The organism is Nonomuraea sp. NPDC050383, assembly GCF_044459125.1.
Lineage (GTDB): Bacteria > Actinomycetota > Actinomycetes > Streptosporangiales > Streptosporangiaceae > Nonomuraea.
This window is the reverse complement of sequence record NZ_JBITIP010000025.1, coordinates 1-54,421: the sequence shown is the minus strand read 5'-3', so window position 1 is coordinate 54,421 and position 54,421 is coordinate 1. Positions and strand designations below refer to the sequence as shown.

Sequence of the window (54,421 nt, the reverse complement as noted above, 5' to 3'; positions counted from 1 at the left end):
GTGCTTGAGGTCGCCGGCGGACAGCCGGCCCAGCAGCGCCTCCGGCGGCAGGCCGGGGGTGCGCTCCCACCAGGCGGTGGGCGGCTCGGCGCTCAGCCCGCCGGTGTGCGACAGCAGCTGCGCGATCGTCACCTCGCCGATCGGCGCCTCGGGCACGTGCTTGCCGACGGGGTCGAGCAGGTCCAGGCGGCCCTCGTCGCGCAGCCGCATGACGGCCACGGCCACCAGCGACTTGGTGATCGACCCCAGCCGGTACTGGGTCGCGTCGGTGGGCGGCGAACCCTCGCCCCCGCTGTTGATGGGGCTCTCGCCGTCGATGCGGCCGCGCGCCCCGAACCAGGCCGTCCGGCCGTCGCGGACGATGGCCGCCACGATCGACGGCACCCGGTTGCGCGACTGGTCCTCGGCCAGGCGCCGCAGCAACGCCTGCCCGGCCACCGATCCCACCGCTGATCCCGCCGCCGATCCGGCCGCCCCCTGTCCGGAGCCGGTGTGGTCGTCCGCCGAGGGGTGGGCCGAAAGACCGAGCGTGTCGTCCATGAGCGTCCACCCTACCGGCCGGTCCGCCGCTCGGAAGGAGATCAGCCCGGGCCCGGTCGACTCCGCCTGAGCCGGCCGGCCGGGTCAGGTGTCGCCGCAGACCAAAGGCCTAGGTCGTGATCAGTGAGGCGGTCAGGTGGTCGCGGAAGCGGCGAGCCGCCTCCGACACGTAGGCCCCCTCCCGCCAGACCAGCCAAAGGACCCGCTCGGCGCCGGGAGCGGCCAGCGGTACGGGCGAGAACGGCGCCCGCGAGGCCGCCAGCGGCGAGCGGAGGTACCAGGCGGGGCCGAACCCCACTCCGAGCCCGGCGCTGACCATCTCGATGGCCGTGGTGGCCTCGTCGATCTCGCAGGCGACCACCAGTTCCAGCCCGGCCTCGGAGAACAACCGCTCGGCCAGCGTGCGCTGCCAGATCCCCGGCCGGGTGGTGACGACGGGTTCACCCGCGAGGTCGGCCATGGTCACCTCCCGCCGGCCGGCGAGCCGGTGCCCGAGCGGCACGGCGAGCAGGATCTCCTCGCGCAGGAGTTCCTCATGGACGAGCCCCGGCCCGTCGAGCACCTCGGAGGCCAGGCAGAAGTCGACCTGTCCCTCGCTCAGCCGCTCGGTCATGACCTCCGGGTTCGCCTGGAAGAGTCGTACGGCGATGCCTGGATGTTCGGCGATGAAGCTCTTGACCGGTTCGGTGACCGTGAGCAGCGTCTCCGAGGCGAGCGAGACGCTGCCGCGGGCCAGCCCGGCGGCGTCGGCGAGCTCGCGCCTGGCGTCATCCAGCTCGGCCAGGGCCCTGTTCACCCGGCGCAGGAAGGCGGCGCCGAACCGGTTGAGGCGGATTCGCCTGCCGTGCCTGTCGAACAGGGGCACGCCCAGGTCGGACTCCAGGCGCGCGATGGTCCGGCTGAGCGAGGGCTGGGCGACGCGGAGTTCCTCGGCCGCCCTGCTGATGTGCTCGTGGCGCGCCACAGCCTGGAAATAGCGCAGCGACAGCAGATCCATTATGCCTCTATAGCTATGAAGATATGGAGAAACTGGTCTTGGACAGCATATAGGGGTCCTTCTAGAGTCATCCACGAGTATTCAATCGTTGGAGGTTTCGTGCCCTTCGGGTATCTGTTCCCTGTGGCGCTCGCCGCTGTCGGCACGCTGTTCGCGCTACGGCCGGTGCCGTTCTCACGCCCGCTCGGCCGTACGAGCTACTACTTCGGCCTGGCCGCCAACGAGCTGCCGTTCGCGGCCTTGTTGTGGATGCTGCTGTTCCCGACGGCGCTGGCGATCACTGATGGTGACATCGACTCGGCGGGCGGCTGGGCGATCGTCGCCGTGGCCGCCGTGACCGCGATCGGGCTCGCGGTCATCGCCTACCGCGGGCTGGGCGAGCGGGGCAGGATCGAGCGTGCCATGACAGAAGGGCTGGGCGCCGGCTGGCGTGCCACCATCGACGCCGACCTCGGCGCTGGACTGCGGCGTCGTCGCCCGTGGGCCCGCATCCTGCTGCTGCCCATCGTCAAGCGCCGGCTGGACGTCCGGCGCGTGGCCAACCTCTCCTACGGCGACGCGGGCCGCCACAACCTGCTCGACCTCTACCACCACCGCTCGCGCCCGCAAGGCGCACCCGTGATGATCCACCTGCACGGCGGCGGCTACTCCGGCGGCCACAAGAACAGCCAGTCGCTTCCCCTGCTCTACCACCTCGCCGGCCGGGGATGGGTGTGCATCAGCGCCAACTACCGGCTACGGCCCCAAGCCCAGCACCCGGACCACCTGATCGACCTCAAGAAGATCATCGCCTGGGTGCGCGAGCACGCCCACGAGTACGGCGCCGACCCCTCGACGCTGTTCGTCGCGGGCAGCTCGGCGGGCGGGCACATGGCGGCGCTGGCCGCGCTCACCCAGAACGATCCCGCCTTCCAGCCGGGCTTCGAGGACGCCGACACCACCGTGACCGGCGCCATCTACCTGAACGGCTGGTACGGCACCTACTTCGGCCAGGGACCCGAGTCCTCGCCGCTGGCCCACATCACACCGGACGCACCGCCGTTCCTCGTGGCCCACGGTGACCTGGACCCGCAGGTGCCCGCGGCCGACGCCCGGCACTTCGCCGACCGGCTACGCCAGACCTCGGCCGCCCCCGTCGTCTACGCCGAACTACGCGGCGGCAACCACGCCTTCGACCTGTACCACTCGGTCCGCTTCGAGGCGGTCGTCGACGCGATCGAGGGCTTCACCGCCTGGGTGAGAACGCGGGAAAGAAGAGCCGTGGCCGGCTAGCCGGGACCTCGGCCGACGGAACTTCCGTTCATCCCCGACGCCGTGGTCAACGCGGCGCGGCGGCGTCGAACACGTCCAGGATGACCTTGGTGGCGTCCAGCTCCCGGCTGGTCGAGCCGAGCCGCCGCACCTCGATCGGCCCCGGCCAGGTGTGACCGGCGCCGCGCAAGGTGTACAGCCGCACCGACGCGCCGCCGCGACAGCCCGTCCAGCGGCGCAGCCGCACCCCCGGCGCCGGCGCCGAGACGCCCTCGCCGGTGCAGCCCAGCGCCCGCGCCCATCCCTTCGCGCTGTCCTGCACCGGGGGCAGCACCACCAGCCGCGCCAGGCCGCGCCGCTCGGAGGAGTTCTGGAACGGATGGCCGCCCTCGTAGGGGACGACCTGGTCGGCGGTGCCGTGGAAGGCCAGCAGGGTCAGAGGCGCCGGACGCTCGCACGGCGGCACGATGCTCAGCCCGGCCACCGCCGCGACCCCGGCCAGCCGGCCGTTCATGGCGCAGGCCAGCGCGGCGGACATACCGGCGCCGAACGACATCCCGGCCGCGAACACCCGGCGCCGGTCCACGCACGCCCCCCGCTCCACCCGCTCCAGCAACGCCGTCAGGAAGCCGGTGTCGTCGGGTCCGTAGGCGTGCGGCAGCGTCCAGCCGATCCGCCCCTCGGCGGTCTGCGGGGTGATGACGAGGTAGCCGCGCCTGGCCCCCTCGCGGGGCAGGCGGCTGTAGGCGGCCTGCTGGGCGGCGTCGGAGCCCAGGCCGTGCAGATCGAGCAGGACGGGGTGGGGGCCCCGCCCGCGCGGCAGCGCCAGCAGGTACACGCGCCGCAGCCCGCCGTAGTCGATGGTGTTGCGGCCCTGGCGCAGCGCGGGCCCGCCGCCCGCGCACCCGCCGGCCGTCGCGCTCACCCCGGGGGAGGCGGCGGCGGACAACGACGGCGAGGACGACGGGGTGGGAGACGTGCGCGAGGGGGAGGGCGACGCGGACGGGTCACCGCCGCCGCCCGAACACCCCGCCGCCACCAGCAGCGCCCCGCACAGCAGCGCGCTGCCGAACCGCCGCAGACGGCCGGCCCGCGAGCGCCGCCTGCCAGGATCTGCGTCCATGACACCCCCTCCTCGTGATCCTGCCACCCCGGCCCCCACGCCACGCGTGAGGGCCGGGATGGCGACACTCAGCCGCTCGCCTCCATCCACAGCCGGACCGCCAGGAGGAGACCGACCAGGGCCGCCAACCGGCGCACGACAGCGGCCGGCAGCCGCCGGGCCAGGCGCGGGCCGAGAGTGGCGCCGGCGAACATGCCCGCCCCCAGCGGCACGACGACCGCCCACTCCACGGCCCCGAACACGGTGAACGCCGCGGCCGAGACGAGCGCGGAGGCGCCGATCAGCATGTTCTTCAGGGCGTTGGCGGCGGGCAGCCGCGGCTCGGCGGTGATCAGCAGCAGGGCGAGCATCATGACGCCGGACCCGGCGCCGAAGTAGCCGTTGTATACCGACATCACCAGCAGCACGCCAGGCAGCACCACGGCGCCCGCGCCCGACCGGCGACCGCGGCGGCGCCGTTCGTGGCAGGCGGCCAGCCGCGGCTGGGCCAGCAGCGCCAGCGCCCCGCCGGCCACCAGGAACGGCACGACACGGGCGAAGACGCCCGGCGGGGTGGACAGCAGCAGCGCCGATCCCGCCGCCGCACCCAGCACCGCCAGCGGCAGCCGCCGGCGCAGCCACGGCCCCTGACCGGCCAGCTCCGGCCGGGAGGCCAGCGCCGCACCGGGCCAGCAGGCGGCGAAGGCGACGATGTTGGCCACGTTCGCCGTCACAGCGGGAAGGCCCAGCGCGAGCAGCGCCGGGTAGGAGATGAGAGAGGTGATGCCGCCCGCGGTGCCGACCACCCCGGCGAGCACTCCGGCCAGGGCCAGCAGCGCCATCTGCCCGGCGCCGCTCACCGCCGCACCCGCCGGCAGGCAGGCGGGGGACCGAGGCTGCGGGGGAGATGCACAGCGAGGGCCTCCCTGGAGTCCGGCCCGGCACCCGGCCCCGGGCACGACCGCGATCTTCGCGCGATCGTAGCAGCCGTGCGCCGACGGGCCTGGCCCGCTGCTCTACCCTGGCTCCGGAACGGTGGCCGAAGAGGGGTTCGCGTTGAGACCTGGTCCGGATGGTTCGCTCGCCGCATCGCTGGATGCGGTCCTGGAGCGCATCACCTACGCCAACGAGGAGAGCGGCTACACCATCGCCCGGGTGGCCACCGACCGCTCCGGCTCGGAGCTGCTGACCGTGGTCGGCCCCCTGCTGGGCGCCCAGGTGGGGGAGTCGCTGCGGCTGAGCGGACGCTGGACCTCCCACCCCCGCTACGGCCGCCAGTTCGAGGTGTGGTCCTACACCACCGTGCTGCCCGCCACCGTGCAGGGCATCCGCCGCTACCTCGGCTCCGGCCTCATCAAGGGCATCGGCCCCAAGATGGCCGAACGGATCGTCGACCACTTCGGCACCGACACCCTCGACGTCATCGAGACCAGCCCCGAACGCCTGGTCGAAGTCCCCGGCCTCGGCCCCAAACGGACGAAGATGATCGCCGCCGCCTGGGCCGAACAGAAGATCATCAAAGAGGTGATGATCTTCCTGCAGGGCGTCGGCGTGTCCACCTCCATCGCCGTACGCATCTTCAAGCAGTACGGCGAGCAGTCCATCACCGTCGTACGCACCCACCCCTACCAGCTCGCCGACGACGTGTGGGGCATCGGCTTCAAGACCGCCGACACCATCGCCCAGGCCGTCGGGATCCCGCACGACAGCCCCGAACGCGTCAAGGCCGGCCTGCGCTACACCCTGTCCCAGGCCGCCGACGACGGCCACTGCTACCTGCCCGCCCCCAACCTCGTCGGCGACGCCGTCAAGATCCTCGACGTGCCCGCCGGCCTGGTCACCACCTGCCTGGAGGAGCTCGTCGCCGCCGAGGGCGTCGTGCGCGAGGACGTCCCCGCCGGCGACAACGTGGTGCCCGCCGTCTACCTGCCGCCCTTCCACCGCGCCGAGCTGTCCCTGGCCGGCGGCCTGCTGTCGCTGCTGCGCGGCGGCCACGACCGGCTCAAGGCGTTCGCCGACGTCGACTGGGAACGCGCCGAGACCTGGCTGCACGCCCAGACCGGCGCCGAGCTCGCCCCCGAGCAGCGCCAGGCCGTCCGCCTGGCCCTGACCAGCAAGGTCGCCGTCCTGACCGGCGGCCCCGGCTGCGGCAAGAGCTTCACCGTCCGCTCCATCGTCACCCTGGCCCGCGCCAGACGCGCCCGCGTCATCCTGGCCGCCCCCACCGGCCGCGCCGCCAAACGCCTGGCCGAGCTGACCGGCCACGAGGCCACCACCGTCCACCGCCTGCTGCAGCTGCGGCCCGGCGGCGAGGCCACCTTCGACCGCGACAACCCCCTCGACGCCGACCTCGTCGTCGTCGACGAGGCCTCCATGCTGGACCTGCTGCTGGCCAACAAGCTCGTCAAGGCCGTCGCCCCCGGCGCCCACCTGCTGTTCGTCGGCGACGTCGACCAGCTGCCCTCCGTCGGCGCCGGCGAGGTCCTCAAAGACCTGCTGGCCGCCGACGACATCCCCCGCGTCCGGCTCACCCAGATCTTCCGCCAGGCCCAGGAGTCCGGCGTCGTCGTCAACGCCCACCGCGTCAACACCGGCCACCACCCCGTCCTGGCGGGCATGAAGGACTTCTTCCTCTTCCCGTGCGAGGAGCCCGAAGAGATCGCCCAGCTCACCGTGGACGTGGTCGCCCGCCGCATCCCGCGCAGGTTCGGCCTCAACCCCCGCCGCGACATCCAGGTGCTCGCCCCCATGCACCGCGGCGCCGCCGGAGCCGGCGCCCTCAACCTCGCCCTGCAGGAATCCCTCACCCCCGCCCGCGAGGGCATGCCCGAACGCCGCTACGGCGGCCGCGTCTTCCGCGTCGGCGACAAGGTCACCCAGCTGCGCAACAACTACGACAAGGGCGCCGCCGGCGTCTTCAACGGCACCGTCGGCGTCGTCACCGACATCCGCCCCGACGACAACGAGCTGACCGTCCTGACCGACGAGGACGAGCACGTCGACTACGCCTTCGACGAGCTCGACGAGCTGACCCACGCCTACGCCGTCTCCATCCACCGCTCCCAGGGCAGCGAGTACCCCGCCGTGGTCATCCCGCTGGCCACCAGCGCCTGGATGATGCTGCAGCGCAACCTGCTCTACACCGCCATCACCCGCGCCAAGCGGCTGGTCGTCATCGTCGGCTCCCGCCGCGCCCTGGCACAGGCCGTGCGCACCAAGGGCGCCGGGCGCCGCCACACCGGCCTCACCCACCGCCTCACCCGCGGCTGATCACGCGGCCGATCACAGGGCCGATCATGCTGCTGGCGCGGTGAGCCGTTACGGCCATTCCTTTACCCGTCCTTGACGCTGCCCTGACCTGCCGTTGACTGCAACAAGTGATCGAAACGTGACCGAACTCTCCCATATGCAACCGCGTCATACATGCATCAGCATTAAGGTCTTTAGGTGCGGTTTGCAGTTTTCTGCATGGGGGAGAGGACAGACTTGAACATCGCGTCTGGTTGGAAGAAGCCCACCGCGGGCATCGCGCTGCTCGCCGCGGCGGCCCTGACGGCTTCGTGCTCCAGCGGCAACGCCGCCACGGGCAACGCCGGCGCGTCCAAGGCCACCACGTCCGCCACACCTCAGGCGCCGACGATCACCATATCGCCCGCCGAAGGCAGCGCGAAGGTCAGCCCCGACAAGAAGATCGTCATCACCGCCTCCGGCGGCACCCTGGACGAGATCACCGTCCAGGCCGGCAAGTCCGACGACGAGATCACCGGCACCTACAACGCCGACAAGACCCGCTGGGTCTCCAAGGGCACCCTCAAGCCCTCCACCGGCTACACCGTCAGCGCCAAGTCCGGCGTCACCACCGCCACCAGCGCCTTCACCACCATCAAACCCGAACGCGAACTCCAGGTGGCCGACGTCACCCCCAACGCCAAGGGCGAGACCCTCGGCGTCGGCGCCCCCATCATCGTGACCTTCAACCAGCCCGTCACCCAGAAGGCCGCCATCGAACGCGCCCTGACCGTCAAGGCCGAAAAGCCCGTCAAGGGCGCCTGGCGCTGGATCAACGACACCGTCGTCATCTACCGCACCGCCACCTACTGGCCCGCCCACCAGAAGGTCACCTTCACCGCCGACATCGAAGGCGTCAAGGCCGGCAAGGGCACCTACGGCGTCAAGGACTACACCGCCAATCTCAAGATCGGCGCCAAGGTCATCAGCAAGGTCGACACCAAGAAGCACATGATGTACGTCTACAAGGACGGCAAGCGCGTGCAGACCATGCGCATCAGCGCCGGCATGGCCACCACCCGCGAGTACACCACCACCTCCGGCGTCCACCTGACCATGGAGCGCGGCAACCCCGTCCGCATGATCTCCCCGGGCCGCAAGAAGGGCGACCCCGGCTACTACGACGTCATGATCAACCACGCGGTCCGCATCTCCAACTCCGGCGAGTACGTCCACGCCAAGGACAACGTCTGGGCCCAGGGCGTGCGCAACGTCAGCCACGGCTGCGTCAACGCCCGCCCCGACCAGGCCAGGTGGTTCTACAGCACCATGCAGCGCGGCGACGTCGTCGACATCACCGGCACCAACCGCGAGCTGGAATGGAACAACGGCTGGGGCTTCTGGCAGATGCCGTTCTCGCAGTGGAAGAAGGGCAGCGCCCTGTAACACCGCGCCACAAAAGGGGGGCCGGCACCGCACCCGGCCCCCCCCTTGGATCACCTCGACCGACAACGGGCCGGACCGACGCAAGGACACCCGCGGCCCCCCTACAGGGACCGGCGCAGCACCATCCCCGGCCACTCACCGACCGTGAACGGCGCCTCCCGCTCGAACCCCCACTCCTCGTACCAGCGCACCAACCGGCCGTCCCCACCGGCGTAACAGTCCACCCGCAGCACCGCCACCCCCCGCTCACCGGCCTCGGCCAGCGCCCGGTCCAGCAACGCCGCGCCCACGCCCATCCCCGGAAAGCGCCGATCCACCACCAGCGCCTGCACGTACAACTCCGGCACCTCCGCCGGCCGCACATACGGCGGCGGCGCCCCCACGCTCACGCACCCGGCCGGCTCACCGCCCACCTCGGCGATCCGCAACCCACCGCCCCGCGCCCATGCCCGCACCTGCTCCGTACGCCGCTCGTCGCCGGTGAAGGGCCGCTCACCCCACTGCCCGGTGATGCCCCGGCTCACCAGCCACGCCACCGCGCTGTCGAACATCGCCAGCACCGCCGCCGCATCCCGTGGCCCGCCCGCCCGGACCTCCACCCGGCTCCGCGCGCCACCCGCCGCCCGGCCCGCCGCCCCGCTCACGCCGGCGTCCCCCACGCCGCGCGCGCCAGCGGCGACCCGGCGGCGGGGGACAGGGGCTCCGTCAGGATCACCGGCGCCTGCGCCATGAACCGCGGCCGCCGGCCCCGATGCTCCTGCGCCGCGTGCACCGTGAACGGATGCACCACGTACATGTCACCGGGCACCCCCGTCGCGTACGCCTCCGCCCGGCCCCGGCTCGCCTCCTCCAGCAAGGGCCCCGCCACCATCGCGTCCATCGCCTCGCCCTCGCCCAGCACCGCCACCGAGTCCCGCTGCGAGCCGACCCGGATCCGCGTCGGCGCGTCGTCGGCACCCACCTCCGACAGCAGCACCAGCAGCAGCAGCGTGTGCGGCCGCCCGCTCACCTTCCAGCCGCCGTCCGCACCCGGGGTGTTGGCGTCGATGTGCCAGCCACGATCGTCGGCCGGCGCCACGTCCGGGAACCGCACCGGGATGTTGCCCAGGCTCCCACGCGGCACCCACCCGCCCGGCCCGGCCACCGCGTCCAGCGCCCGCCGCAGCCGCTCACTGCGCGCCAGCACCCCGAACGGCCCCTCACCCGTCACATCCGAGGCCCACACCACCGGCCGCGTCCACCCCGACGGCTCATCCGGCGACAACCCGACCTGACGCCACAGCAACGCCCGCGCCGCCTCGCCCACCTCACGCGCCGCCGCGCCCTCCACCTTGGCGAACCCGTCCGCCACGAACCGCTCGACGTCGATCACATCCATGCGCGGCACGCTAGCAGCGCCGCCCACCGACGTTCCCCCGATTTTTCCCGCTACGTCTCTTCCCGGTACGTCCCGCCGCCCGTCCGGCCCGCGGGCAGGCGACGGGACACACCATCACGGCTCACCCCGCGGCGTCAGCTCGCCGCCACGTACTCGTACGAGCCGGCCTCGATCCGCCCGTCCTTGCCGACCGCCACACCGTCCAGGTCGATGTCGTCGAACGCCGTCACACCCAGCCCGATCGCCGGACTGGTGGACAGCAGCCGCAACGGCCGGTTCGGATCGAACTTGGGATCCTTGCGCACGTTCGCCGTCCCGGCCGACATCTGGAACTGCCCGCCGTAGAAGACGTTGTGGTCGCTGGCGGTGAACGCCGGATCGGCGTAGGCGCTCTTCTTGCCCGCCAGCACGATGTTCTGCGACAACCTCAGATGCTGATTGGTGCAGCCCGCGTCACACACCACGCCCTCGGCGTCGGCGTTGGGCAGGTTCATCGAGTTGTTGCGGAACACCGTGCCGAACACCGGCCCGTTGGTCTCGATCCGGCCGTCGTCGTGCACCGGCCCCCGCGTCACCAGCCCCGAGCGGGCCCGCGACCCGTAGATCCCGTTGTACTCGAACACGTTTCCCGACGTGCCGTCCGGGTCGTTGGAGGTGCCGTCAGGCTTACGACTGGTGCCCAGCTCGGTGAAGGTGTCGTTGTCGATCGCCAGGTTGTGGTGGACCCGGTTGCGCGAGCCCATGAAGATCTCCACCGCCGCGCCGTCGAACACGTAGTCGTAGCTGAAGGCCACCGACCCGGTGATGGTGTTCCACCCGATGTTGGAGTCGTCACCCTGCACCAGCATGGCGAACGCCCCCGAGTCGTCGTTGGGGTCCTCGTCGGTGGGCGTCAGCTTGCTCATGTGGTTGTTGTCGACGAAGTCGTTGGCGGTCACCGCCGTGTAGCGGGCGCCCGTCTCGATGTACACCCCCGCCGCCGCGCCGGTGATGAGGTTCCGCTCCACGACGTTGTCGCTGCCGCCCACCTTGATCCCGGCCCACGAGCAGCGGCCCTCGTCACGGTTCACACCGACCTGCAGGTTGTAGACCTCGATGTGGCTGCCCCGCAGGTCCACGCACGCCTCGGAGTCACCCATGAGAATCGGCGCGGCGCCCGTGCCGTAGGCGTCGACGACGATGGGAGCCTCCGCCGTGCCCGAGGCGCTGACCGCCAGCTGCCCCGACCACGACCCGCCCCTCTTCAGCAGCAGCTTCGAGCCCGGCACCAGCGGCGCGGCCGACGCCGCGGCCAGCGACTTCCACGGCGCGTCGGCCGAAGTACCCTCGGCGCCGTCGTCGCCGGCGGCACTGTCGAGGTAGTAGACGACAGGGCCGTCGGCGGCGGCGGACGCGGCGGACGCGCCCGCCGTCCCCGCTGCGGCTCCGGCGATCACGACCACGAACGCCGCGACGCTCGCGGCCAGCGTCTTAGGAGCCTTCGATGATAAGCCTGACACGTGAGGTTCAGCCTCCCGAACAAAGATCATCCCGGTTGAGGCTGCCACCATAACTGCAAAAAGTGACCCAAATCGAGGCCTACGGACATCCGAACGACACCCGACAACCCAGGGGAGCGGCACACCACCCCCCACACCCCCCACCAGGCCCGAAACCCCCCGATCAGACCAGCTCCAACTGCTCCCCACCCGGACGCCGCCGCCCCACCGGCTCCCACACCCCGCACGTCATCCCGTACACCCGGCACAACTGCTCGATCTGCCCCGTGATCCGCCCCTCGTACTCCGCCGACGGCACCCCCGCCCCGTCGTACAGCTCCTCATAACGCGCCACCAACCCCGGATGCGCCTCACCGAGCCACTCCAGGTACCACGACCGCGTCCCCACCGGCAGCCGCAACACCACCGGCTCCACCGCCACCGCACCCGCCGCCGCGATCCGCCGCACCGTCGCCGCCAGCTGATCAGCCGCGTCACTCAGCAACGGCAACACCGGCGCCATCAGCACCCGGCACTCCACACCGGCCTCCACCAGCGCCGACACCAGCTCCAGCCGCGCCTGCGCCCCGACCGCACCAGGCTCCACCGCCCGCCGGATCCGCTCGTCCACGAACGCGATCGACACCGCCACCCGCGCACCCGCCGCCACCAGCAACTCCGCGTCCCGCAACACCAGCGGACTCTTCGTGTACACCGTGAACGGCACCCCCGCCTCACCCAGCGCCCGCACCACCCCCGGCATCAACCGATACGTCCGCTCCGCCTCCTGGTAACAGTCACCCCCCACACCCACCGCCAGCGGCTCATCACCCCAGCGCGCCAGCTCACCCCGCAACCGCTCCACCACGTTCGCCCGCACCACGACCCGCGTGTCGAAGTCACGCCCCGCATCCAACCCCAGCCGCCGATGCCCGCCCCGCGCCCCGCACCCCCGGCACGCATGCGCACAACCCCGATAAGGCGACACCGCCCACCGCTGCGCCACCCCCGCACCCGCGGGCACCCGCTCGATCGCCGTACGCGCCTGCATCTCGTAGAACCCGCCGCGCAGCACCGCACGCCGCTCGATCAGCGGACGATCGTCAACCGCGTCCACCAGCGAAAGCGCGTCCCAGCCCACACCGTCCAGTGGAACACGCATTCGACTCCCTTTTCAACCCACACCGCACGAAGCACACAGCAGGACCGCGAACACCCCGCCCGGATCCCACCGCCGCCCGACCACCCCCAGACGCTCCCACATGCACCTGCCTGCGGACCCCGCGAACGGGCGATCCCGTGAGCGCCCGCCTGGAGCTTTCCCCCCCGTGGACCATGCGCTGGATGGTGGAGGGCAACGCGCGCGTTCATGCGGGCCTTCGAGGCGGAGGGGAGAGGGATCAGGCGGCCGGCGCGAGGACGACGACCTTGCCGGACACGGCACCGGCGGCGACTTCCGCATGCAACGCCGGCAGGTCCTCGAGCCGGACCCGGCGGCTGATGTCGATGCGAAGCTCACCCCGGTCGATCGCCGCCACCAGGCCGGCGAGCTGCTTGGCGTCGCTCCGACGAAGACGTCGAGCCCGCGCACCTGGCGCGCTTCGTCGCTCGGCGCCTGCATCCACACCGTGGTGTTGACCACGGCCCCGCCGGACCGCACCAGAGCGGCCTGGCCCGCGAGCTGCGAGGGCTCGATCGGTGCGAGGTTGAGCAAGAGGTCGACCGGCTCGCCCACCGCATCCACCACGTCGGTCACGGTGTGGTCCAGGACCTCGTCGGCACCGGCGGCCCCGACCCGGTCCGCGCTGCGCGGGCTCGCCGTGGCGATGACGTACGCGCCGGCGTTCTTCGCCAGCTGCACCGCGTAGGCACCGACAGCGCCTCCGGCGCCGGAGATGAGCACGCGCTGCCCGGCGGTGAGCCCGCCGAGTTCGAACAGCGCCTGCCATGCGGTCAGGCCCACCAGCGGCAGGGCCGCCGCGTCGGCGAGCGGCACACTCTTGGGCGCGGCCGCCAGGACCTCGGCGGGCGCGATGACGTACTCGGCGGCTGCGCCGTCACCGATCATCGGGAGGAATCCGACGACCTCGTCACCGACCGCCACCGCGTCGACGCCCTCACCGAGCGCGTCGACCGTCCCGGCGACGTCGATGCCGGGCGTGTGGGGGAGCGTCACCGGGAACGGGCCCTGCAGACCACCGCTGCGGATACCGGCGTCGACCGGGTTGAACGACGTCGCCGCGACCCGGATGCGAACCTCACCGGCGCCGGGGACGGGCAGCGCCACGTCCTCGTAGCGCAGGACATCAGCATCGCCGTACTCGTGGAATCGCACTGCCTTCATGGCGAACTTCTTTCATCGAGGCAAGTGCTTCGAATTCGAAGCACTGGGCGAAGCTACCACTGCTTCGAACCCGAAGCAAGTACGATGACGGCATGACCGAAGACGCGCCCTCTCCGCCGCTCGACCCCGCCGAACTCGGCGCGTACTTCGCGCTCATCGAGGTCAGCAGCCTCCTGCGCCACACGGTGGAGCAGCAGCTGCGCGACGCCGGCGACCTCAGCTACGTCCAGTTCCAGCTCCTGGCCACACTCGGGGACGCAGCAGACGGCAGCCGGCGCATGACCGAGCTGGCAGACGGGGTCGTATACAGCCGCAGCGGCCTGACCTACCAGGTAGGCCTGCTGGAGAACGCCGGACTCGTCACTCGCAGCCCGTCAGCGGAGGACGACCGAGGCGTGACAGTGACCATCACCGAAGCGGGACGCAACGTGCTCGCCAAGGTCTTCCCCGGCCACATCGACGTCCTGCGCCAACTCTTCCTCCAACCACTCACGCGCGCCGACATCGACAGCCTCGCTCGAGTCCTCACCGTCGTCCGCGACCACATGCGCACCATCCCGCCCCGCTCGGCGAAACCACGCCGAAAGAGCACCGCACGCCAGAACCCCCCAGGCGGCGAAGTCTGACCGCGCCCCGGCACCCGACACAAGGCACCACAAACCACTCGCCACCCCCCAGCCCCCCTCTCTACACTGCCTCCGTGCTCAAACCCGACTACCCCCTCACCACCGAGCGTCTCCTCCTGCGCCCGTTCACCCCATCCGACCTCGACGCCGTCCACGCCTTCGAATCCCGGCCCGACGTCACCCGCTACCTCTACTGGGAGGCCCGCGACCTCGACGCCGCCCGCACCGGACTCGAAACCAAGATCAGCCGAACCGCCATCGCCGACGAAGGCGACGCCCTCAACCTCGCCGTCACCCTGCGCGACAGCGGCCTGCTCATCGGCACCGTCATCCTCATCTGGACGAGCAAAGAGCACCGCCAAGGCGAGATCGGCTACATCTTCAACCCCGACCACCACGGCCACGGCTACGCCCCCGAAGCCTCCCGCGAACTCCTGCGCCTCGGCTTCGAAGACCTGCGCCTGCACCGCATCGTCGGCCGCCTCGACGGCCGCAACACCGCCTCCGCCCGCGTCCTGGAGAAGCTCGGCATGCGCCGCGAGGCCCACCTCATCCACAACGAGCAGGTCAAGGGCGAATGGACCGACGAGGTCATCTACGCCATGCTCGAAAGCGAGTGGACCCCATGACCCTCCTCCACCTCGCCCTGGCCGCCGACTGGCACGCCGCCCGCACCACCGGCGACTACCGCGTCTCCACCCTCGGCCGCACCCTCGAACAGGAGGGCTTCATCCACTGCAGCCGCGACCCCGCCCAGCTCCAAGGCGTCCACGACGCCTTCTACACCGGCGTCACCGAGCCGCTCCTGGTGCTGGAGATCGACCCCACCGGCCTGGACGTCCGCGTCGAGAACGGCTTCCCCCACGTCTACGGCCCCATCCCGCTCACCGCGGTCACCGCCACCCGCCCCTACGAGCCGCCCACCACCTGACGACCGAACACGACCCCGGCCCGCCTTCGGGCCCGTGTCATGCTCAGCCGCCAACGCGAACCCGGGGGAGTGGCACCCCCGGACCGCCCCACAAAACCCCGATAACCGCCACAATGACCCGCATGGACCCGCGGACCGCAGCACAACGCTTCGCCGACACCTGGCAACACGGCTGGACCCACCACGACGCCGACAGCATCATCGCCCTCTACGCCGACGACGCCGAACACACCTCGATGCCCTTCCGCCCGCCACACCGGGGGAGAGGCGCCATCGCCGACTACATCCGCTGGTCCTTCGCCGGCGAAACCGACCCCCATGTCACCTTCGCCACCCCCATCGTCGACGGCGACCACGCGGCCATCGAATTCCGCGTCCACGCCCACGACAACGGCACACCCGTCACCCTCGCCGGCTGCGTCTTCGCCGCCTTCGACACCCACGGCCTGGCCGTACGCACCCGCGACTACTGGCACACCACCGAAGGCCACCAGTAAGCAGGGGACAGGCACAACCCACCGCCCCGGGACGCCCCACCACGGCGGGTCAGCGGCCACACACCCTCAGTGCCCCAGTGTCTCAGCGCCTCAGTGTCTCAGTGCCGGACCGTCAGCCCGAGATCCGCACGACCGGCGCCAGCCGCGCCTCGGCCACCTGCTCGTACGGCTCATACTGCCCGCCATGCCCCGGACCACCGTGCCCCGGAACGCCGTGCGCCTGCGGGGCGTGCTGCGGCGCCGCACCCTGGGGGAGCGGCGCCATCGCCGCGCCACCCGCGGGCACCTGACCCGCGCCGGGCATCGCCGGAGCCTGACGCGGCATCCGCCGGATCGGCTCCGTGGCGGCCCGCCGTTCCTCGCACCCACCTGCGCAGTAACCGTTCGTCACGATCAACCGGCCCCGCAGGGCGGTGTACGATTCCCGGCCGGAGGCCGGCAGAACCCCCTGACACACCGGACATAAAACAGATTCGGTCCCCACGTGCTGCTCCTCTCGCGGCGCGATAGCAGGCTTCCCACCCTAAACGCCACAGGCGCCGGGGGACAGGAAATTCACCGATGGTCAAGCGTTCCGTCATGACCACGCACCGTCACAACCCTACTTACTTGACATAATGTTCATTATCGAGCATTCGGAAATGTCGCGATCACGCTGCATTTGGCCTGCCTAGGATGAGGACATGAACCTCGGCCTCCCAGAGCTCTTGTTCATGCTCTGCCTCGCCCTCCTTGCCGTCGCGATCATCGTCTTCGCCGCCGCACGCGCCGCGCGCCGGCCCGTGGAGCCGGCCCCCGGCCCGCAGGAGGTGGACGCACGCATCCGCCACCTGGCCGCCGCCGGCAAGCAGATCGAGGCGATCAAGGTCCTGCGCACCCACACCGGCATGAGCCTCAGGGACGCCAAGCTCGCCGTCGACGGCCTCGCCCACGGCCGCCCCATCCGCCATCCCGCCCTCCAGGGCCCCGCCCTTCAACAGCCCGGCCCCCAGCAGCCCGCCGGGCCGGCGGCCGACCTGGCCACCCGCGTACGACGGCTCAAGAGCGACGGCCGCGCCGATCAGGCCGTCTTCCTCGTGCGCGGCGAGACCGGCATGGGCCACGACGAAGCCGTCGCCTTCGTCGACAGCATCCAGGTGGCGCACGAAGGCGAGCTCTGACCACCCGCCCTGACGCAGGCGGCGCCGGCGCGTTACGATCAGTCCATGCTCAGCCTGGCGATCTCCACCCCGGGCCTCATCGCGCTCACAGCCGTCGTCACCGTAGCGATCATCTATCTGATCATCCTGGCGGTCCGCCTCACCCAGCGGCCCCGTAACCGCCTGGCCCCCAGCACCGACCTGGTCGACCAGGCGCGCGAGCTGAAGGCCATGGGTCAGATCCAGGAAGCCGTCTTCCTGGTGCGCGGCGAGACCGGCATGAGCCACCGTGCGGCCACCCGCTTCGTCAACCGCCTCTGACCACCCCATACAGCCGGAAAATATCCCATACCGGACAGAATGTGGGTTCTGTTCGGTATGATTCCGGTCCTGCCGGACGCGGCGAACGGCCTGCCGTCAGGCTCGCGTGGCGCGGTCGAACGTCTCGGCGAGCTCGTCCGCGCACAGCCGCGCGTCCATGCCCTCGGCCAGCCGGCCGGCCGCCCCGTCGATGGCCGAACGCAACGTCGCGGCCATCAGCCGGGGCTCGAACGGCCGGAAGGAGCCGGTGCGCTGCCCGCCGGCCAGCAGCTCCGCCAGCCGGTCGACCGCCGCCTCGCTCTCGTCCTGCCCCACCGGCGTGCCGTGGTGAGCGAGCTGCTGCACGGCCCGCACGTGGTCGGGGTTGGCGGCAATGAAGGCGATGTTCGCCCGGATGAACGCCTCCAGCTGGGCGCGGGCTCCGTCAGCGGCGTCCAGGGCGGGCCTCATGAAGGCGGCCGCGTCCTGGACGACCTGGCGTACGACGGCCGCGAACAGCTCGTCCTTGCTGGCGAAGTGGTAGGAGATGAGGCGTTTGCTGCTGAGGCCCGCCTGTTCGCAGATGGCTTCGAAGGTGGTGGCGGCGTAGCCGCGCCGGGCCAGGACGGTGATGGTCGCCGTGGCGATCTGCGCTTTGCGCGCCTCGGTGGCCGCCTGCCGGCCTGCGGGCCTTTCCATGGTCAGCCCAGCTTGCCACGCCTGGGGTACGCCTGTCGTACGCGGGGGCGGTTGACGATGATCGCGACGGCGGCCAGGAGGAGGCCGACCAGTGCCTGTTCGGCTTTCATCCATGGGGGGTAGCCGTTGTCGGGCACGGCCACGATGAGGGCGATGCCGACGGGGGCGATGGTGGTGATGAGGCGGATGCGCAGGTAGGCGGAACGTTTGCCGGCGGCGGCCTGTGCGGTGAGGGCGAGGAGCCAGGCGGCTGCGGCGGCCACCGCTCCCCCGCGGAGCCAGACCACCCAGTTCGCGCCGAGGAGGGGTGCGGCGGCGAGGGTGGCGAGGGAGATGATCAGGACGGTGAGGAAGAGGGCCCGGACGCGGGCCCACACTGTTTTATCCACACGAGTAAAGTTATCCGCTTGTGTAAATTATTGCAAGGCTCTACCCGCTCCCCCGGTGTGCGGTGGTGGCGGCGCGGGCCAGGCGGACGAGCTCGGCGGCGGCGCGGGGCGGTCGGGAGCGGTCGCGCCAGACGGCGAGCAGGGGGCGCCGCAGGTCGAGGTCCGTGACGGGGATCTCGACGAGTCGTCCTTCGCGTAGTTCGGCGGTGACGGCCAGGACGCTGAGGACGGCGGGGGCGACTCCTGACTGGACGGCGACCTTGACCGCGGCGTTGGAGGCCAGTTCCAGGGCGGGCGGGGCGACGTCGGGGCCGGTGGCGACGCGGTCGAGGGCGTGGCGGGTGCCGGATCCGGGTTCGCGTACCACCAGGGGTGTGGCGGCGAGGTCGGCCAGGTGCAGGGGGGTGCGGCGGCGGGTCCAGGGGTGGCGGGGGGCCACGACGACGACGAGCCGGTCGGAGGTGATCGTGTGGGCGGTGAGTCCTGGGGGCACGGACGGGGATTCGATGAAGCCGACGTCGATGTCGCCGTGCTGGGTGAGCCGGCAGACGACTTCGGAGTTGACGACCTGGACGTCCACTTCGGCGTCGGGGTGGTCGCGGCGCAGGGCGACGAGCCAGCCGGGCAGCAGGTATTCGGCGATGGTCATGCTGGCGGCGACGCGGATGCGGGTGTCGCGGTGGCGGCGCAGGGTTTGCACGCCGGTGAGCAGGTCGTCGGCGGCGGCGAGGGTGGCGCGGGCCCAGTCCAGGACGAGGTGGCCTTGGGGGGTCAGGCGTGAGCCGGTGGTGGTGCGGTGCAGGAGGGGCAGGCCGAGTTCGCGTTCGAGGGTGTCGAGGCGGCGGCTGGCCGATGCCTGGGTGATGCCGTGGAGTGTGGCGGCTTTGCCGAGGCTTCCTTGGTCGGCGACGGTGATGAGCAGGGCGAGGCTTTCGAGGTCGGGCCACCGGCGGGTCATGCGTTCACCGTATGACGCGGTGCGTGTTGGGCGGCTACCGGGGCGTGTGGTGGGTGGAGACAATCCGTCGCATGGTGGTGTCTGTCAGGCGGGCGCGTGGCGCCGGTTCGCTCGTGCCGGGGCTGGTGGTGGTGTCGGCCGGTGTGCTGGTGGCGGTCGTGGTGAATGCGGTGGTTCCGGCGGTGAGCCCGTTGGTGGCGGCGGTGGTCCTGGGGGCTGCGCTGACGAATCTGGGGGTGCGGGGGGCGGCTTTGGAGCCGGGTCTGGCGTTCGCGGCGCGCCGGTTGCTGCGGGTGGGTGTGGTGCTGTTGGGGGCGCAGCTGGCGGTGTCGGATGTGGTGGCGTTGGGGTTGCCGGTGTTGCTGCTGGTGGTGGGGACGGTGGCGGTGACGTTCTCGGTGACGTGGTGGGTGGGGTGCCGGCTGGGGTTGGGGCGGGGGTTGTCGGTTCTGGTGGCGACGGGGTTCTCCATCTGCGGGGCGGCGGCGGTCGCGGCGATGGAAGGGGTGGTGGGCGGGGCGAAGGAGGACGTGGTGACGGCGGTCGCTCTGGTGACGTTGTACGGGTCGCTGGCGATGGTGGTGTTGCCGCTGGCGGCGGGTGTGCTGGGGTTGCCGGCGGAGGGGTTCGGGGTGTGGGCGGGGGCGAGTGTGCATGAGGTGGCGCAGGTGGTGGCGACGGCGCAGACGGCGGGTTCGGCGGCTTTGGGGGTGGCGGTGGTGGTGAAGCTGACCAGGGTGGTGTTGCTGGCGCCGTTGATCGCGGCTGTGGGGGTGTGGCGTCGCCGGGTGGAGGGGCCTTCGGGTGGTGCTGGGAGGGCGCCGGTGCTGCCGTTGTTCGTGGTGGGGTTCTTGGTGATGGTGGGGTTGCGTAGTGCGGGGGTCCTGCCGGTCGGGTGGCTGGCTCCGTTGAGGAGTGCGCAGATGGTGTTGTTCGCGGCGGCGTTGTTCGCGATGGGGGCGGCGGTGCGGTTGCGGGTGCTGGCGCGGACGGGTGGCCGGGCTGTGGTGCTGGGTGGGTTGGCGACGGCGGTGGTGGTGGGGGTGTCGCTGGCCGCGGTGGGGCTGGTGTGCTAGGCGGGGGGCTTTGTCGCGCTCAGGTGGGTGCGGATGCCGGTGATGATGAGGTCGAGGCCGTCGTGGAAGGCCTGGTCGCGTTGCGGGCGGGCCGGGGCGCCGGGGTCGGTGGCGCGGGCCTGTTCCTCGGTGGTGTAGCCGTTGACGTAGGCCAGGACGGTGTCGACGGCGACGGCCGCGGTGGCGGGGGGTGCGCCGGCGGTGGTGAGGGTGTCGATGAGGTGGTGGAAGGAGGCCACGGCGTGCTCGCCGGGGTCGTGGAAGCCGGCGATGAGGCGGGCGCCGTCGCGGTGGGCGAGCATGAGGTGGCGGATGCCGTGGGCGACGGCGCGTAGCTGGTGGTCCCAGGGGCCGTCGAGGGCGGCGCCGGTGTCGGGTGGGGTGACGAGGTGGGCGACCATGGCGTCGAGCAGGGCTTGTTTGCTCGGGTAGTGGCGGTAGAGGGCGCTGGCGCGGACGCCGAGGCGGTCGGCGAGCAGGCGCATGGTGAGGCCGTCGAGGCCGACCTCGTCGAGCAGGTCGATGGCGGTGTGCAGCACTTGGGTGCGCCGCTGGCCCATGGTTCCTCCTCGGGCGCGGGCGGGTGGTCGCGCCCCGCGCGGGTGAACACTGTACACGTGGCCGTCGTTCATGGGGGGCGTCGGGCTTGGCGGCCTCTCCCCCGGGTTCGGTGACGGGGTGGGAGTGGGTGGGGTACGGACCGTGGGCGATTTCGGCTCTGCGGTGGGTGTGGGGTGGAGGGGCCGGCGGGTGTGGTGGTGGGGTGTCCGCCCATCAAAAATCCGGACATTTGTGGATTTTTGGTGCCGCATGTCGCGGCTTTCTGCGGGGTTATGTCAGCAGTACTTGCCTGGACATGTCAGCATCGATGCATGTACGGGACATATGGGACTGTCTTAAACGCCCGGGGACGCTGGGACGGCCGCGCGACCATCCCACGCTGACACCCCGGCCCCCGCTGAGAACCCCCCAGCCCGTGCGGGCCCGCCCCACCAGCGGCCCCCTCCCCCTTGATGTGACGAACACCCGAAGGAAGTCCGCGTTGCGTATCCTGCTGCTCTGCTCCTCGTTCAACGGCCTGACCCAGCGCGCCTGGCTGGAGCTGCGCCGGGCCGGCCACGACGTCACCGTCGAGCTGGCCCTGTCGGAGCGGGTCATGCTGGAGGCCGTCCAGCTGGCCAAGCCCGACCTGGTCATCTGCCCGTTCCTGAAGGAGAAGGTGCCCTCGCCGCTGTGGCGGACGCAGCGCACGATCATCATCCACCCGGGCCCGCCCGGCGACCGCGGACCCTCCTCGCTGGACTGGGCGATCCTCGACGGCGAGCCCCGCTGGGGCGTGACGGCGTTGCAGGCGGTGGAGGAGATGGACGCGGGCCCCATCTGGGGATACCGCATGTTCCCGATGCCGGCCGAGCCGCCCCGCAAGTCGGCGCTGTACAACGGGCCGGTGGCCGACGCCGCGGTGGAGCTGGTGGTGGAGGTGGCGGCCAAGGCGGCCGACCCGTCGTTCACGCCGGCGCCGCTGGACTACCGGCGGCCGGAGGTCGTGGGACGGCTGCGCCCGGCGATGCGGCACGCCGACCGCGAGTTCTCCTGGGAGGAGCCGACCGACGCGGTGCTGCGGCGGGTACGGGCCGCCGACGGCGCGCCCGGCGGGCGGACCGTGCTGGGCGAGACGCCGATGCGGGTCTTCGACGTCTACCGCGGGCCGGCGATCAGCGGCCGGCCGGGCACGGTGGCCGGCCGGCGTGAGGGCGCGGCGCTGGTGCACACCGGCGACGGCTCGGTGTGGGTGGGGCACCTGCGGCGAGACGAGCCGGGCGCGGTGAAGCTGCCGGCGGTCACGGTGCTGGGCGAGCTCGCCGCCGGGGCGGAGGAACGCGCCGGCTACAGCGAGATCACCTACGACCGCAGCGACAGCGTCGGCGTGGTGAGCTTCGACTTCTACAACGGGGCGATGTCCAGCGAGCAGTGCCACCGGCTGGCCTCGGCGCTGCGCTACGCCGTGGCGCAGGACACCCGGGTGCTGGTGGTGCGCGGCGGCGAGGTGTTCTCCAACGGCATCCACCTGAACGTGATCGAGGCGTCGCGGCACCCGGAGATGGAGGCGTGGCGCAACATCAACGCCATCAACCAGGTGTGCCGGGAGATCGTGGCGTGCACGGGGCAGCTGGTGGTGACGTCGGTCGGCGGCAACGCGGGCGCGGGCGGCGTGATGATGGGGCTGGGCGCCGACCGGGTGCTGGTGCGCGCGGGCGTGGTGCTGAACCCGCACTACCGCACGATGGGGCTGTTCGGCTCGGAGTACTGGACGTACACGCTGCCGCGCAGGGTCGGCGCGGCGACGGCCCGGCGGCTGACGCAGGAGGCGCTGCCGGTGGGGGCGGTGGACGCGGCCGGGCTCGGGCTGGCCGACGAGGTGCTGCCCGGCTCGCGGCTGGAGTTCGAGCGGGCGGTGCTGGACTACGCCGAGCGGCTGGCGCACGACCCGTCGTACGGCAGGCTGCTGGCGGCGCGGCGCGCGCAGCGGGAGGAGGACGAGCGGCGCAAGCCGCTGGACGCCTACCGGGTGGAGGAGCTGGCGGAGATGAGCCGGGACATGTTCGACGACCGGCACGGCTTCGCCGAGGCGCGGCGCGCGTTCGTGGGCAAGCGCAAGCCCGAGGCGACGCCGGACAACGTGGCGGCGCATCGGGAGTTGTCCGGCGCGTCGGCAGGGGCAGACGCGATCACATCTCATATGTGAGATAAGGTCTGCTGTTGTGACAGATGACTACCTTGTGCGGATCGGCCGGTTGATTCGGGACGCGCGCCAGCACCGCGGATGGACCCAGCTCCAACTGGCCGACGCCCTGGCCACCAGCCAGAGCGCGGTCAACCGCATCGAGCGCGGCAACCAGAACATCAGTCTTGAGATGATCGCCCGCATCGGGGAGGCCCTCGACAGCGAGATCGTCTCCCTGGGCTACGCCGGCCCCATGCACCTGCGGGTCGTCGGCGGCCGCCCCCTGTCGGGCAGCATCGACGTCAAGACCTCCAAGAACGCCTGCGTCGCCCTGCTGTGCGCCTCGCTGCTCAACTCCGGCCGGACGATCCTGCGCAAGGTGGCGCGCATCGAGGAGGTCTACCGCATCCTGGAGGTCCTCGCCTCCATCGGGGTACGCGCCCGCTGGATCAACGAGGGCAACGACCTGGAGATCGTGCCCCCGGCCCGGCTGGAGCTGGAGTCCATGGACACCGACGCCGCCCGCCGCACCAGGAGCGTCATCATGTTCCTGGGCCCGCTCATGCACCGCACCGACCAGTTCCAGATCCCGTACGCGGGCGGCTGCGACCTCGGCACCCGAACCGTGCAGCCGCACATGTCGGCGCTCAAGCACTTCGGCCTCGACATCACCGCCACCGGCGGCTTCTACCACGCCCGCGTCGACCGCGGCGCTGCCCCCGCCCGGCCCATCGTGCTGACCGAGCGCGGCGACACCGTCACCGAGAACGCCCTGCTGGCCGCCGCCCGCCACGACGGGATCACGGTGATCCGCAACGCCTCCTCCAACTACATGGTCCAGGACCTGTGCTTCTTCCTGGAGCAGCTCGGCGTGCAGGTGGAGGGCATCGGCACCACCACGCTGACCGTCCACGGCCTGGCCACCATCGAGCGCGACGTCGACTACTCCCCCTCCGAGGACCCGGTGGAGGCCATGAGCCTGCTCGCGGCCGCCGTCGTCACCTCCTCGGAGCTGACGATCTGCCGGGTGCCGGTGGAGTTCCTGGAGATCGAGCTGGCCGTGCTGGAGGAGATGGGCCTCGACCACGACCGCGGCGCGGAGTACCCGGCCGCCAACGGCCGCACCCGCCTGGTCGACCTCACCGTGCGGCCCTCCAAGCTCGTCTCCCCCATCGACAAGATCCACCCGATGCCGTTCCCCGGCCTCAACATCGACAACGTGCCGTTCTTCGCCGCGATCGCCGCCGCCGCGCAGGGCTCCACCCTCATCCACGACTGGGTCTACGACAACCGCGCCATCTACCTGACCGAGCTGACCCGCCTGGGCGCCTCGGTCAAGCTGCTCGACCCGCACCGGGTACTGGTGGAGGGCCCCACCCGCTGGCGCAGCGCCGAAATGATGTGCCCGCCGGCGCTGCGCCCGGCCGTGGTGGTGCTGCTGGCCATGATGGCCGCCGAGGGCACCTCGGTGCTGCGCAACGTGTACGTGATCAACCGCGGGTACGAGGATCTGGCCGAGCGGCTCAACGCGCTCGGGGCGCGCATCGAGACCTTCCGCGACATCTGAGTTTTCTGTCGGTGGCGGCCGCTACCGTCTCCTGTGGATCTTGCGTCAGGCCGTACGACCAGCGGGGTCGTACGGCCTGACGTCACGAGGCGAGGAGGGGGACGGTGCGGCCTGCGGAGCTCGAACGGGTGACGGTGGCGGAGGCGGCGGACCGCTACGTGGAGCTGGTGCGGGCCCGGACGCTGACGGGGGCCCTGTCCCCCGCCACCGCGGAGGTGTACGCCCGCGACGTGGCCACGCTGGTCGACCTGGCCGGCGGCGACCGGGTGCTGGACGACCTGACGGGGCAGGACATCGACGCGGTGCTGCTGGCCTTCGCCCGCAAGCCCGACGGCAGACGCTCGGGCACAGGCACGGGCATGGGCCCGGGCCCGGGTGACGGTGCGGGGGTGGGCGGGGGCGGCTCGCGGGGGCAGTCGCCGTCGTCGCAGGCCCGTTTCCGCCGCTCGGTGTCGGCGCTGTTCAAGCACGCCCTGCTCGCCGGATGGGTGCAGCTCGACCCGATGACCGTCTCCACGATCACCGCACGCCAGCGCGACGGGCTGCGGCCGGAGCGGCGGGCGCTGACCCGCGAGCAGGCCCAGGGCCTGATCGGCGCGGCCCGCACACTGGAGGAGGCGCCCCGCGAGGGACGCCGCGACCAGCGCATGGAGCCGCGCGACGCGCTGATCGTGCTGCTGCTGTCCACGATGGGGCCACGCGTCTCGGAGCTGGTGCGCGCCAACGTGGAGGACTTCTACACCAACGACGGCGTCCGCTACTGGCGCATCTTCGGCAAGGGCGGCCGCACCCGCGACGTGCCGCTGCCGCAGGCCGTCGCCGAAGCGCTCGACGCCTACCTGGAGCGCGGCCGGCCGCTGGTGTCGGGCAAGGCCACCGGCTCCGACGCCAAGGCGCTGCTGCTGTCGTGGCGCGGGCGGCGCCTGGCCCGCGGCGCGGTCCAGGGGGTGATCGACCGGGTGCAGGCGCTGGTCGACCCCGCGCAGCGCCGCTCGGTCACACCCCACGGGTTACGGCATACCACGGCCACCCATCTGCTGGCCGACGCCGTCGACATGGACGCGGTGCGCAGGGTGCTGGGCCACAGCGACCTGTCCACGCTCGGCCGCTACCGCGACGAGCTGCCGGGTGAGCTGGAGGTGGCGATGCGCGTCCACCCGCTGCTGCGCGACCACAACCGCGGCGGCTGAGCGGCCCGGCAGGTCCGCCTGCCGCGCTCGTTCACCGTGCCCGGCGGGCGGGGTGGGGCGGCTCGTCAGGCCGGCGGCCAGTGCCTGAGGACCGTGTCGAGGGCGTCCAGGGTTCGTGCCCACGACAGCTCCACCTCGCGCGGGTGATGGCGGAACTGGCCCGCCGTCTCCAGGCTCACGTAGCCGTGCAGCGTGCTGCTCACCATCCGTACCGCGTCGGTCTGGTCGGGCTCGGACAGCTCGTAGCCACGCAGGATCGCCCGCGTCATCTCCGCGTGCCGGCGGGCGGCGCCGACGGCGGCGCGGACCGCGGGGCTGACGGCCGCATCGGCCGCGGAGCCGGGGGAAGCGGTGGCCGGCGAGCCGGGGGAAGCGGTGGCGGCGGTCACCGTCTCCGGGTCGAGCTGGAGCTGTGCCGCGGCGTACCGGCCCGGGAACTCCCGGGCGTAGTCGCGGTAGGCGTTGGCGAAGGCCACCAGCGCGTCCTTGCCCCCGCGGCCCGCCAGCGCTTCGGCGACCCTGTCGGCGAGCTCCGTCAGGGCCAGTCCCCCCACCCTGATCCGCAGGTCCTGCGCGTCCTGGACGTGCGCGTACAGGGCCGCCGGTTTGACGCCGAAGCCGCGCGCCAGCGCCGAGACGGTCACGTTGGGGAAGCCGATCTCGTCCGCCAGGTCCGCCGCCGCCCGGGTCAGGCGCTCCGCGGTCACCCCCGCACGTGCCACGTGCCCTCCTCGCCTTACTTACAGGGTTTAAGTATTTGCATACTACCCTTAAGGGCGGCTAGCCTCCCCGCCCATGGAACCCCTCACCGAACGCGATATCCGCACGTCATTCGTCAACTGCTCCAAGGGCGAGACCAAACGCCTCAACCTCCCCAAGGACTTCACCGACAGCCCCTGGGACGACCTCGACTTCCTCGGATGGCGAGACCCGGGCGCCCCCGAACGCGCCTACCTCGTCGCCGGCCACGACGGCGGCCTCGTCGGGATCGCACTGCGGGTCACCTCCGCCGCCTCACGCGGCTTCACCTCACGCAGCATGTGCTCACTGTGCCTGACCACGCACACCAGCGGCGGAGTGGCGCTGATGACCGCCCGCCGCACCGGCGAGGCCGGCCGCCAGGGCAACTCGGTCGGGCAGTACCTGTGCACCGACCTCGCCTGCTCCCTGTACGCGCGCGGCAAGAAGCAGGCCGCGGGGGACGGCGCCATCGAGGAGTCCCTCACCCCGGCGGAGAAGATCGCCCGCACCCGCGCCAACCTGACCGCCTTTGTGGGCAAAGTGATCGGGTGACCGTCCCTCCCGCCGCCCCTACCCTCGGGCGAGACGACGCGGCCAGGACGAGACCCCCCGGGGACGAACGGACCGGGCCCCGTCAGAGCGAGCCGAAGGTCCCCGGCGGGTCGGACCGGCCCGGCGCGAGCTCGCACCCGGGACGCCGCTCCCCCGCTCTCACCCCGGCACGGCCGGGGTGACACGACCCGCGAACCGGTCCGACAGGTGGCCCGACAGGTGGCCCGACAGGTGGTCCAGGGAGACGCCGAGCACGTCGGCCAGGGCGGCGATGGTGAAGAACGCCGGCGTGGCGATGCGCCCGGTCTCGATCTTACGAAGCGTCTCGGCCGACATGCCCGCCGCGGCGGCGACCTCGACGATGCTGCGCTCCCCCCGGGCCTGACGCAAGGTCAGGCCGAGCCGCTCGCCGCGGAGCCGCTCTTGGGGTGTCAGCGGTGGCCGTACCATGCATCCAGTCTATAACTCGGTATAGAAATACCGGTATAGTTATCGCCCGGCTCAGCCCCGACGCACCGGCTGACGCAACACCGTCCGCGGCTCCGGATCATCGAACGCCGTCAGATACACCTCGTGATGCGGCCCGTTCGGCACCAGCCCCCGCTCCGCCATGAACTCCTCCATGACCTGCAACGTCACATACTCCTCACTGAACGGCCCCACATGCAGGGCCTCCACACACTCCCCCTCCGTGTACGTCACCACCCGCACCCGATCCACCGCCGACCTCGGCACCCGCACCGCCTCACGAGCCCCCTCCACGACCCCCGGCTCCGGAACCCCCGCCAGCGGCAGCATCAGATGCCAGCGCCACAGCTCCCGCGCCACCTCCAACCCCGGCCGTTCCTCCTCCACCCACCACAAGCCCTCCAACGGACCCGCCGGCCCGCCCATCCCACCGGCCACGGCATACAGCGCACCGATCGCCGCCAGATGCTCCGCCCCGCCCGGCTCCCCCATCCCCGTGACGCTCAGGCACGTCGCAGGACCATACGTCTTCAGGTCAACCTTCACGGCTCCTCCTCCAGAGGAATCATCAGATGAGTAACAAGCTGATCAGCCGGCGTGACAGCCGGATCCGACACGTACACCTCACGAATCGGCCCCCGCACCGCCAGACGCCGCTCCGCGCACCACGCCAGCACCGCATGAGCGGTCAGGCCGATCTGGTCATACGGACCCACATGCGTCGCACACGCGAACGCACCCCCGGCCAGCACCTCCAACCGCGCACCACCCGGCAGAACCCCCACCGTCGCCCCGTCCACGACCAGCGCCACCGCCACGTCGAACGGCTCGTCCAGCTCCAGCGGGAACAACCCCACCAACCGCACAGGCTCCGACGCCCCCGCGACGGCCCGCGCCAACGGCGACAACCGCTCCACCGCCGCCGACGTCGCCCGCGCCACACCACCCACATCCGGCGCCCGCTCCCGCACCACCACGGCCCGGCACGCCGGCTCCACCACCACCCGCACCGAAGCCGACGGCAACCCCCTCTCCAGCACCACCTCCAGCGCCGCCAACGTACGGCGACGCCGCGCCAGCTCCGCCTCCAACTCCTCCCGCACCGACTCCAGCGCCTCCGGCGACCCCGACAACACCTCCGCCACCACCGCCAGCGGCACGTCCATCGACCGCAACAACCCGATCGACAACGCCTCCCGCGCCTGCGACGCCCGGTAATACCGATAACCCGTCACCGGATCCACCCACGCCGGCACCAGCAACCCCAGCTCGCCGTAGTGCCGCAACTGCTTGACACTCAAGCGGCCCAACCGGGCGAACACCCCGATCGGCAGCAGATCCTCGTCCACGCCCCACAGCATGGCCTCTCCCCCCATGGGAGAGTCCACCCCGGCCCCCTACCGGGCCGCCAGCACCTCCACCAGGAACCCTTCCAGCAGCCGCGTCACCTCCACCGGCCGCTCCAGCGGAGCCAGATGTCCCGTCTCCGGCAGATCCACCCGCCGCGCCCCCGCGATCCCCCCGGCCAGCAGACCCGCCACCTCCTGGATCCCCGCCACATCCGACAGCCCGTTCACCACCAGCGCCGGCACCGCGATCTCCGCCAACCGCCCCGCCGCCGCCGGCACGAGCCCCCGCTCCACCACCGGCGGCCCGCCCCACGACCGCGCGAACACCAGACGGCACATCTCCACCGCCGCCTCCCACACCCCGTCCTCCAGGTCCGCCCGCCCCCGCTCCGGACCCGCCACCTGCCACAACGTGTGCGCCCGCGCCATCGCCAGCACGTCACCAGCGTCCACATCCGCCGCCCCGCCACGCCGGTAACGCGCCAGCCGGTCGGCGGGCACCGCGCTGTGCACCCGCTCACGCGCCTGCTCCACCATCGACGCCGGCCACCCATGCCCCGCCAGGCCCGAGCCGCACAACACCAGCCCCGCCACCCGCTCCGGCGCCGCCAGCGCGGCCTCGACGGCGTACGCGCCGCCCATCGAACACCCCACCAGTACGGCGCTGCGCACCTTCAGCGCGTCGAGCACCGCCAGCAGATCCTCGTGGTGGCACACCTCGCCGTCGGCGTCAGCGGACTCGCCGTGGCCCCGCCAGTCGTAGCGGATCACCCGATACCGGTCGGACAGCGCTCGGAACTGGTGCTCCCACATGCGCCGATCCGCCACTCCGGCGTGCACGAACACCACGGCGTCGTCCTGGGAGGGCCCCGCCTCGTCGTAGGCGATCCCGTAACCGTCGATCATCATGCTGGGGACCGTACGCCGGGAGAACGCATCCCGAGGCGCCCGTTCGCCGTCGGCGCAGGGTTGAATGAAAGGTGTTGATCATTTTGAAATCGACCCACGCCCTTTACAGTGTAGATTCATAAGCTGAGGAGAAAGATGACCACGGCGATCCCCATCGACGTCCCCGAGGCGTTCGCGGCCTCCTACGGGAGCCAGGACCCCGAGGCACGCGCCTGGGTCGCCCGGCTGCCCCACCTCGGCGGCGAGCTGCTACGGCGCTGGGAGCTGCGGCCGGACGGCCCGGCCGCGTACGGCATGGCCTCGCTCGTCCTGCCCGTGCTGCAGGCCGGCGGCGCGCCCGCCGTCCTCAAGCTCCAACAGGTACGCGAGGAGACCGCCGGTGTGGCCGCCGGCCTGCGGGCATGGAACGGCGACGGCGTCGTGCGCCTGCTCGACCACGACCCGGACAGCGGCGCCCAGCTGCTGGAACGGCTGGACGCGACGCGCCCGTTGTCCGCGCTCCCCGACGATGACGCCGCCATGCGCATCCTGGCCGGCCTGATGGGCCGCCTGACCGCGGTGCCCGCGCCCGCCGGGCTGCGGCGGCTGTCTGGCATCGCCGCCGCCATGCTCGACCAGGCCCCAAGGGCCGTGCCGGCGCTGCGCGACCCCGCCGAGCGGCGCCTGGTGCTCATCTGTGCCGCGGCCGTCGCCGAGCTGGCCGGCGAGTGCGGCGACCGCCTGTTGCACTGGGACCTGCACGACGGCAACGTCCTGGCCGGGCAGCGCGAGCCGTGGCTGGCCATCGACCCCGAGCCCCTGGCCGGTGACCCCGGCTTCGACCTGCTGCCGGCGCTGGACTGCCGCTGGGACGCGGTGGCGGCGGGCGACGTCGGACGCACCGCGCTGCGCCGCTTCGACCTGCTGACCGAGGCCCTGGGCCTGGACCGGAAGCGGGCCGCCGGCTGGACGCTCGGCCGTGTCCTGCAGAACGCCCTGTGGGACATCGAGGACGGCAAGACCCACCTCGAACCGGTCCAGGTGACCATCGCCACCACTCTGCTGAACTCGGAGCACACCCGGTAGGCCCCGGCCGCCCCATGACCCGCTCCGACGAAAAGAGCGAGTACGCCAAGCTCCTGAGAGCCGACCACGCTCCTCCCGAAATCGTCGGTTGACCTTCACCTTGGGGGAGGCCACAGCATCGGTGGAGCCGGGCGATGTGCTCGGCATGAGGAGGAGCGAGCATGGGGTTGCTGACCATCGGGGCGTTCGCGAAGGCGTCCCGGCTGTCGCCGAAGGCGCTGCGGCTCTACGACGAGCTCGGACTGCTGCCCCCCGCCCGCGTCGACCCGGTGACCGGATACCGCCTGTACGCACCGGAGCAGCTGGATCAGGCCCGGCTGGTCGCTTGGCTTCGCCGCCTGGGGATGCCGCTGGCGCGCATCCAGCACGTCTGCACGCTGGATGCGGGCCCGGCGGCCCAGGAGATCCGCACGTTCTGGGCCCAGGTCGAGGCCGACACCGCCGCACGGCGGGACCTGGCCGGCTTCCTCATCGACCACCTGTCATGGAAGGACCCCGCCATGTCCTCGATCGCCAAGCCCCTGCGAATCCGTTACGCCGCACTGTCCGACACGGGCCTCGTCCGCGAGAGCAACCAGGACACCGCCTACGCCGGGACCCGCCTGCTCGCCGTCGCCGACGGCTACGGCAATCAAGGAGCCCCAGCCAGCGCGGCCGCCGTCGACGCGCTCAAGCACCTCGAAACCGAGAGCATCCCGGCGGGCAGCCTCCTCGACGTCCTCGAAGACGCCGTCGAACAGGCCAAGCAGGCCGTCAACGGCATCGCCGGGGTCGACCCCGCTTCCGAAGAGGCCGGCACGACACTCACCGCCATGCTCTGGACCGGCTCGCAGCTGGCCCTCATCCACATCGGCGACTCCCGCGTCTACCTCCTGCGCGAGGGAAGGCTGTTCCAGATCACCGACGACCACACCATGGTGCAGTCGATGGTCGAGGAAGGACGCATCAGCCCGGAAGAAGCCGCCTCCCACCCCCAGCGGTCACTGCTGGTTCGAGCCCTGGGCCACGGAGCCGATGACACTCCTGACATGCGCCTGCACGACGCCCAGCAGGGAGACCGATACCTGCTCTGCTCCGACGGCCTGTCGACCGTCGTGCCGGCCGAGAAGATCCGCCAGGTGCTCTCCGAGACCAGCGAGCCGCGGCAGGCGGTCCGCGAACTCATCGCCCTCGCCAACGGCTCCGGCGGTCCCGACAACGCCAGCTGCGTGGTCGCCGACGTCATGGAGCTCCAGCAGCAGGAGTGAGCGGCATGCACTCGACTCCGGTGATCCGTGCAGCCGACTCCAGTTGACGCGCGGACGACCGTTGTTCCGGTCGTTTCGCCGGATGGGCGATGGGTGGCATATGGCGTGATGCCCAGCAAGAAGGTCGGGGTAGCGGGGATGCGCCACCAAGGGGCTGGGAAGGGATCCGCCCCAAGTGGTCAGCTGACTCCCGGTATGTCTCCTTCCGGACGGACGCGAACCAGCAGACCTTCTACGGCGCCATCCCGCTCCCCCAGGAGGAAGTCACCCGGCTCGTCACCGCAGGCGTGCGGGCCTTCCTCCGCAGCTATGCGGCCTCCGCCGCCCAGCGCCCCCAACACAGTTCTGAGTGACATCGCAGGTTGCTGATGGTCAGCGTCCAGTCACTGGCAGGCCGGTCAGATCCAGGCGACGGTCAGTCCGCAACTGGATCTCGCCGTACGGGGTCATATTCGACGGCTGTCTGGGGTTACCGATCGTTCCCGCTGGTCAGCGGCTTGAAGGTCTGTACGAGACGGAGAGCAAGTAGGCTGACCATGATCACCTGCGACCGTGAGGGAGCCGCTCATGACCGCCGACCCGACGATGACCCGGATCGGCCAGGGGGTGGAGTTGCATCACCATCAAGGCCGGCGCGAAGCCGCTCGCGAGTTGTTCGCGCAGATCTGGGACGACATCGGCGGCGAGGGAGGCGATCCGCTGCATGTCTGCGTCCTTGCCCACTCGATGGCCGATGTGCAGGACGACGTGCACCAGGAGCTGATGTGGGATCTGCGGGCGCTTGCCGCCGTCGGCCTGATCACGGATGAGCGGGTGGCCCAGGCCGGGGTGCCGCTTTCGGTGGCCGCCCTGTATCCGTCGCTGCACCTGAACCTGAGTGAGTGCTACCGCAAGCTGGGCGACCTCGACCGCGCCCGCGAGCACCTCCGGCAGGCGCGGGCCGGGATCGGCGCACTCGGCGACGACGAGTACGGGCGACTCATCAAGGGTGGACTGGAGCAGCTGGCCGAACAGTTGGGTGAGACCGTTTGACTCCGAGCCCGGCCAAGGATGACGTCGATCACGACGCCGCCGGGCCGGACACTCATCCGGGCGTTCCCGCTGAGGCCAGCCGGGTCATGAGGGATTGCCGGACGGCCGGCCATTCGGACGCGACCACCGCGAACATCGCCGAGTCCCGCAACATCCCCTCCTCGCCGGGCGCCCAGGACATCGACCAGTTGCGCAGGACACCCTCAAAGCCGATACCGAGTCGCTCCAATGCCCGCCGGCACCGGTGGTTACGGGCGTCGGTCTTCAGATCGACCCGCGCGACCCCCAGGGTCTCGAACGCATACCCCAGCAGCAGCAACTTCGCCTCGGCGTTGATCCCGCTGCCCTGCGCCGACGCCGCGAGCCAGGTGAAGCCGATCTCGATCGCTCGCAGGGCCGGCCGATCCGGCCATGACCGCGGATCCCACAAGCCGGTGCACCCCACCGCCTTGCCGTCACGCACCCGGACCTGGGCGAACGGCGTCAACCCACGCCTGGCCAGCTGCGTCGCCACATACCCCCGCATCTCGCTCCCGCGGGGAACCAGCGTGAACCCGTAGGACGCCCGGTCCTCTTCCGCGGCCGCCGCCAGGTCGGCCGCGTGCTCCATCGTCAACGGCTCCAGCCGCACCAATGAACCAGCGAGCACAGGAACATCGAGCTGAACACTCATCAGACCTTCCTCATCGTTCCTGGCGTTGGCACCTTGCCCGTACTGGGCAGGTTGTCGGACCGTCACAGGGCCAGGTCCCTCAGATCCTCTGGATGATCACCGAAGGTCGATTGTCCCCAACGACTGACAACCACGTCAACTGTGTAGAACGCGGCGAAGCCGGCCCTGGGCACCTGGATCACGATGTGCCTTCGGTGGGGAGCTCGACGCGGCGGAAGATCCGCCACAGGGTCAGGTCGTAGAGGGTCTTGGCGGTCCCGGCGATGAGGAACGGCCAGCCCAGACCCAGGGGCTGCAGCAGCCCGGCGAGCGCGGGACCGGCGGGCCGGGTCAGGTAGCGGGCGGTGTTGGTGACGGCGGCTGTGGTGATGCGCTCGGTGGGCGGGACCATGGCCATGACGTAGGCCTGGCGGGTGGGCACGTCCATCGAGGACAGGCAGGCGCGGGCCAGCAGCAGCCCCGCCGCCACCGGGAACTCTGAGGCGAAGGCGACGCCGATGAGCAGCAGGTTACCCGGCAGATGGGTGAAGACCATCGTGTTCAGCAGCCCGATCCTGGCCGCGAGGACCGGCGCGAGGAGGAAGGAGGCGGTCTGCAGGACGGCACAGCCCGCGAACAGCAGCCCGATGCTGGCCGTGTCAGCTTGGTAGTGGACGCCCAGCCAGTAGGCCAGGTAGGCCTGCGCAACGAAACCCCCTGCCAGGCTGTCCACGGCGAACAGCGCCGCCAGCCGGACCACGACCGGGCGGGGCCGGACCGGCGCGGAGACCTGAGTCGAGGCCACCTCGATCGAAGCGGGCAGCCGCAGGGCCAGCAACGCACCAGCCACGCCCACGGCCAGCAACACCCCGCCGAGCAGCAACCGCGAGAGCGGGAGCGCGCCCAGCAGCGCGCCCGCGGTCCCGGCAGTGGCGGCGACGGCGTTGTAGAGGCCGAAGCCGCGCACGGCCACGCCGCTGCCATCCAGCATGACCTGCTCCACGGTGGTGAACGGCCCGGACTCGACCACCTCGACCGACAGCGCGCCGGACAGGGCGGCCACGCTCAGCAGCCACACCGGAGCTCCGACCGCGATCAGCGACCCGCACAGGGCCAGGGCCAGGTACAACACGGCGTAGGAGCGGCGACGGCCGAACCGGTCGCCCCAGCGGGCCAGGACGATGCCGGCCAGCGCGCCCCCGGCCATCACGGCGGCCAGCACGAGACCGACCCCGGCGGCCTGCAGCCCCTCGGCCCGCAGCAGCGTGGCGAGCTGGACGGCGGCCAGTCCGTACGCCAGGCCGCGTAAGGCCTGCGCCGCGAAGATCAACCGCGCGGCACTCACGCGGACTTCCTCCCGTCGCCCTGCCATCCCTCAGGCATATCGATCCCCTTGCACTCAGTTTCCTCGAAGGCCCGCCCTCACCGCGTGCGGGCGGCAGGATCGCGTCCAGCCTGCCGGCGCCCGAGAGCGCACGATCCGGTTCGGACGTTTCCTCAGACCAGCGCCAATCGAGCCCGGGCGGGTTCTCTGTCACAGGGGTCCGCGCCGTGACCGCCTCGCCGCCGCCGCAGCCGGGCCGTCAGGGCAAGCATCAGGACGATCGTTACGATCCTCGACACATCCACCCGGCCTGGTGCGACACGGCACCTCGGGCCGCGGACGGCACCCGCGGGGGCCCGGCAGCCCGCGCGCGCCTCAGGCCACCAGGCCGAGCGCCGCCCCCGCGACCGCCCGAGCCCGTGCGGGCGACAGCAGCAGATCCACCGAGTCCGACACCTGGTCCACACACCCCACCAGCGGCAACCCCCTGATCACCGGGTCCGACACCGCCTCCAGCAGCGCCTGCGCGAACCGGTCGCCCCCGATCACCCGGAACGGCCGGTCGTGAAAGCCGCGCACCCGCTCATCCAGCGTCGCGGCCAGCCCCAGCCGGTTCTGCGTCGAGGCCACCCTCCCGTACGCCGCCGCCAGCGCCGCCTCGCGCTCGCGCCACGTCCGCGCCGCCAGCGCCCCGCCCAAGGACTCCCCCAGCTCCGCCGAGCCCGGCAGGCGCGCCAGCGCGCTGCCCAGCCACTTGGCGTACGGCGGATAGCGGCGGCGCAGCAGCAGGGCCAGCCGCATCACCTCCCGCGCCAGCCGCGCCCCGACCACCGCCGACCCCAGCTCGTCACCCACCTCGCCGCACCGGCCCGGGAACGGCTCCTCCTGCGCGATGCGCCGCCACTGACAGGCCAGCACGTACCGCCACACATCGGCCGGATACCAGCGCAGCACCGACCGGGCCGCCTCCAGCCCGTCCGGCAGCCCGTCGTGGAACACCTCCCCCCGCGTCACCTCGGCCAGCGACTGCCACGGCACCGACAGCCAGTCCAGCAGCGACACCCCGCCCCGCGGGTCGAACCCGAGCCGCCCCGTCAGCCACTCCCCCAGCTCGGCCACCTCCACGCCGGGCCGCAGGACACCGTGGTAGCCGAACACCGTCGGCAAGCCGCGGAAGCGCTCCGGCAGGCCCGCCACCACCCGCGACCGCACCTCCTCCACCTCGCCGGCCGCCACGAACAGCAGCACCCGAGGCCCCCAGTCGTGGTCGGCCGAGCGGGCCGTGTCGAACGCCAGCACCTCCGACCCCGGCCCGATCAACGCGGCGCTGTGCGGCGCCCGCCCGACGAGCGGCGCGACGACCTCACCGTAGAAGGCACGGGAAAGCTCGATACCTGGTACGAAATCGCACATCACCCCAGAACTGTGCCTCACGGCCGGCCTCCGCCTCACCTCGTTTTTCGCCTGCGCGTTCGATGCGACGGGGTTCGGTTTGGGTTCGGCGGGTCCGGACAGAAGGGAGCGCCTTTACAATGTAGATTCACAAACGTGCGTGGCCAGCACGCGGGTGCGCCGGTACCCGAGCCGCCCGTACACCCCGATCGCCGCCGGGTTGTCGTCGTCCACCATGAGCGCCGCCCGCCCGTGCGCCGCCACGAGCCGGGCCGTCACCCACCGGCACACGCGCTCCGCCAGACCCCGTCCCCGGAACGGCGCCGCCGTGGCCACCCCGGCCAGCAGCCCCACCGACGGGGCGCTCCACGCGTCCGCGGCCACCGCCGCCAGCAGGCCGTCCACCCGCGCGCCCGCCCAGCGGCGCACCCCCGGCGCGCCCGGGACCGCGTACGAGGTGGGCGCGTGCTCGGCCAGCAGCTCGGCCACCTCCCCCTCGGCCCCCTCCCCCAGCCAGCCCACGCCCGCCCCCGCGTCGGGCGGGACGTGGCCGGCGGGCAGGCTCATCCAGGAGAAGCCGCCCGCGACCTGCAGCCCGTCGACCTTCGCCGCCACCTCGGCCATCAGTCCCGCCTCGCCGAACGGCCGGTACGAGGGCCCCATCTCCGCCAGCGCGTGCCGTACCAGCTCGACGGCGTCCGAGGCGTTCCCCCACACGCCGATGCGGTCGCGGCGCGACACCGCGGGCGCGGCGCTCACCACGGCCTCGCCCAGCGCCCACGCCCGCGCGCCGCCCGTCAGGTCCTGCGCCACCCACACCGGCAGGTCGTCGTCACCGCACGCGGCCCGCACCTCGGCCACGGATCTCAGCTCACGCACCACGATCGGTACCGCGCGAGCCGGGGATCACAGGATGGAGCCGGGCCGGTAGGCGGCCGCCTCCGGATGGGCGGACACCACCTCGGCCACCTGCCGCGCCACCGCCGTCACCTGGCCGGCCGCCGCGCCGGTGAACGACACCCGGTCGGCCAGCAGCGCCTCCAGGGCCGCCCGGTCCAGCGGGAACCGCTCGTCGGCCGCAAGGCGGTCCAGCAGCTCGTTGGCCGCGCCGCGCGAGCGCATGGCCAGCGCCGAGCCCACCGCGTGCTCCTTGATCAGCTCGTGCGCCGTCTCGCGGCCCACGCCGGCCCGCACCGCCGCCATCAGCATCTTGGTCGTGGCCAGGAACGGCAGGTAGCGGTCCAGCTCCGTGGCGATCACCGCCGGGAACGCTCCGAACTCGTCCAGGACCGTCAGCATGGTCTCCACCAGCCCGTCGAAGGCGAAGAACGCGTCCGGCAGCGCCACCCGGCGCACCACCGAGCAGGACACGTCGCCCTCGTTCCACTGGTCGCCGGCCAGCTCCCCCACCATCGAGGCGTAGCCGCGCAGCACCACGGCCAGGCCGTTGACCCGCTCGCAGGAGCGGGTGTTCATCTTGTGCGGCATCGCCGAGGAGCCGACCTGCCCCTCCTTGAAGCCCTCGGTCACCAGCTCGTGCCCGGCCATCAGCCGGATCGTCTTCGCCAGCGACGACGGGGACGCGGCGAGCTGCACCAGCGCCGAGACGACCTCGAAGTCGAGGGAACGCGGGTAGACCTGGCCGACGCTGGTCAGCCTGTGCTCGAACCCCAGGTGGGCCGCCACCCGCCCCTCCAGCTCGGCGAGCTTGTCCTCGTCGCCGCCGAGCAGGTCCAGCATGTCCTGGGCGGTGCCGACCGGGCCCTTGATCCCGCGCAGCGGGTAGCGGGCGATCAGCTCCTCCAGCCGGCGGTGGGCGACCAGCAGCTCGTCGGCGGCCGAGGCGAACCGCTTGCCGAGCGTGGTGGCCTGCGCGGCCACGTTGTGGGAGCGGCCGGCGATCACGGTCTCGCGGTGCTCCTCGGCCAGCGCCGCCAGCCGTGCCAGCAGCGCCACCACCCGGTCGCGCACCAGCAGCAGGCTGTCGCGGATCTGCAGCTGCTCGACGTTCTCGGTGAGGTCGCGCGAGGTCATGCCCTTGTGGACCTGCTCGTGGCCGGCCAGCGCGTTGAACTCCTCGATGCGGGCCTTCACGTCGTGCCGCGTCACCCGCTCACGCGCCGCGATCGACTCCAGGTCCACCTGGTCGAGGACCTTCTCGTAGTCGGCCGCCGCCTGCTCGGGCACGGCCACCCCCAGCTCGGCCTGGGCGCGCAGCACCGCCAGCCACAGCCGCCGCTCGGCGACGACCTTGTACTCGGGGGACCACAACCGGGCCAGCTCCGGCGAGGCATAACGGGCGGCCAGAACATCGGGGATACGCGGCTTCGACGTCACGTCGGACAAGTCTATGACGCGGGCACATGACGTTCTCGACGGGGACTTCTCCGGCGGCGGCGCTCATCCAGCCGGCCCCGACTGGGCGTACGCTGGCGATGACTTTCAGCCTGTGGTGGAAGAGGGGATGAGTGAGCACGCCGCCGCGAGAGCCGGCAGGCCGGCACCCGGCCGGCACGGTGAGGCCCACGGCCGGCCAGGCCGGGCTTCTGGGAGCCGATCAGGTCCCCGTTCCGCCGGCTCCCATGACCCGTACGGCCATTCCGCCGCTCATGCCCGGGTCGGCCGTCCTCGGCCCGGCCCATGAGGTGACGCATCAGGCGGAGCGGCTCGCCGAGGTGTCCGGCGCCGGCGTGCAGGTGCTGCACAGTTACGCCGAGGCGGGCCGGCGCCATGCGACCGGCGGGCAGTGGCTGAGAGCCGAGGCGCTCGGGCGGCTGCGCCAGGCCGCCGCCACGCTGCCGGAGGGATTCGGGATCGCGGTCTTCGACGCCTGGCGCCCCCTTGCGCTGCAGCGAGAGCTGTTCGACGCGCTCACCCCGGAAGGCGACCCCGACGGGCCGACCATGGTGGCGCGGCCCTCCGGGGATCCGGCGGCACCGCCGCCTCATCTGACCGGCGGGGCGGTCGATCTCACGTTGACGTGGGAAGGCAGGGCGCTGGCGCTGGGGACGGTCTTCGACGACTTCACGGAACTGGCCGGGGCGACCGCCTTCGAGCACGTCCCGGGGCCGGTGCGGGCGTTGCGCCGCCTGCTGTACCACAGCCTGCGCCGGCAGGGCTTCGTCGTGCTCGCCGAGGAGTGGTGGCACTTCGAGTTCGGCACTCGCCTGTGGTCGGCGCTGAAGGGCGAGCCTGTGCGGTACGGGGCCGCCGGTCCGTGAGCGTCCTCGCGGACGTCAGCCGGGGCGAGGCGGCTGGGGGCCCGCGAAGCCGTGGCGCATGAGCCGGAGCAGGCGCCGCGCGTGTTCCGGGCCGGTGGCCGCGATGGCGGCCGCGCTGGTCAGGGCGAGCAGGTCCGCCGCGGTGAGGCCGGGATCGACGGCGCCGGTCCGCTGGGCCCGGGCGAGGAGTTTCCGCGCGGCCGAGCGCATGGAGGTGTGCCAGTGGTCGAACAGCTCGGTGCGGCGCTCGTCGTTGTCGTCGGTCCCGGCCAGTGCCAGGGCTCGCTTGGTGGCGACGTGGACGACGAAGCTCTCCAGCCAGGTGAACAGGGCCTCTTCTGCCGGTTCGGCTTCGAGGAGAGCGGCGCCCTGCTCGCAGAGTGTCGTCACCTCCTCCGCGTACACCGCCACGATCAGGTCGCTCCGCGTGGGGAAGTGCCGGTAGAGGGTCGCGTTGCCGACGCCCGCCCGGCGAGCCACGTCGTCCAGCGGGACGTCGGGCCCGCGCTCGTCGAAGAGCTCTCTCGCCGCGGCGAGCAGCAGCTCGGCGTTCCTGGCCGCGTCCGTCCTGCGCGGTCGTCGCGTGCCCGCCGCCCTGCCCGCGTCCGCCATCGTCGTGCTCCCTGGTTGCTAAGTGGGGAGTTCCCCGCTTATGGTAGCGCGCTATGACGGGAGGCTCCCGCCTTACCAGCAAAGGAGCGTCATGGCCCTCACCTGTGAAGACCGCTTCCTGATCGCCGAGCTGATCGCGATGCACGGGCACCTGTGCGACAGCGGCGACCTCGACCGCCTGGACGAGGTGTTCACCACCGATGTCACCTACGACGTCACGGACTTCGGGCAGGGGGTCCTGCGGGGGGTGGCGGCATGCGCCGAGGCGGCGCGCGCCCTGGGCGAGCTGAACCCGGTCGGGCACCATGTCACGAACGTCGTCCTCGGCGAGCGGCCCGACGGCCGGGTGAGCGCGCGGTCCAAGGGGATCGGCATCCGCTCGGACGGCACGAGCGGGAGCGTGACGTACGAGGACACCGTCGTGCGCGTGGACCGGGGCTGGCGGATCAGCCACCGCAAGGTGCTCGCCCGGCGGGTCCCCCTGGCCGGTTGACGGCACCACGACACACCGCGCCCGGCAGCCCATGCGTAGCATCCCGCGTACCAGGGCAAACTCTGCCTGGTAGGACCAGGACAGCGCGCCGGAGGGCGCGCGCCGACCCTTGCTGTCGCAGCCGGCACGAGCCGGCTCGACGGCGAGGAGGACCGGATGGACCACAACAAGCTGACGGAGTTCCTGGGCCGGTTCACGAGCGACCTGGCGGCGACCAACGCGGCGGGCTCCGTCGTGATCGGTCACCGGCTCGGCCTGTACCGCTCGCTCGCGGAGGGTCCCGCCACGCCCGAGGAGTTCGCGCAGCGCACCGGGTGCGACCCGCGCTACCTCGCCGAGTGGCTGCGCGGCCAGGCCGCCGGCGGGTACGTCGGCTACGATCCGGGCACCGGCCGGTTCTCGCTGACGGAGGAGCAGGCGTTCTGCCTGGCCGCCCCGGACGGCCCCAACCTGCCCGCGGCGTTCCTGCTCGCCCTCGGCATGCTGCGCGCCGAACCGCGCATCACCGAGGCCTTCCGCACCGGCGCCGGAGTCGGCTGGCACGAGCACCACGAGGACGTCTTCGTCGGCTGCGACGCGTTCTTCCGGCCCGCCTACGTGGCCCAGCTGGTGACGAGCTGGATCCCGGCCCTGGAGGGGGTGGAGGCCAAACTCGCCGCCGGGGCGCGGGTGGCCGACGTGGGCTGCGGTCTCGGCTCGTCCTCGGCCCTCATCGCGCAGACGTACCCGCGCAGCACGGTCCTCGGCTCCGACTACCACGCCGAGTCCATCGCCCTGGCGAGCGAGCGGGCCGCCCAGGCCGGCCTGTCCGACCGGCTGGGCTTCGAGGTGTCCGGCGCGGACACCTTCACCGGCGCCGACTACGACCTGGTGACGATGTTCGACTGCCTGCACGACATGGGCGACCCCCTGAGCGCCGCCCGGCGGGTGCGCGAGGCGCTGGCCGCGGACGGGACCTGGCTCCTGGTCGAGCCGTTCGCCTTCGACCGGGTCGAGGAGAACCTGACGCCCGTGGGACGGCTGTACTACAGCGCCTCCACGTTCCTGTGCGTGCCCAACGCGCTCTCCCAGCCGGGCGGCTCCGCTCTCGGCGCGCAGGCAGGTGAGGCGCGGATGCGGGAGCTGGTCACCGAGGCGGGTTTCACGCGGTTCCGGCGGGCCGCGGAGACGCCGTTCAACCTGGTGTACGAGGTCCGGCCGTAGGACGGCGCGGCGGCGTCGCCGCCGGCCGCCCTCGCCGGCTCCCGGCAGGCGTCCCGCTGGTTCAGCCGGTGCGGAGCCTGTCCGCCGGGATGATCTCGCGGGGGATGCTCGGGCTCGTCCAGCGCAGCTCCGCGATGGCGTCGTAGCCGCCGTCGTAGAACTCCATCCTGATGTCGTGCGAGCCGGCGCTCAGCGCGATCGCGGCGGTGTCCTCGCGCTTGGAGTGGTCGCTCCAGGCGTCGATGAGCAGCCGCCCGTCCACCCACAGGCGCACGCCGTCGTCGCTGGTCGTGATGAACGTGTACGTCTCCGCCTTGTCGGCGACGACCTTGCCGCTCCAGCGGGCGCTGAAGGTGTCGGCGCCGATGGCGGGGTCCGGGGAGGCCGAGCCCCAGTCGAAGTTCACGGTGGGGTCGACGCGGGTGAGGCTGGCGCCGGTCAGGTCGGCGTTGTCGAAGTACGTCGCCGCCGGCCGCCCTCGCCGGCTCCCGGCAGGCGTCCCGCTGGTTCAGCCGGTGCGGAGCCTGTCCGCCGGGATGATCTCGCGGGGGATGCTCGGGCTCGTCCAGCGCAGCTCCGCGATGGCGTCGTAGCCGCCGTCGTAGAACTCCATCCTGATGTCGTGCGAGCCGGCGCTCAGCGCGATCGCGGCGGTGTCCTCGCGCTTGGAGTGGTCGCTCCAGGCGTCGATGAGCAGCCGCCCGTCCACCCACAGGCGCACGCCGTCGTCGCTGGTCGTGATGAACGTGTACGTCTCCGCCTTGTCGGCGACGACCTTGCCGCTCCAGCGGGCGCTGAAGGTGTCGGCGCCGATGGCGGGGTCCGGGGAGGCCGAGCCCCAGTCGAAGTTCACGGTGGGGTCGACGCGGGTGAGGCTGGCGCCGGTCAGGTCGGCGTTGTCGAAGTACGTCGCCGACAGGCCCTGCTCGTCCAGGACCAGGGTGGTGGCCGATCCGGCCGGCAACGTCACCGTGGCCCGGCCGCCGGAGATCGTCGCGGTGCCGGTGCGGTGCGGGGTCCAGGCGTCGGAGGTGCTCTGCCAGATCGCGGCGCTGCCGTTCGCCGCCCCGGTGAGGGTGAGGGCCGTCTCCAGCGGCTCGTCGCCCACGTTGACCAGGACGACGTTCCTGGCGTGGTCGGAGGCGAAGACGTGCAGCTTGGCGGTGCTCGCGCTCGCCTGGACGACGGTCGTGCCGAACGGCCTGAACAGGCCCTCACCGGTGTACATGCCGATGCCGTGGTACATGGGCAGCGGCTCGCTGCGGGCGATGCCGCCCTCGCCCTTGGTGCTGGTCAGGCCGAGCCGGCCGTTCTTGTCGCCGTACTGGAAGGCGCTCGCGCCGGCGTGCAGCATCTGGCCGAGGGCCGCCGCGCCCCACAGGGTGTTGAAGTGGGTCAGCGTGCGGTGGCCGTCCGGGTCGTCGTAGTCGGAGTTGAACTCGCCGATCTGGATCGGCAGGTCGTGGCCGAGCACGGAGCGGACGGTGGCGCGCACGGCCTCGATGTCGCTCTCGTAGTCGCGGATCACGTCACCGAGCAGCGCGTCGTCGGTGATGGGGTCGAAGCCGTTGCCGTAGTCGTGGTAGTCGACGAAGCTGACCCGGGCGCCCGATCCCTGCAGGAACGTGCGGATGTAGTCGTGGTCGTTCGAGGAGGTGGCGGGGCCGCCGACCGCGACGGAGGCGTTCTCGGCGCGCAGCGCGTCGGCGATGAGGTTGAAGCGCCTGCTGTACTCCGTGGCCGTCATCTGCGGCTTGTCCGGGGTGCAGGAGCAGTCGAGCTCGTTGCCCAGGATGAACCGCTGGATCGGCTTGCCGGAGGCGGCGAAGTGCCGGTAGAGGGCGACCGCGTCGTCCCGGTTCACCTCCGCGCTCTGCCGGCCGTCCACCTGGAGGATGACGACCGGCTCCGCGCCCAGGTCGCGGATGGCGTCGATCCAGGCGTCGCCCGAGACCTCGGTGGCGCACTTGTAGCTGCCGCAGACGATGGGGCTGCTGTGGTCGCCCGGCGTCTGGTAGTGCAGCTCGATACGCATGCGGCCCACGCCCAGCCTGCGCACGTGCTCGCGGTGCCTGGTGTCGTTGGTGATGTACGAGCCCTCGCCGTACCCGGTGATGGAGAGGCCGATGTCGGCGGGAGAGATCGTGTGAACGGGCTTGGTGAAGTCCACCGAGACGGTGGCGGCCGCGGCCGCTTGCGCCTGTGCGCCCGCCGGCCAGACCAGCGCGGCGGCCGTCAGGCCGCCCGCGATAACGGCGCGTAACGCGCGGCGTGCAGATGCGGTCATCATGCTCCTGTCAGAGGTTGCTCAAGATCCGGGAGATCATGACACGCGTGGATGTCCGGAGGGTTAAGCGTCATGATCGGCCGGTCTGCCCCGCGGAAGCCGCCGTCTCACATGCCCTCGCTGCTGAGGCCTGTCTCCAGGTCCGCCACGGGCAGCCCCTACGGTGTTGTCATGAACATCTGCGTCTTCCTCTCCGCCGCCGACCTCGCCGAGACCTACACCCGGCCCGCCCGCGAGCTCGCGCGGCTGATCGGGCAGGGCGGGCACACGCTGGTGTGGGGCGGCTCCAACGTGGGGCTGATGAAGGTCGTGGCGGACGGGGTGCACGCCTCCGGCGGGCGCCTCATGGGCGTCTCGGTGCATTTTCTGGTGGACAAGGTGCGGCCGGGCGTGGACGACATGGTCATCGCGCAGGACCTCGCCGAGCGCAAGAGGCTGCTGCTGGACAAGGCCGACGCGGTGGTGATCATGGTGGGCGGCACGGGGACCCTGGACGAGGCGACCGAGATCCTGGAGCTGAAGAAGCACGGGCATACCGACATGCCGGTGGTGCTGCTGAACACCGCGGGCTTCTACGACGGGCTGAAGGAGCAGTTCCGCCGCATGGAGGACGAGGGATTCCTGCCGCGTCCCCTCTCGGAGCTGATGTTCTTCGCCGATGAGCCCGTGGAGGCCATGACCTACCTCAAGGAGTCACTCGGCGACCGGTGAGGTCCGGGTCCTGGCCGGCAGGTCGGCGGTCGCCCGCGGTCCGGCCGGCCGAAGCTGCTCAGCGCAGTACGGCCGTCAGCAGGTCGGCGCCCAGCGCCGTCAGATCGGGGAGATTGACGGTGTAACGGACGTAACGACCGTGCCGCCGGGCCGTGAGCAGGCCCGCGCGGCGCAGGACAGCGAGGTGGCGGGAGACCTCCGGGGGTGAAAGCTCCCAGGCGTGGGCCAGCTCACCGGTGGTGTGCGGGCCGCGGGCGAGGGTGCGCAGCAGCCGCAGCCGTACCGGATGCGCGAGCGCCTCCAGCCGTAGCGTCACCGTTTCCAGCGACACCGGCTCCGACGGACTTGCCTCGGCCACGGGGTACTGCACCACCGGCTGCCACCCGGGCGCCTGGATCACCACCAGGTGCGGGCGGCCGAAGACGCTGGGGAGGAAGGTGACCCCGGTGCCGTGGGCGGCGATCGCATTGTCCTGCAGTTTGTCGACGATGATGCAGTCGCCGTCCGGCGCCAGGGTGACGGCGCCGGAGACCGACGCGAGTGCCGCCCCGATGCCCTGGCGCTTCAGCAGGTCGTTCTTCAGGCGCAGGTCGGTGGCGAGTTGCACGGCGGCGCCCGCCCAGGCCGCGTCGAAGAAGGCCTCGGCGCACTGTTCGAGGGTGTCACGCACCCGCGCCCGAACGGCGGCCGGGTCCGCGAGCAGCCGTTCCGCGAAGGCCTCCTGGAGCGCGCCGCGCGCTTGGGCCAGGTCCAGGGCCCGCTCGCGCGCCGCCGCGTCGGCGAGCGGCGACGGCGCGGCGAAATGGACCCGGTTGCTGCCGCACGTGGTGATGAGCGCGGCGCTCACATAGGTCTCATCGTCGATCCGGTCCACCTCGTCCAGCTCCTCGGCGAGGGTCGGCCGGGGACGGGCGGGGACCAGGAAGTCGGCTCGTGAGGAACGCCAGAGGAACTCCGCCTCCCTGAGCCGCTCGGCCAGCTCCGGCCGCAGCCCGGCCCAGACGTCCCCGGCCCAGCCGGCGAGCTGCGGGTGATGCCCGGGTTCGGCCAGCACGTGCAGCATCGCGGTCAGCTCGGCCAGCGGAGAGGCGGCGAACCGCAGCCGCCCGGACGGCAGGCCGCCGATGTCGATCCTCAACGTCATCCCCCCATCATCGCTGGTCGGATGGCCGACGACCGCGTCGATTGACGGTGTCCGTCAACCGACACCGTCGGCGCGGCGGCCGAACGCATCGTTGACGCCATGGCAACCACCACCAGGATCCAGCCGCGTGCCCTCGTCCGCGCCTCCGGAGGCCCCCGCTATGCCGTCGCCCTGGCCGTGGACGCGCTCGGCACCGGCATGCTGCGGCCCTTTCTGCTGCTCTACGGGGTGACGGTGCTGAGGCTGTCCGCGTCGGCCACCGGCATCGCCATGACGGCCGGCATCGTCGTGGGTCTGGTGTGCATGCCCGCGGTGGGCCGATGGCTGGACCGGGGCGCACGCAGCACGGTCGTGGCCGCGTCGATGCTGGTGCGGGTGGTGGGCGTGGCGCTGCTGCTGGCCGCCCCGGCGGGGCACGTCTGGCTGTTCGCGACGGCGGCGCTCTTCCTCGGCATCGGCAACCAGGCGTGGCCGGCCGCCCACGCGGCTCTCGTGGCCACGGTCGCCCACGGCCGCGAACGCGACGCCGCTCTCGCGGGAGCCCGCGCGCTGCGCAACGCCGGCCTGGGCGTGGGCGCCCTCCTCGCCACCGCATGCCTGGCGGGCGGCACCACCGCACTGCAGGCGCTGGCAGCCGTCACCGGGCTCGCCTATCTCGCCGCGGCGGCCTTGGCATGGTCGGTCCACCTGCACGCGCATCCAGCCGCCACTCCTGCCAGGGACAGGACCGACGGGCCCGCACCTCGGATGCGCGCGCTGCTGGCCGCCAACGTGATCTATGTCTTCTGCCTCAACGTCCCCGAAATCGCGCTCCCCCTGGTCCTGGTGACCCAGTTGCACGCGTCCCCGGCGTGGTCGGCAGCCATCTTCGTGGCGAACACGGTGCTGGTGGTCACCCTGCAGGTTCCGGTCACCGTCCTGATGTCCCGCTTCTCCCGGCGGACCATGCTGGCTCTCGCCGGCGTGGTGCTCGCCGCGTCCTACCTCGGCTTCCTCGCGGCCACCTCCCTGGGAGACGGATGGAGCGCCCCGGCCGTCGCCGGGGTGTCCGTGCTCTGCACCATCGGCGAGATCATCTATGCCGGCAGCGCCACCGCGCTCGTCACCGTCCTCGCCCCGGCCCCCGTCCTGGGACGTGCCCTGGCCCGCTTCCAGCTCTCCACGGGCTTCGGCCTCGCCGTCTCCCCGGCGGCCATCACCGCTCTCGCCTCCCACGGCTCGGCCGCCCTGTGGGGCAGCCTCGCCGCTGCGACGCTCCTGTCCGCCTCCGCCGTCGCCCCCGAGAAGGACCGAAGAACGCGGCTCAGCGGTTGCCGTTGCCGGCCGCGAGCAGGCTCCTGAGCTCCGCGATCGCCATTCGTGCAGGGCCCAGCCCGTACCGAGCCCGCGCCTTTACATTGTAGATTTTCAGCTCTGGAACGCATCCCCCTCCGCCGCCTCGGCGACGCGCTTGATGGTCGCCAGCCGCCGGTCCCAGTCGGCCGCGAGCGCGGCCATCCACCGCGCCGTCGCGTCCAGCGCCGCCGGGCGGACCGCGTACCGCACCTCGCGGCCGACCCGGCTGCCGGTGACGAGCCCGGCGGCGTCCAGGACGGCGAGGTGCTTGACCACCGCCTGCCGCGAGACCGGCAGCCGTTCGGCGAGTGTCGTCGCGGTGGCCTCGCCCCGCGCGGCGAGCAGGTCGAGCAGGTGACGTCGCGTCGGGTCGGCCAACGCGGCCAGGACGCTGTCGACCTCCCCGGCGACGCCGCGACGCTCGTCCGTCACGCGGCCGGCTGCTCGGCGCGCGCCTTGAGCGCGTCGAAGCACTGGGGCCAGCCGTCGGTGTGGTCCTTCAGGTTCCGGGTGCGCAGCTCCTGGGTGCCGGGCAGTGTCGCGAACCCGCTCTCCACGACGCGCAGCCGCGTCTTGTCGCCCTCCGGGGTCAGCGTGAACTCCACGAGGGTGCTGTTGTCCTCGCTCAGCTCCTCCCCCGGGAACGCGCTGGTCCAGCGGTAGGCCAGGTACGTCGGCGGCCGCACCGTCTCCACGCGCACCGGGAAGTCGCCGTGCTGGGCGTTCCTGGCCACCATCGACTCTCCTTCTCGTGCCACGGTGCCGGGCAGGCTCGCCTCGTCGGCCACCCAGAACCCGGGCTGGGCCACCAGCGACCAGACCCGCTCCAGGGACGCCGCGATCAGCGTTTCGCGTTCGATCCGATCCTCGCTCATGAGGAGACTCCTTCACACTCGATCCTTGCGTGCAACTTCAGAGTTGCACATCGATCCTCGAATGCGCAACCCCGGAGTTGCGCTTCCGCGCGGACCCCGTCTCGGGCCGGCGCGGCGAGGGTGCTTGGCTGGAGGTCAGGGCCGAACCGGAAGCGGGACGGAGGGAGCCGGTCATGGACGGGCGCGGGCACCGGTGTTTCGCGATGTGCTACGACGCCATCACCCGGGTCGCCGAGCGGCGCTGGCTGGGGGCCGTACGCGAGGAGCTGGTCGGGGGCCTGGGCGGGCGGGTCCTGGAGATCGGCGCCGGCTCCGGCGCCAACCTCGCCCACTACCGCGCGGCCGGCCAGGTGGTGGCCGCCGAGCCCGACGCCGCCATGCGCCGTCGCCTGCGCGCCCGGCCGGCCGGGACGGCGGTCCCCGTCCGGGTGCTCGCCGCGCGCGGCGAGCGGCTGCCCTTCGCCGACGCCAGCTTCGACGCCGTGGTCGCCACCCTGGTGCTGTGCTCGGTCGACGACCCCGGCCGGACCCTGGCCGAGGTCCGGCGCGTGCTGAAGCCGGCCGGCCGGTTCGTGTTCTTCGAGCACGTACGCGGCACGGGCGCGCGCGGCCGGATCCAGGACCTGCTCACGCCGCTGTGGCGGCGCCTGGGCGCGGGATGCCACCTCAACCGGCGCAGCCTGGCCACGATCGAGCACGCCGGCCTGGCCGTCCACGACGTCGAGACGTTCGCGCCCCGCCCGAACCTGCCCGTCACCGTGCCGATGATCCGCGGAGTGGCGACCCGGGCGGGTTCCCCGCGCTGACGTCGCCGCGCCCGGCCCGCGGGCCGGCGTCCGGCCGGCGGAGCAGGCGACCGATGCGTGAAGCGTCCCGCGTGTCAGGCGTCCATGCCCTGGCGGAACAGCAGCCAGGCGCGCTCGGCCGTCCGGCGGCGGGTGTCCGCCGGTATCCTGGCGAGCAGTGCCGCGATCATGCCGATGACCGTGACCAGGTCCTCGGTGGTGACGTGGTCACGTACGCGGCCCGACTCTCGCGCCTCCGCGAGCAGGCCCTCCAGCAGCTCCGCCACCCGATCGCGCAGCCGGAGGAGGCGCGGGTCGACCGCGGCGCCGACCGCCCCGACCATGTCGATGAACGCGATCGAGGAGATGGCCTGCTCGGTCATGAGCGCCAGCATGTCGTCGAGCGTGGTGCCGGGCCGGGCGGCGAGCTCCTCCAGCTCCCTGACGCCGTCCTCGAAGACGGCCAGCGCGAGGCTGACGCGGTCGGGGAAGTGCCGGTAGAGGCTGCCCTGGCCGACGCCGGCCGCCTTCGCGATCGAGGTGAGCGGCGTGTCGAACCCGTCGGTGGCGAACAGCTCGCGGGCCGCCGCGATCAGCGCCGCCCGGTTCTCCGCCGCGGCGCTCGGGCCTCTGTTGGGCCGGCGTACGTGGGACATGGAAGCCACGGTACCAACCGGACTGAATCGTCCGGTGGCTGCCCGTGACCCTCGACACGGGTCGGCGGCACGGGCTACGGTGCAACCGGACGACGAAGTCCGGTCGCCGGGGCTCACCGCCGGACACGCGCCGCCGTCGCCCGCCCCGATCGAAAGGACGCGCCCATGACCGCCCACACCCTCGACGACCGTGTCGCCCTCATCACCGGAGCGGGATCCGGCATCGGCCGGGCGATGGCCGTGACCTTCGCCAAGGCCGGCGCCCGCGTCGTGGCCTGCGACATCGACGCCGACGGCGCCGCCCGCACCGCCGCCGACATCGGGGACGCGGCCCTGCCCGCCACCGCCGACATCGGCGACGAGGCGTCGGTCACCGCGCTCGTCGAGACCGCGATCAGTGCCTACGGCCGCATCGACGTGCTGTGCAACAACGCCGGGATCATGGACACCATGGCCCTGCCCGCCGAGATCCCCCTCGCGCTGTGGGAGCGGGTCCTGCGCGTCAACCTGACCGGCACCTTCCTCGTCACCCACGCCGTCCTGCCCCACATGCTGCGCCAGGGCCGCGGCGCGATCGTCAACACCGCCTCCGAGGCGGCCGTCCGCGGCGGCGCCGCCGGAGCCGCCTACACCGCCTCCAAGCACGGCGTCGCCGGCCTGACCCGCAGCGTCGCCTGGGCCCACGCCAAGGACGGCATCCGCTGCAACGCCATCCTCCCGGGCCCGACCATGACCGGCATCGCCACCGCGGCCTCGTTCGACCCCACCGGCGCCGCCCGCCTCGCCCCCGTGCTCGCGCTGGGTGAGCGGATCGCCCAGCCGGAGCAGATGGCCGACGCCGCCCTCTTCCTCGCCTCCGACGCCGCCTCGTTCATCAACGGCGCCCTCGTCCCGGTCGACGGCGGCTGGTCGGCGGCCTGACCACCGGCGGCGGCGTCAACCGCCGGGACAGCCCTGGCGCGGTCAACCCGTGGGCCGGCGGGCCCGGCTCGGCTCGCGGACGAGCGCCCAGGCGCCCGCCACCGGACCCGGGCGCCGCGGCTTGCCGGGGTTGATCACCTCGTGGGTCGCCTGAATCCGCCCGGTCAGCAGCTCGGCACTCGGCACTCGGCACTCACGATGCGGGAGGCGATGGCTCTCGCTTGCAGCAGTTGCTACGAAATCGTATGATCCGACATCGTGAAGTCCGAATCCGTATCATCTGAGTGGTCGGCTCTGCTCGCATTGCAGCGGGCCACCCACGCCACCCTGCAAGTGCTCGCCGCCGAGCTCGTCGACCTGGACCTGACCGCCTCCGAGATCAACGCGCTGGCGAACCTGGCCGACGGCCGGGGCCGGACCGTGTCCGAACTCGGCGCGGCCGTGGGCGCCCGCCCCACCACGCTGACCAGCGTGCTGGACCGCCTGGAACGACGCGGCCACATCACCCGCGGCACCCGCCCCGGAGACCGCCGGGCGGTGCTCATCGAACTCACCTCGTCCGGGCGACTGGCCGCCACCACGATCCGGCAGGCCATCGCCGACCTGGAGCACCGCGCGCTCGGCGGCCTGCCGGCCGACGCCGTCGCCCACCTGCGCACCGCCCTGCAAGCCCTGACGGAGGTGCCCTCATGACCATGCACCCCGCCGGCGAACACGTCGTCGGCGCCCCTGACTTCGATGCGTTGATGGCCGAGGTGATGGCGACCGCCGAGCGGTTCGGCCACCGGGAACATGTCCATCTGACGTGGCTGGCCGTTCGACGGGTCGGCGTGCCCGCGGCGGTCGGGCTGGTCAGCGATGGTATCCAGCGCACCACCCGCTATGCGAGGGTGCCCCAGAAGTACCACGCGACCATGAGCCGGGCCTGGGTCGAACTGGTCGGCCACCACGCGGCCGAACACGGCGAAGACGACTTCACCGCGTTCATCGACCACCATCCCGCCCTGCTCGACAAGCGGCTGCTGACCCGCTTCTACCAACCGGCGACGCTGGCCTCCGCGCAGGCCAGGACCGGCTGGGTCGAACCCGACCGCGCCCCGTTCCCGTGGCAGGACACGGGCCGGCGGTGACCCCGGGACGAAGAGGCACGATGACCGTGATCGGGTGATGGGCGCACGGGTCCACCGGGCTGTGAAGACCGGCTGAGTCCCGACGTGCCACCGTCGGCGGGCGCCTGGCGCCCGAGTCGAGGCCAGGCGCCCGCCGTACGGCGGGAATCAGACGCCGAACGCGGCCGGGCAGCGGATGGTGCCGGCCGGCACGGGCCGGGCGGGACAGGTCACCCGTAGTGACGGCCCTGCTCGTCCTGCTCTTCTCCCGCATCGACGCCGACACACTTACCTGAGATGCCGTACCCGAGGTTGAGCGTCAGCCAGGACAGGCCATGGAGATGGCGTCGGCGGCGATGGTGCGATCGCCTGGTCCGGTGTCAACGAGTTCGACCGAGAGGTCGGTGGCGTCGGGAACCGAGACATGGTGCACCAGCCAGCTGCCATGGTGGGCGGCTTGGTCGACGGGAAGGTCGGCGATCGAATCGCCGTCGGCGTTGCTTGTCCGATGGAGGCGGTAGATCGCGACTGCGGCGGCGTACGAGGAGTCGGGCACGTGCACGGCCAGCGCGCAGCGTGCCGGGCCGGCGACACCGGTGACGGCCCGCCAGACGAATGATTCCTTCCACCGCAGCGGGTAGGCGTACGGGGTGGTCTGGCCGGCCAGCGCGGTGTAGAACATTCGCCCGGTGCATCCATCACCCGTCCAACCGCCGGTGGCCGGATGCCAGCCGTCGTCGTGCTGCTCGTTGATGCTGTAGTCGCGCCGCTTGTCCAGCGGGCAGCCGGGCCCCACGACCACCCCGCCATCAGGCGGAAAGGAGCTCACCGTCGCCGGGCCGGCATCGCCGCCGACAGCGGGGGCGGCCTGGGTGGAGGACGCGGTCGTGGCCGTTCCGGCCGGCGTGGGGCGTCCGGAGGGCGAAGCGGTCATCGTCGGCGGTGCCGGGGTAGCTGGATCCGCCGGTTGGGATGCGCCGCTCTGGGCGTTCCGGCCGATCAACACAAAGAGCACAACACCGATCAGGGCGACGCTCGCCACCACCGCAGTGTGTGGCTTCCAGATCATCGGTGCTGGGCGGCTCGCGCCGTCCGGCGAGGACACCCCCGGCGCGGTGTCCTCGGAGGTCGCGGCGATCGGTGTGCTCGGATCGACGGCGGCCCGCTCGGCGTCCCGTTGCCCGGCGTGGGCGGCCTCCGGCTCACGGCACAGCTCGGCCGCCACCTGCCGCCAGCGCTGCTGCCACTGCCCGACATCGCCGCCGCAGGCCTGCACCAGCGCCCGGGTGACATTCCAGCTCGGCATGCTGTTGCCGCTGCACGCGCTGGACAACGCGCTGGCCGAGTAGTGCGCCGTGCGGGCCAGCTGCCGGTAGCTCGGCGACCCGGCGCTCTCACGTAACCGGCGCAAGTCCAACGCGAAGGCCGCCAACGGCCCAGCACCAGGATCGATCGGTTCCTCGCGCCGCCCCACACCCAACCTCCCTGCCACCGCGACGGTGCCATCGCGTGAGCGCGTCGCCGGGCGAATGTCCCATTGATCAATTGATCAGTCATTGATTGTGCACGACTGCCACCACTGGCTGATCAACAATCGCACGGCTGTGGTTGGAGGCGGAAGCACCCAGCACGGACGGGACCACTCATCCCGCCCCTCGAAAGGAAAGGCGCCCCATGAAACGCCTCGTAACGGCTCTCGCCCTGGCCGGCAGCACGGCTGTCGCGCTGTACGCGTCAAGCGCACCGGCCACAGCCGCCAGCACCTCTGCCCCCACGGCCGCCAAGACGGCCAAGGCGGCCAACACCAGCTGCGACCCCACCTACTACGACTCCACCGACCAGAGGATCCACGTCTTCTGCACCGGACCGGGGTTCGCCGAGTTGCACATCAAGTGCTGGCCTGCCACCACCGTCTGGCGCGACGCCGGGGTCAACATCGTCACCCCGGGCGCCCGTACCGAACTGTCCATGGGGTGCGGCATCTTCCCCATTCTCGACAGCTACGCCGAGATCCACAGATAACAGCGAGAGGAGCAACCTCATGACGCTTCGGCGCATCGTCACGATGGCCGCCATGGCGGCCGCCTTGCTGGCACCGACCACCGCGCTGATCCCGGCCACGGCATCAGCCGCCGCCGCTTCACCGCTGACCACCTCATCGGCTCAGACCGCCGGCGTCTCGATCCTGAGCTGGCGCTACTACGGCACCTACGACAACCTCGTCACCTGCCAGGCCGCCGGCATCGTGGCCGTCTACTGGGACCACTACGCCGACTACCACTGCGACGGCGACGGTGACGGCGGCTACGAATTATGGGTCCGCTAGGTAGCACCTAGCGAGCACAACCGCACAAGGCGCCGAAGGTCGGCACCAAGGACGCGGTGGCGGCGGGCCCCCCCCCCCCCCCCCCGCCCCCCCCGCCACCCGCCCCCGGGCGCGGCAGGGCCGGTACGCGGGGCCGGGAGGGGGGGCCCCC

At 72.0% G+C, this 54,421-nt stretch carries 60 protein-coding genes, 2 pseudogenes and 1 riboswitch (1 of these 63 cut by a window edge); of the genes and pseudogenes, 28 read left to right on the top strand and 34 right to left on the bottom strand.

The window, feature by feature from the left end; genetic code table 11:
* Together ACIBG4_RS38405 and ACIBG4_RS38400 are read right to left on the bottom strand one after the other, a co-directional pair.
* Positions 1–540 carry the 5' end (the start) of a serine hydrolase domain-containing protein gene (locus ACIBG4_RS38405; RefSeq protein ID WP_397207013.1) on the bottom strand. Its footprint begins 912 nt before the window's first position, so 540 of the gene's 1,452 nt are visible here — the first part of the coding sequence; it begins with the start codon at positions 538–540; its stop codon lies beyond the left edge, outside the window.
* Positions 541–649: 109 nt separating this feature from the next.
* Positions 650–1,537 carry a LysR family transcriptional regulator gene (locus ACIBG4_RS38400; RefSeq protein WP_397207011.1) on the bottom strand — a complete coding sequence of 296 codons (888 nt, stop codon included), beginning with the start codon at positions 1,535–1,537 and terminating at the stop codon, positions 650–652.
* Between the two features lie 99 nt (positions 1,538–1,636).
* Here ACIBG4_RS38400 and ACIBG4_RS38395 point away from each other — a divergent pair, with 99 nt between their 5' ends.
* Positions 1,637–2,809 (top strand): alpha/beta hydrolase, encoded by a 1,173-nt coding sequence (locus tag ACIBG4_RS38395; RefSeq protein ID WP_397207009.1) that lies wholly within the window; start codon positions 1,637–1,639, stop codon positions 2,807–2,809.
* A 46-nt stretch (positions 2,810–2,855) separates the two neighbouring features.
* Here the strand turns inward: ACIBG4_RS38395 and ACIBG4_RS38390 are convergent, their stop codons facing one another.
* The gene (locus ACIBG4_RS38390; protein WP_397207007.1) at positions 2,856–3,911 is read right to left on the bottom strand and encodes an alpha/beta hydrolase family esterase; all 1,056 of its coding nucleotides are present in this window, start codon (positions 3,909–3,911) and stop codon (positions 2,856–2,858) included.
* A 68-nt stretch (positions 3,912–3,979) separates the two neighbouring features.
* Positions 3,980–4,750: a sulfite exporter TauE/SafE family protein gene (locus ACIBG4_RS38385; RefSeq protein WP_397207005.1), complete on the bottom strand. Its 771-nt coding sequence runs from the start codon at positions 4,748–4,750 to the stop codon at positions 3,980–3,982.
* 196 nt (positions 4,751–4,946) lie between these two features.
* On the opposite strand from ACIBG4_RS38385, the gene ACIBG4_RS38380 reads away from it, so the two are divergent.
* Positions 4,947–7,160: an ATP-dependent RecD-like DNA helicase gene (locus ACIBG4_RS38380; RefSeq protein WP_397207003.1), complete on the top strand. Its 2,214-nt coding sequence runs from the start codon at positions 4,947–4,949 to the stop codon at positions 7,158–7,160.
* 216 nt (positions 7,161–7,376) lie between these two features.
* A complete protein-coding gene (locus tag ACIBG4_RS38375) occupies positions 7,377–8,564 on the top strand; it encodes an Ig-like domain-containing protein (protein WP_397207001.1) in 1,188 nt (395 codons plus the stop codon).
* A 101-nt stretch (positions 8,565–8,665) separates the two neighbouring features.
* Here the strand turns inward: ACIBG4_RS38375 and ACIBG4_RS38370 are convergent, their stop codons facing one another.
* The 6 genes and pseudogenes from ACIBG4_RS38370 to ACIBG4_RS38345 form a co-directional block, all read right to left on the bottom strand.
* Complete coding sequence (locus tag ACIBG4_RS38370) at positions 8,666–9,208, bottom strand: GNAT family N-acetyltransferase (RefSeq protein WP_397206999.1); 543 nt, start codon at positions 9,206–9,208, stop codon at positions 8,666–8,668.
* Entirely contained in the window at positions 9,205–9,942 is a 738-nt protein-coding gene (locus ACIBG4_RS38365) for a phytanoyl-CoA dioxygenase (RefSeq protein WP_397206997.1), read from the bottom strand. Before ACIBG4_RS38365 ends, ACIBG4_RS38370 begins: the two co-directional genes overlap by 4 nt.
* A gap of 134 nt (positions 9,943–10,076) precedes the next feature.
* Positions 10,077–11,441: a hypothetical protein gene (locus ACIBG4_RS38360; RefSeq protein WP_397206995.1), complete on the bottom strand. Its 1,365-nt coding sequence runs from the start codon at positions 11,439–11,441 to the stop codon at positions 10,077–10,079.
* Between the two features lie 163 nt (positions 11,442–11,604).
* The gene (locus ACIBG4_RS38355) at positions 11,605–12,582 is read right to left on the bottom strand and encodes a radical SAM protein (protein ID WP_397206993.1); all 978 of its coding nucleotides are present in this window, start codon (positions 12,580–12,582) and stop codon (positions 11,605–11,607) included.
* 238 nt (positions 12,583–12,820) lie between these two features.
* Positions 12,821–13,369 (bottom strand): zinc-binding dehydrogenase, encoded by a 549-nt coding sequence (locus ACIBG4_RS38350; RefSeq protein ID WP_397207121.1) that lies wholly within the window; start codon positions 13,367–13,369, stop codon positions 12,821–12,823.
* Between the two features lie 113 nt (positions 13,370–13,482).
* Positions 13,483–13,764, bottom strand: a pseudogene (locus tag ACIBG4_RS38345) (alcohol dehydrogenase catalytic domain-containing protein); the annotation flags it as partial.
* Positions 13,765–13,856: 92 nt separating this feature from the next.
* Between ACIBG4_RS38345 and ACIBG4_RS38340 the strand changes: the two are divergent.
* The 4 genes from ACIBG4_RS38340 (at position 13,857) to ACIBG4_RS38325 (ending at position 15,818) form a co-directional block, all read left to right on the top strand.
* Positions 13,857–14,390: a MarR family winged helix-turn-helix transcriptional regulator gene (locus ACIBG4_RS38340; RefSeq protein ID WP_397206991.1), complete on the top strand. Its 534-nt coding sequence runs from the start codon at positions 13,857–13,859 to the stop codon at positions 14,388–14,390.
* Positions 14,391–14,464: 74 nt separating this feature from the next.
* On the top strand, positions 14,465–15,019 hold the full coding sequence (locus ACIBG4_RS38335) for a GNAT family N-acetyltransferase (RefSeq protein ID WP_397206989.1): 555 nt from the start codon (positions 14,465–14,467) through the stop codon (positions 15,017–15,019).
* Complete coding sequence (locus ACIBG4_RS38330; protein ID WP_397206987.1) at positions 15,016–15,321, top strand: DUF952 domain-containing protein; 306 nt, start codon at positions 15,016–15,018, stop codon at positions 15,319–15,321. The genes ACIBG4_RS38335 and ACIBG4_RS38330 overlap by 4 nt, the downstream gene beginning before the upstream one ends.
* Positions 15,322–15,443: 122 nt before the next feature.
* Entirely contained in the window at positions 15,444–15,818 is a 375-nt protein-coding gene (locus ACIBG4_RS38325; protein WP_397206985.1) for a nuclear transport factor 2 family protein, read from the top strand.
* 112 nt (positions 15,819–15,930) lie between these two features.
* Here ACIBG4_RS38325 and ACIBG4_RS38320 read toward each other — a convergent pair whose 3' ends face one another.
* Complete coding sequence (locus tag ACIBG4_RS38320; protein WP_397206983.1) at positions 15,931–16,122, bottom strand: hypothetical protein; 192 nt, start codon at positions 16,120–16,122, stop codon at positions 15,931–15,933.
* Between the two features lie 379 nt (positions 16,123–16,501).
* Between ACIBG4_RS38320 and ACIBG4_RS38315 the strand changes: the two genes are divergently transcribed.
* Positions 16,502–16,978 carry a hypothetical protein gene (locus ACIBG4_RS38315; protein WP_397206981.1) on the top strand — a complete coding sequence of 159 codons (477 nt, stop codon included), beginning with the start codon at positions 16,502–16,504 and terminating at the stop codon, positions 16,976–16,978.
* 45 nt (positions 16,979–17,023) lie between these two features.
* Positions 17,024–17,278 carry a hypothetical protein gene (locus ACIBG4_RS38310; protein ID WP_310716818.1) on the top strand — a complete coding sequence of 85 codons (255 nt, stop codon included), beginning with the start codon at positions 17,024–17,026 and terminating at the stop codon, positions 17,276–17,278.
* A gap of 96 nt (positions 17,279–17,374) precedes the next feature.
* Here ACIBG4_RS38310 and ACIBG4_RS38305 read toward each other — a convergent pair whose 3' ends face one another.
* Genes ACIBG4_RS38305 through ACIBG4_RS38295 form a run of 3 tightly spaced genes read right to left on the bottom strand, consistent with a single transcriptional unit; the run spans position 17,375 to position 19,303 of the window.
* The gene (locus ACIBG4_RS38305; RefSeq protein ID WP_397206979.1) at positions 17,375–17,956 is read right to left on the bottom strand and encodes a TetR/AcrR family transcriptional regulator; all 582 of its coding nucleotides are present in this window, start codon (positions 17,954–17,956) and stop codon (positions 17,375–17,377) included.
* A 2-nt stretch (positions 17,957–17,958) separates the two neighbouring features.
* Positions 17,959–18,345 carry a hypothetical protein gene (locus ACIBG4_RS38300; RefSeq protein WP_397206977.1) on the bottom strand — a complete coding sequence of 129 codons (387 nt, stop codon included), beginning with the start codon at positions 18,343–18,345 and terminating at the stop codon, positions 17,959–17,961.
* 40 nt (positions 18,346–18,385) lie between these two features.
* Positions 18,386–19,303: a LysR family transcriptional regulator gene (locus tag ACIBG4_RS38295; protein WP_397206975.1), complete on the bottom strand. Its 918-nt coding sequence runs from the start codon at positions 19,301–19,303 to the stop codon at positions 18,386–18,388.
* A 71-nt stretch (positions 19,304–19,374) separates the two neighbouring features.
* On the opposite strand from ACIBG4_RS38295, the gene ACIBG4_RS38290 reads away from it, so the two are divergent.
* The gene (locus ACIBG4_RS38290) at positions 19,375–20,379 is read left to right on the top strand and encodes a YeiH family protein (RefSeq protein WP_397206974.1); all 1,005 of its coding nucleotides are present in this window, start codon (positions 19,375–19,377) and stop codon (positions 20,377–20,379) included.
* Here ACIBG4_RS38290 and ACIBG4_RS38285 read toward each other — a convergent pair.
* A complete protein-coding gene (locus ACIBG4_RS38285) occupies positions 20,376–20,939 on the bottom strand; it encodes a TetR/AcrR family transcriptional regulator (protein ID WP_397206973.1) in 564 nt (187 codons plus the stop codon). The two genes, ACIBG4_RS38290 and ACIBG4_RS38285, sit on opposite strands and share 4 nt — an antisense overlap.
* Before the next feature lie 482 nt (positions 20,940–21,421).
* On the opposite strand from ACIBG4_RS38285, the gene ACIBG4_RS38280 reads away from it, so the two are divergent.
* From ACIBG4_RS38280 to ACIBG4_RS38270, 3 genes are all read left to right on the top strand, one after another.
* Entirely contained in the window at positions 21,422–23,125 is a 1,704-nt protein-coding gene (locus ACIBG4_RS38280; protein ID WP_397206971.1) for an enoyl-CoA hydratase-related protein, read from the top strand.
* Between the two features lie 16 nt (positions 23,126–23,141).
* Complete coding sequence (locus tag ACIBG4_RS38275) at positions 23,142–24,671, top strand: UDP-N-acetylglucosamine 1-carboxyvinyltransferase (RefSeq protein WP_310716804.1); 1,530 nt, start codon at positions 23,142–23,144, stop codon at positions 24,669–24,671.
* Between the two features lie 104 nt (positions 24,672–24,775).
* Complete coding sequence (locus tag ACIBG4_RS38270; RefSeq protein ID WP_397206969.1) at positions 24,776–25,861, top strand: tyrosine-type recombinase/integrase; 1,086 nt, start codon at positions 24,776–24,778, stop codon at positions 25,859–25,861.
* 65 nt (positions 25,862–25,926) lie between these two features.
* Here the strand turns inward: ACIBG4_RS38270 and ACIBG4_RS38265 are convergent, their stop codons facing one another.
* Positions 25,927–26,583, bottom strand: a complete 657-nt coding sequence (locus ACIBG4_RS38265) for a TetR/AcrR family transcriptional regulator (protein WP_397206967.1) — start codon at positions 26,581–26,583, stop codon at positions 25,927–25,929.
* 73 nt (positions 26,584–26,656) lie between these two features.
* On the opposite strand from ACIBG4_RS38265, the gene ACIBG4_RS38260 reads away from it, so the two are divergent.
* Positions 26,657–27,154 carry an FBP domain-containing protein gene (locus ACIBG4_RS38260; RefSeq protein WP_397206965.1) on the top strand — a complete coding sequence of 166 codons (498 nt, stop codon included), beginning with the start codon at positions 26,657–26,659 and terminating at the stop codon, positions 27,152–27,154.
* Positions 27,155–27,313: 159 nt separating this feature from the next.
* Here ACIBG4_RS38260 and ACIBG4_RS38255 read toward each other — a convergent pair whose 3' ends face one another.
* From ACIBG4_RS38255 to ACIBG4_RS38240, 4 genes are read right to left on the bottom strand one after another with little or no spacing between them, the layout of a single operon-like run.
* Complete coding sequence (locus ACIBG4_RS38255; protein WP_397206963.1) at positions 27,314–27,604, bottom strand: helix-turn-helix domain-containing protein; 291 nt, start codon at positions 27,602–27,604, stop codon at positions 27,314–27,316.
* A 51-nt stretch (positions 27,605–27,655) separates the two neighbouring features.
* Positions 27,656–28,168, bottom strand: coding sequence for a hypothetical protein (locus ACIBG4_RS38250; RefSeq protein ID WP_397206961.1), 513 nt, complete (start codon positions 28,166–28,168; stop codon positions 27,656–27,658).
* Positions 28,165–28,971: a MerR family transcriptional regulator gene (locus ACIBG4_RS38245; protein ID WP_397206959.1), complete on the bottom strand. Its 807-nt coding sequence runs from the start codon at positions 28,969–28,971 to the stop codon at positions 28,165–28,167. Before ACIBG4_RS38245 ends, ACIBG4_RS38250 begins: the two co-directional genes overlap by 4 nt.
* Before the next feature lie 48 nt (positions 28,972–29,019).
* The gene (locus tag ACIBG4_RS38240) at positions 29,020–29,880 is read right to left on the bottom strand and encodes an alpha/beta fold hydrolase (RefSeq protein WP_397206957.1); all 861 of its coding nucleotides are present in this window, start codon (positions 29,878–29,880) and stop codon (positions 29,020–29,022) included.
* A 135-nt stretch (positions 29,881–30,015) separates the two neighbouring features.
* Here ACIBG4_RS38240 and ACIBG4_RS38235 point away from each other — a divergent pair, with 135 nt between their 5' ends.
* The 3 genes from ACIBG4_RS38235 (at position 30,016) to ACIBG4_RS38225 (ending at position 33,224) form a co-directional block, all read left to right on the top strand.
* The gene (locus ACIBG4_RS38235; RefSeq protein ID WP_397206955.1) at positions 30,016–30,945 is read left to right on the top strand and encodes an aminoglycoside phosphotransferase family protein; all 930 of its coding nucleotides are present in this window, start codon (positions 30,016–30,018) and stop codon (positions 30,943–30,945) included.
* A gap of 161 nt (positions 30,946–31,106) precedes the next feature.
* Positions 31,107–32,192, top strand: a complete 1,086-nt coding sequence (locus ACIBG4_RS38230) for a MerR family transcriptional regulator (protein ID WP_397206953.1) — start codon at positions 31,107–31,109, stop codon at positions 32,190–32,192.
* Between the two features lie 567 nt (positions 32,193–32,759).
* On the top strand, positions 32,760–33,224 hold the full coding sequence (locus ACIBG4_RS38225; RefSeq protein ID WP_397206951.1) for a hypothetical protein: 465 nt from the start codon (positions 32,760–32,762) through the stop codon (positions 33,222–33,224).
* Positions 33,225–33,276: 52 nt separating this feature from the next.
* Here ACIBG4_RS38225 and ACIBG4_RS38220 read toward each other — a convergent pair whose 3' ends face one another.
* The 5 genes from ACIBG4_RS38220 to purB form a co-directional block, all read right to left on the bottom strand.
* Positions 33,277–33,897, bottom strand: a complete 621-nt coding sequence (locus ACIBG4_RS38220) for a GNAT family N-acetyltransferase (RefSeq protein ID WP_397206949.1) — start codon at positions 33,895–33,897, stop codon at positions 33,277–33,279.
* A gap of 7 nt (positions 33,898–33,904) precedes the next feature.
* Positions 33,905–33,996, bottom strand: a riboswitch (SAM riboswitch).
* Positions 33,997–34,075: 79 nt separating this feature from the next.
* Entirely contained in the window at positions 34,076–35,221 is a 1,146-nt protein-coding gene (locus tag ACIBG4_RS38215; protein ID WP_397206947.1) for an MFS transporter, read from the bottom strand.
* 354 nt (positions 35,222–35,575) lie between these two features.
* On the bottom strand, positions 35,576–36,613 hold the full coding sequence (locus tag ACIBG4_RS38210; RefSeq protein ID WP_397207118.1) for a DUF4037 domain-containing protein: 1,038 nt from the start codon (positions 36,611–36,613) through the stop codon (positions 35,576–35,578).
* Positions 36,614–36,727: 114 nt separating this feature from the next.
* The gene (locus tag ACIBG4_RS38205; RefSeq protein ID WP_397206945.1) at positions 36,728–37,471 is read right to left on the bottom strand and encodes a GNAT family N-acetyltransferase; all 744 of its coding nucleotides are present in this window, start codon (positions 37,469–37,471) and stop codon (positions 36,728–36,730) included.
* 27 nt (positions 37,472–37,498) lie between these two features.
* The gene (gene purB, locus ACIBG4_RS38200; RefSeq protein ID WP_397206943.1) at positions 37,499–38,929 is read right to left on the bottom strand and encodes an adenylosuccinate lyase; all 1,431 of its coding nucleotides are present in this window, start codon (positions 38,927–38,929) and stop codon (positions 37,499–37,501) included.
* A gap of 245 nt (positions 38,930–39,174) precedes the next feature.
* On the opposite strand from purB, the gene ACIBG4_RS38195 reads away from it, so the two are divergent.
* Entirely contained in the window at positions 39,175–39,813 is a 639-nt protein-coding gene (locus ACIBG4_RS38195) for a M15 family metallopeptidase (RefSeq protein ID WP_397206941.1), read from the top strand.
* A gap of 15 nt (positions 39,814–39,828) precedes the next feature.
* Here ACIBG4_RS38195 and ACIBG4_RS38190 read toward each other — a convergent pair whose 3' ends face one another.
* Complete coding sequence (locus ACIBG4_RS38190) at positions 39,829–40,425, bottom strand: TetR/AcrR family transcriptional regulator (protein WP_397206939.1); 597 nt, start codon at positions 40,423–40,425, stop codon at positions 39,829–39,831.
* A 91-nt stretch (positions 40,426–40,516) separates the two neighbouring features.
* Here ACIBG4_RS38190 and ACIBG4_RS38185 point away from each other — a divergent pair, with 91 nt between their 5' ends.
* Both ACIBG4_RS38185 and ACIBG4_RS38180 read left to right on the top strand, forming a co-directional pair.
* Positions 40,517–40,918, top strand: a complete 402-nt coding sequence (locus tag ACIBG4_RS38185) for a nuclear transport factor 2 family protein (RefSeq protein WP_310716771.1) — start codon at positions 40,517–40,519, stop codon at positions 40,916–40,918.
* Positions 40,919–41,074: 156 nt separating this feature from the next.
* Entirely contained in the window at positions 41,075–42,121 is a 1,047-nt protein-coding gene (locus ACIBG4_RS38180) for a class I SAM-dependent methyltransferase (RefSeq protein WP_397206936.1), read from the top strand.
* A gap of 61 nt (positions 42,122–42,182) precedes the next feature.
* On the opposite strand, the pseudogene ACIBG4_RS38175 reads toward ACIBG4_RS38180, so the two are convergent.
* A pseudogene (locus ACIBG4_RS38175) lies at positions 42,183–42,590 on the bottom strand (PA14 domain-containing protein); the annotation flags it as partial.
* 39 nt (positions 42,591–42,629) lie between these two features.
* A complete protein-coding gene (locus tag ACIBG4_RS38170) occupies positions 42,630–44,408 on the bottom strand; it encodes a PA14 domain-containing protein (protein ID WP_397206934.1) in 1,779 nt (592 codons plus the stop codon).
* A gap of 171 nt (positions 44,409–44,579) precedes the next feature.
* Here ACIBG4_RS38170 and ACIBG4_RS38165 point away from each other — a divergent pair, with 171 nt between their 5' ends.
* Positions 44,580–45,119: a TIGR00730 family Rossman fold protein gene (locus ACIBG4_RS38165; protein WP_397206932.1), complete on the top strand. Its 540-nt coding sequence runs from the start codon at positions 44,580–44,582 to the stop codon at positions 45,117–45,119.
* Between the two features lie 58 nt (positions 45,120–45,177).
* Here ACIBG4_RS38165 and ACIBG4_RS38160 read toward each other — a convergent pair whose 3' ends face one another.
* Positions 45,178–46,263, bottom strand: coding sequence for a DUF5937 family protein (locus tag ACIBG4_RS38160; RefSeq protein ID WP_397206930.1), 1,086 nt, complete (start codon positions 46,261–46,263; stop codon positions 45,178–45,180).
* A 99-nt stretch (positions 46,264–46,362) separates the two neighbouring features.
* Between ACIBG4_RS38160 and ACIBG4_RS38155 the strand changes: the two genes are divergently transcribed.
* Entirely contained in the window at positions 46,363–47,604 is a 1,242-nt protein-coding gene (locus ACIBG4_RS38155) for an MFS transporter (RefSeq protein WP_397206928.1), read from the top strand.
* Between the two features lie 66 nt (positions 47,605–47,670).
* Here ACIBG4_RS38155 and ACIBG4_RS38150 read toward each other — a convergent pair whose 3' ends face one another.
* Both ACIBG4_RS38150 and ACIBG4_RS38145 read right to left on the bottom strand, forming a co-directional pair.
* On the bottom strand, positions 47,671–48,030 hold the full coding sequence (locus ACIBG4_RS38150) for an ArsR/SmtB family transcription factor (protein ID WP_397206926.1): 360 nt from the start codon (positions 48,028–48,030) through the stop codon (positions 47,671–47,673).
* Entirely contained in the window at positions 48,027–48,473 is a 447-nt protein-coding gene (locus ACIBG4_RS38145) for an SRPBCC domain-containing protein (RefSeq protein WP_397206924.1), read from the bottom strand. Before ACIBG4_RS38145 ends, ACIBG4_RS38150 begins: the two co-directional genes overlap by 4 nt.
* Positions 48,474–48,646: 173 nt before the next feature.
* Between ACIBG4_RS38145 and ACIBG4_RS38140 the strand changes: the two genes are divergently transcribed.
* Positions 48,647–49,279, top strand: coding sequence for a class I SAM-dependent methyltransferase (locus ACIBG4_RS38140; RefSeq protein ID WP_397206922.1), 633 nt, complete (start codon positions 48,647–48,649; stop codon positions 49,277–49,279).
* Positions 49,280–49,353: 74 nt separating this feature from the next.
* Here the strand turns inward: ACIBG4_RS38140 and ACIBG4_RS38135 are convergent, their stop codons facing one another.
* Positions 49,354–49,914 carry a TetR family transcriptional regulator gene (locus tag ACIBG4_RS38135; RefSeq protein WP_397206920.1) on the bottom strand — a complete coding sequence of 187 codons (561 nt, stop codon included), beginning with the start codon at positions 49,912–49,914 and terminating at the stop codon, positions 49,354–49,356.
* A 165-nt stretch (positions 49,915–50,079) separates the two neighbouring features.
* Here ACIBG4_RS38135 and ACIBG4_RS38130 point away from each other — a divergent pair, with 165 nt between their 5' ends.
* On the top strand, positions 50,080–50,835 hold the full coding sequence (locus ACIBG4_RS38130) for an SDR family NAD(P)-dependent oxidoreductase (RefSeq protein ID WP_397206918.1): 756 nt from the start codon (positions 50,080–50,082) through the stop codon (positions 50,833–50,835).
* Positions 50,836–50,877: 42 nt separating this feature from the next.
* On the opposite strand, the gene ACIBG4_RS38125 is transcribed toward ACIBG4_RS38130, so the two are convergent.
* The gene (locus ACIBG4_RS38125; RefSeq protein WP_397206916.1) at positions 50,878–51,021 is read right to left on the bottom strand and encodes a hypothetical protein; all 144 of its coding nucleotides are present in this window, start codon (positions 51,019–51,021) and stop codon (positions 50,878–50,880) included.
* A gap of 72 nt (positions 51,022–51,093) precedes the next feature.
* On the opposite strand from ACIBG4_RS38125, the gene ACIBG4_RS38120 reads away from it, so the two are divergent.
* Both ACIBG4_RS38120 and ACIBG4_RS38115 read left to right on the top strand, forming a co-directional pair.
* Entirely contained in the window at positions 51,094–51,528 is a 435-nt protein-coding gene (locus ACIBG4_RS38120; protein WP_397206914.1) for a MarR family winged helix-turn-helix transcriptional regulator, read from the top strand.
* Positions 51,525–51,965 (top strand): hypothetical protein, encoded by a 441-nt coding sequence (locus ACIBG4_RS38115; protein ID WP_397206912.1) that lies wholly within the window; start codon positions 51,525–51,527, stop codon positions 51,963–51,965. The genes ACIBG4_RS38120 and ACIBG4_RS38115 overlap by 4 nt, the downstream gene beginning before the upstream one ends.
* Positions 51,966–52,263: 298 nt before the next feature.
* On the opposite strand, the gene ACIBG4_RS38110 is transcribed toward ACIBG4_RS38115, so the two are convergent.
* Complete coding sequence (locus tag ACIBG4_RS38110) at positions 52,264–53,418, bottom strand: helix-turn-helix domain-containing protein (RefSeq protein ID WP_397206910.1); 1,155 nt, start codon at positions 53,416–53,418, stop codon at positions 52,264–52,266.
* A 200-nt stretch (positions 53,419–53,618) separates the two neighbouring features.
* On the opposite strand from ACIBG4_RS38110, the gene ACIBG4_RS38105 reads away from it, so the two are divergent.
* The gene (locus tag ACIBG4_RS38105; protein WP_397206908.1) at positions 53,619–53,966 is read left to right on the top strand and encodes a hypothetical protein; all 348 of its coding nucleotides are present in this window, start codon (positions 53,619–53,621) and stop codon (positions 53,964–53,966) included.
* 19 nt (positions 53,967–53,985) lie between these two features.
* Positions 53,986–54,270, top strand: a complete 285-nt coding sequence (locus ACIBG4_RS38100; RefSeq protein WP_397206906.1) for a hypothetical protein — start codon at positions 53,986–53,988, stop codon at positions 54,268–54,270.
* The last annotated feature ends 151 nt before the right edge of the window (positions 54,271–54,421 follow it).

Coding starts and splice junctions, on each gene's coding strand:
- ACIBG4_RS38400 (WP_397207011.1), bottom strand. CDS start 1,537: ATGGATCTGCTGTCGCTGCGCTATTTCCAGGCTGTGGCGCGCCACGAG.
- ACIBG4_RS38390 (WP_397207007.1), bottom strand. CDS start 3,911: ATGGACGCAGATCCTGGCAGGCGGCGCTCGCGGGCCGGCCGTCTGCGG.
- ACIBG4_RS38365 (WP_397206997.1), bottom strand. CDS start 9,942: ATGGATGTGATCGACGTCGAGCGGTTCGTGGCGGACGGGTTCGCCAAG.
- ACIBG4_RS38355 (WP_397206993.1), bottom strand. CDS start 12,582: ATGCGTGTTCCACTGGACGGTGTGGGCTGGGACGCGCTTTCGCTGGTG.
- ACIBG4_RS38350 (WP_397207121.1), bottom strand. CDS start 13,369: ATGGCAGGCGCTGTTCGAACTCGGCGGGCTCACCGCCGGGCAGCGCGT.
- ACIBG4_RS38340 (WP_397206991.1), top strand. CDS start 13,857: ATGACCGAAGACGCGCCCTCTCCGCCGCTCGACCCCGCCGAACTCGGC.
- ACIBG4_RS38330 (WP_397206987.1), top strand. CDS start 15,016: ATGACCCTCCTCCACCTCGCCCTGGCCGCCGACTGGCACGCCGCCCGC.
- ACIBG4_RS38325 (WP_397206985.1), top strand. CDS start 15,444: ATGGACCCGCGGACCGCAGCACAACGCTTCGCCGACACCTGGCAACAC.
- ACIBG4_RS38320 (WP_397206983.1), bottom strand. CDS start 16,122: ATGCCCGGCGCGGGTCAGGTGCCCGCGGGTGGCGCGGCGATGGCGCCG.
- ACIBG4_RS38315 (WP_397206981.1), top strand. CDS start 16,502: ATGAACCTCGGCCTCCCAGAGCTCTTGTTCATGCTCTGCCTCGCCCTC.
- ACIBG4_RS38310 (WP_310716818.1), top strand. CDS start 17,024: ATGCTCAGCCTGGCGATCTCCACCCCGGGCCTCATCGCGCTCACAGCC.
- ACIBG4_RS38305 (WP_397206979.1), bottom strand. CDS start 17,956: ATGGAAAGGCCCGCAGGCCGGCAGGCGGCCACCGAGGCGCGCAAAGCG.
- ACIBG4_RS38295 (WP_397206975.1), bottom strand. CDS start 19,303: ATGACCCGCCGGTGGCCCGACCTCGAAAGCCTCGCCCTGCTCATCACC.
- ACIBG4_RS38290 (WP_397206974.1), top strand. CDS start 19,375: ATGGTGGTGTCTGTCAGGCGGGCGCGTGGCGCCGGTTCGCTCGTGCCG.
- ACIBG4_RS38285 (WP_397206973.1), bottom strand. CDS start 20,939: ATGGGCCAGCGGCGCACCCAAGTGCTGCACACCGCCATCGACCTGCTC.
- ACIBG4_RS38260 (WP_397206965.1), top strand. CDS start 26,657: ATGGAACCCCTCACCGAACGCGATATCCGCACGTCATTCGTCAACTGC.
- ACIBG4_RS38255 (WP_397206963.1), bottom strand. CDS start 27,604: ATGGTACGGCCACCGCTGACACCCCAAGAGCGGCTCCGCGGCGAGCGG.
- ACIBG4_RS38240 (WP_397206957.1), bottom strand. CDS start 29,880: ATGATGATCGACGGTTACGGGATCGCCTACGACGAGGCGGGGCCCTCC.
- ACIBG4_RS38235 (WP_397206955.1), top strand. CDS start 30,016: ATGACCACGGCGATCCCCATCGACGTCCCCGAGGCGTTCGCGGCCTCC.
- ACIBG4_RS38230 (WP_397206953.1), top strand. CDS start 31,107: ATGGGGTTGCTGACCATCGGGGCGTTCGCGAAGGCGTCCCGGCTGTCG.
- ACIBG4_RS38225 (WP_397206951.1), top strand. CDS start 32,760: ATGACCGCCGACCCGACGATGACCCGGATCGGCCAGGGGGTGGAGTTG.
- ACIBG4_RS38220 (WP_397206949.1), bottom strand. CDS start 33,897: ATGAGTGTTCAGCTCGATGTTCCTGTGCTCGCTGGTTCATTGGTGCGG.
- ACIBG4_RS38210 (WP_397207118.1), bottom strand. CDS start 36,613: ATGTGCGATTTCGTACCAGGTATCGAGCTTTCCCGTGCCTTCTACGGT.
- ACIBG4_RS38195 (WP_397206941.1), top strand. CDS start 39,175: ATGACCCGTACGGCCATTCCGCCGCTCATGCCCGGGTCGGCCGTCCTC.
- ACIBG4_RS38190 (WP_397206939.1), bottom strand. CDS start 40,425: ATGGCGGACGCGGGCAGGGCGGCGGGCACGCGACGACCGCGCAGGACG.
- ACIBG4_RS38185 (WP_310716771.1), top strand. CDS start 40,517: ATGGCCCTCACCTGTGAAGACCGCTTCCTGATCGCCGAGCTGATCGCG.
- ACIBG4_RS38180 (WP_397206936.1), top strand. CDS start 41,075: ATGGACCACAACAAGCTGACGGAGTTCCTGGGCCGGTTCACGAGCGAC.
- ACIBG4_RS38170 (WP_397206934.1), bottom strand. CDS start 44,408: ATGACCGCATCTGCACGCCGCGCGTTACGCGCCGTTATCGCGGGCGGC.
- ACIBG4_RS38165 (WP_397206932.1), top strand. CDS start 44,580: ATGAACATCTGCGTCTTCCTCTCCGCCGCCGACCTCGCCGAGACCTAC.
- ACIBG4_RS38160 (WP_397206930.1), bottom strand. CDS start 46,263: ATGACGTTGAGGATCGACATCGGCGGCCTGCCGTCCGGGCGGCTGCGG.
- ACIBG4_RS38155 (WP_397206928.1), top strand. CDS start 46,363: ATGGCAACCACCACCAGGATCCAGCCGCGTGCCCTCGTCCGCGCCTCC.
- ACIBG4_RS38145 (WP_397206924.1), bottom strand. CDS start 48,473: ATGAGCGAGGATCGGATCGAACGCGAAACGCTGATCGCGGCGTCCCTG.
- ACIBG4_RS38140 (WP_397206922.1), top strand. CDS start 48,647: ATGGACGGGCGCGGGCACCGGTGTTTCGCGATGTGCTACGACGCCATC.
- ACIBG4_RS38135 (WP_397206920.1), bottom strand. CDS start 49,914: ATGTCCCACGTACGCCGGCCCAACAGAGGCCCGAGCGCCGCGGCGGAG.
- ACIBG4_RS38130 (WP_397206918.1), top strand. CDS start 50,080: ATGACCGCCCACACCCTCGACGACCGTGTCGCCCTCATCACCGGAGCG.
- ACIBG4_RS38115 (WP_397206912.1), top strand. CDS start 51,525: ATGACCATGCACCCCGCCGGCGAACACGTCGTCGGCGCCCCTGACTTC.
- ACIBG4_RS38105 (WP_397206908.1), top strand. CDS start 53,619: ATGAAACGCCTCGTAACGGCTCTCGCCCTGGCCGGCAGCACGGCTGTC.
- ACIBG4_RS38100 (WP_397206906.1), top strand. CDS start 53,986: ATGACGCTTCGGCGCATCGTCACGATGGCCGCCATGGCGGCCGCCTTG.